The organism is Plastoroseomonas hellenica, assembly GCF_018129085.1.
Taxonomy (GTDB): domain Bacteria; phylum Pseudomonadota; class Alphaproteobacteria; order Acetobacterales; family Acetobacteraceae; genus Plastoroseomonas; species Plastoroseomonas hellenica.
In genome coordinates, this window is the sequence record NZ_JAAGBB010000002.1 from 1 (window position 1) to 54424 (window position 54424).

Below are 54424 nucleotides of genomic sequence, written 5' to 3' on the forward strand. Positions count from 1 at the left end.
GGCGCGGCGCGCCCCGGTCAGGCGCTGGGCGGCGCGGGCGGCGCCGGCAGGGTCGCGCCCGAAGGAGAGGCGGTCGAAGCGGCGCCAGGCATCCTCCTGGGTGAGGATGGCGGCGTAGCGGCTGAGGAAGGCGTCCTCGGCGAAGCTGTCGGCGGCGCCCTCGGCCCAGGTCCGGCGCAGCATCGGCGTCGTGTCGGCGGCGCGCCCGGCGCGGGTCAGGGCATCGGCCAGCGCCATGGCGGCGGGCAGGCCGCGCGGGTGGTTGCGGGCATAGAGGCGGAGGATGTCCGCATCCTCCATGCCGCCGATCGCGATCACCTCCTCGGCGCGGCGCATCAGGCTGTCCGGAAAGGGCCAGTCCGGATTCTCGTCGATGAAGCGGGCAAGCTCCGCGCCGGAGGCCGGGGCGTTGCGGGCGGTCAGGCGCAGCCAGGTGACGAGCTTACGGGCCAGCGGGTCGGCGGCGGCGGCGAAGCTGTCGGCCTCCGGCCAGCGATTGTTGTTGGCCGCGGCGATCGCCTGCCGCCCGGCCGCCCGGGCGGGTTCCGGCGCCCAGGGCTGGGCGGCGGCGGCGGCCGGCAGGGCGAGGAGCGCAAGGAGGGGAAGCAGGGGAGGTTTGAATCGCATGACGAATGGAAGCTAGCCGATGGGCCGCCCGCTTGTCCCGCGCCGGGCGTGTAACGGCCGGCCACGGTCCTGGGGCCGCGTTCCGCGCGCATCTCCCGTCGTGTCGGCGGGATTTCGCCGGGGCGGGATCTGCTTTAGGGTCGGCGCATTCGAATGCGGGGGAATCGCGACATGCTGAAGGGCTCGATGGTGGCGCTGATCACGCCAATGCAGCGCGACGGCTCGGTCGACGAGAAAGCCTTTCGCGAACTGGTGGCCTGGCAGATCGCCGAGGGCACCGAGGGCCTGATCCCGGTCGGCACCACCGGCGAGAGCCCGACGCTCAGCCATGAGGAGCACGACCGCGTCGTCGAGCTCTGCGTCGAGGTGGCGGCCGGCCGCGTGCCGGTGATCGCCGGTGCCGGCAGCAACAGCACCGCGGAAGCGATCCGGCTGACCAGGCACGCCAAGGAGGTCGGCGCCGATGCGGCGCTGGTTGTGACGCCCTACTACAACAAGCCGACGCAGGAAGGGCTCTACCTGCATTTCATGGCGATCGCCGAGGCGGTCGACCTACCGGTCATCATCTACAACATCCCGCCGCGCAGCGTCATCGACATGAGCGCGGAGACGATGGGCCGCCTCGCGAAGCACCCGAACATCGTGGGCGTGAAGGACGCGACCGCGAACCTGGCCCGGCCGCTGCACACGAAGCGGAGCTGCGGGCCGGACTTCGTGCAGCTCTCGGGCGAGGACCATACCGCCCTCGCCTTCATGGCGGCGGGCGGGCATGGCTGCATCTCCGTCACTGCCAATGTTGCGCCGCGGCTCTGTGCCGAGATGCACAAGGCCTGGCGCGCCGGGCGGATCGACGACGCGATGGAGATCCAGGACCGGCTGACGCCGCTGCACGACGCGATGTTCTGCGAGACCTCGCCGGGCCCGGTGAAATACGCGGCGTCGCTGCTCGGCAAGGGCACCGACCTCTGCCGCCTGCCGATGGCGCCGGTCGCCGAGGGCACCAGGGCCCGGGTGCGGGGTGCGATGGTGGAAGTGGGGTTGCTGAATTAATTGAGCCCTCAAGCGCCGGGCGCGGCCTCCGGCCGCTTGGCTAGCGCGCTGTCAGGGCGCGCCGGCGGGTAAGGTCGGTCGCGCGCGGGGCCGCATTCGCGGCCCCGGAGCATCGGCTTCGCCTCGCTCCGCAGAAACCAGTGGCGGCCTGCGGCCGCGAGCGGTCGTGCTGGTAAATTGGGCCTGCCCGCCCTACATGCTGCGGCCCCGCTTCCTCCAGGCCAGGACCCCATGGCGCGCCAGAAGAAGAAGAGCTCGCTGATCAGCCACGGCATTGCGGCCCAGAACCGCAAGGCCCGGTACGACTATACGATCAACGACACGATCGAGGCCGGCGTGGTGCTGATGGGGCCTGAGGTGAAGTCGCTGCGCGCCGGGCGGGCCAGCCTCATCGATGCCTGGGCGGGCGAGCGCGACGGGGAGATGTTCCTGTTCAACGCCTATATCCCGGAATGGCAGGCCGGCAGCTTCATGGCCCGGTTCGAGCCGCGCCGGCCGCGCAAGCTGCTGCTGCACAGGAACCAGGTGCAGACCCTGACCGGCTCGGTCACGCGGGAAGGCACGACGCTGGTGCCGCTTGACATCCATTTTAGCGACCGGGGCATCGCCAAGATCACGCTTGGCCTGGCAGAGGGCCGGAAGCAGCACGACAAGCGCGCGGCGATCGCGGAGCGCGACTGGAACCGCGACAAGGCGCGGCTGATGCGGGAGAAGGGCTAGAGCAGATCGCCGGAGGGCGGAATCGCCCGGAGGCGTGAATCTGCTCGCCAGAACACGGCCTGGAGCACTTGGAACGCGCCAGGTGAACGGGGAATGTCCTAAGCCGGTCCGGCGTCGCCGCCCGGCAAGACTGCTTCGGGGTCCATCCACACCAGCTCCAGCACATGGCCGTCGGGATCCTCGGCCGCGCGGTTGTACATGAAGCCCATGTCGATGGGGTCGCGGATATTGGCCTTGCCGCCGGCGCCCGCCGCGGCTTCCGCAAGCTGATCCACCTCTGCGCGGCTGTTGCATGACAGGCAGAGCAGGACCTGGCAGGTCGCATGCGCGTCGGGGATCTGCTTCGACGTGAAGGTCCCGAAATAGTCGCGCGTCAGCAATTGGAAGGTGATCACCTCCGACCAGACCATGGAGGCTGCGGTCTCGCCGCTGAACTGCTCGTTCTTCCGGCATCCGATCGCTTCGTAGAAGCGGGTGGAAGCAGCGAGATCCTGCACCGGAAGGTTCACGAAGATCATCTTGGGCATTGCCGGCTTGCTCCTCTGGCCGAGGCTTGTGGTTGGTTTCAGGGCTTCACCGCGGTCTCATAGACACGCTGGACCGCGGCTTCCATCCCCTGCGGATGACGAATTGCCTGACGGCGTTGGGCCGATCTGGCCGAGCGCCTGCGCGCCGCTCAGCGCGGGCGGCCGGGAAGCGTCGGATCAATCGTGCCCCAGGGGACCATGGATTGCATCCAGGCCTGCCGCTCCACGCGGACGAGCGCGGGATCGTCGAGGCTGCCGGCCTTGACGTAGACATGCGCCGGATGGCGCGGCGCGGATGTGTAGATCGGCGATCCGCAATCCCCGCAGAAATGCCGGGCGAGGGGCTGGCCACTGTCGCCGGTCTTGGTGAAGCCCTTCGGGCTGCCGCTGACGAGACGGAAGCGCGCCGCTTCGACGCGGATGCTGATGCCGAATGGGCCGCCGGTGCAGCGCCGGCAATCCGCGCAATGGCAGCAATTGGCCGGCCCGACCGGGCCGTCATGCGCATAACGGACCGCGCCGCAGAGGCAGCCGCCGGTGACGGTGGTCATGGCGTGTCTCCGATCATCCGCGGGGCGGGGTGCGCGGGCCGGGCAGCAGCTCGTAAGGTCCCTTCCAGCCGGGGAGCGCACGGACGCGGCCGATCCAGGCGGCGATGTTCGGGAAGCGCGTGGCGAGGTCGAGCGGCCATTCGCTCTCCGGGTAATGCAGGTAGCCGTGCATCGAGAGGTCGGCGATGGTCGGCCGGGCGCCCAGGATGAAGGGCCGGTCCTCGAGCTGCGCCTCGGCGACGCGGAAGGCGCCCTCCACCCGGGTGCGGAAGAAGGCGACGACCGCCGGATCCGGGTTCTCGGCCCAGCCCAGCAGGAAGCGCCAGGTCGCGAGGTAGCTGGTGAATTTGTGGTTGTCGAAGAGGATCCAGCGCAGCGCCTCCCGCTTCTCCTCCGCGCCCTCGGGCGCGAAGGTGCCGAGGCGCTCGGCCAGGTGGTGCAGGATCACGCCGGACTGGCTGAGCCGGAGCGCGCCATCCTCCAGCACCGGCACCTCGCCCATCACCGAATGCTTGGCCTTCCACTCCGGCGTGCGGACCTCCGCCTTGGCGAAGTAGTCGACCCAGACGCCGCGCCAATCGGCGCCGGAGAGGGTCAGCATCAGCGCCGCCTTGTAGCAGCCGCCGGATTCCGGAAAGGCATGGAGGGTGAAGGACATGGGGCGATCGACCTGCGAAAGGCTGGGGTGAACAGCCTGCAATGGGCGTCGCGGCCGCAACAAGCCCGCTTCCCCGCATGGCTGCCGCCGACATAGTGTTGCCGGTGACAACACTCAGGGTCACCACAGCATGATCCCCGTCGACGAGGTCCGGAGCTTCAACCGCTTCTACACCCGGGAGATCGGGCTGCTGGAGGCGCATCTGCCGGCCGGCGACTTCACCCTCGCCGAGGCGCGGGTGCTCTATGAGCTGACGCAGGGCGATCGGCGGACCGCGGCGGAGATCGGCCGCGGCCTCAGGATGGACCGGGCGCATCTCAGCCGGATCCTGGCCCGCTTCCGCGCGCGCGGGCTGCTGCGGAGCCGCGTCAGCCCCGACCATGGCAAGCATCTGCTGCTCGCGCTCACCGAGGCCGGACAGGCTGCCTTCGCGGCACTCGACCACGGCACCCGCACGCAGGTGGAAGCGATCCTGGCGCCGCTCGACAGTGAGGGGCGGGAACGGCTGGTCGCGGCCATGCAGGCGATCCGGGCGGTGCTGGACCGCGACCGGGCCGGCGGCGCGGCGGTCCTGCTGCGCGATCTCAGGCCCGGCGACCTCGGCTGGATCACCCATCGCCAGGCCGTGCTCTACCACCGCGAATATGGCTGGGACTGGACCTATGAGGGGCTGGTCTCCGGCATCCTGGCGGGCTTCGTCGCGGGCCATGATCCGGCGCGCGAGGATGCCTGGGTCGCTGAGCGGGCGGGCGTCATCGTCGGTTCGGTCTTCCTGATGCAGGGCGATGATCCCGCGGTCGCCAAGCTGCGGCTGCTCTATGTGGAGCCGGAGGCGCGCGGCCTCGGCGTCGGCCGCCGGCTGGTCGCCGCCTGCATCGACCGCGCCCGGGCGCTCGGCTACCGCAGCCTGACGCTTTGGACCAACGACGTGCTGATCGCCGCGCGGCGGATCTACCAGGCGGCCGGGTTCCAACTGGTGGAGCAGGCGCCGCATCATGCCTTCGGCCATGACCTCATCGGCCAGACCTGGATCCTCGATCTTTGACGGCGCTTGTTGTGCGCCGCAGCGAGCTTTGCCGCGCTAGGCGCTTTGCCGCTTTGCCCGACCATGCCGGCAAAGCGGCACAGTGCTGATATCGCCCGATTTCCCCAGCTTTGCCCGCTTTGCCATTGGAGAGGCCCCGGCACAGCGTTGATATCGTTCACTGTGCCGCTTTGCCCCCCTATAGGGGGCCGCTTTGCCGGCACAGTGCCGGCCGGCGGCCCTGCCGGGGGCGTGGGGCGCGGCGGCACGGAAGGCTTGCATCGGCTTGGCCGGCTCTGGATAGCCGCCGGGCGACGGGGCCGGCAGCGGCGTGCGGCGGCTTTTCCCTTCCGCACGCGCACTGGCGGCGCCAAGCTGGAGCGTGATGACTTGAGCGTCCGATGACCGGAGGGCCGAACGGCCCGCAGGTCTGAATCGGACGCGCAACTGACAAGGCCGGCTCGGCCGAAAAGTCTGAATCACGCGACCCGGTAATGGGCTGGCGCGGGCAGGGGGGCAGGCGATGCGGTGGCTGCGGGGCGTGCTGCTGGTGCTGGCGGGCTGGCTCTTCGCCGGCCAGGCCGTCGCGCAGCCGGCGGAGCAGGATTACCGCGTCCCGGTACCGGGAACCGAAGCCACCATCCTGATGCGGCTCTGCCCGGCGCCGGGCGGGCCGGCACCGCTCGTCGTCATCAACCATGGCTCGCCGGCGCGGGCCGCCGACCGGCCGGGCCTGCGGCCGGCCGCCTGCGACAGCGAGGCGGTGCAGTGGTTCGCTGCGCGCGGCTTCGCGGTGGCGCTACCCCTTCGGCGTGGCTACGGCGCGTCCGGCGGCGATTGGGCGGAAGGCTTCGGGCGCTGCCCGCAGGCCGATTTCGCCCGGGCGGGGCGGGAGAGCGCGCGCGACATCCTGGCGGCGATCGAGGCGGCGCGGCGCCTGCCCGCGGTCAGCGGCGACCGGCCGGTGGTGGTGGTCGGGCAATCCGCCGGCGGCTGGGGCAGCCTGGCGCTGGCGAGCCTCAACCCGCCCGGCATCGCCGCCATCGTCAACATGGCGGGCGGCCGTGGCGGCTGGGCGGAAGGCGCACCCAACACCAATTGCCGCCCGGACCTGCTGGCATCAGCGGCGGGCGAATACGGCCGCAGCGCGCGGGTGCCGACGCTCTGGCTCTACACCGCCAATGACAGCTTCTTCGCCCCCGCGATCGCGCAGGCCCTGCACGCGGCCTATACCGCGGGTGGCGGCGTCGCGGAGTACCGGGCACTGCCGGGCTTCGGGGAGGATGGTCACCGGCTGTTCTTCGGCCGCGGCGGCAGCGCGATCTGGGGCGCCGAGCTCGGGCCCTGGCTCGCCGCCCGGCTCGGCCGGCCCCTTGCATCCGGCGCGGCGCGGTGACGCTGGGGAGCCCGTCCGGTCCCAGCGGCGACAATCCCGTCGCAGAGGTGGCGCGACATGGCAAAGCGATTCGAGATCCTGGTCGGCGCCGCCATCGGCCTTGGCATGACGGCGCGCGCCGCGGCCGATGGCGGGGCTGACTTCCTTCTGGTGCTGAGCGCCGGGCGGCTTCGGGTCATGGGCGCGCCATCGCTCGCCGCCATGCTGCCCATCCGCGACAGCAACAGCTTCACCGATGATTTCGCGCGCCAGGAGATCCTCGATCGCGTCGCCATCCCCGTCTACTTCGGCGCCGCCGCGTGTGATCCACGCCTCTCGCTCGACGACTTGCTGCGACGGATCCGGGATGCCGGCTACAGCGGCGTCGCCAATTTTCCGACGGCCATCCACCATGATGGCGCCTTTCGGCTCGCCTTGGAGGAGATGGGTCTCGGCTTCGGGCGCGAAGTCGAGCTGCTGCGCGCGGCGCGCGCCTTCGGCCTGGCCACACTCGGCTATGCCAAGACGCGCATGGAGGTGGACGCGATGCTCGCCGCCGGCGTCGAGCGTCTCTGTCTCAACTTCGGCTGGAATTCCGGCGGCAGCCAGGGCGTGCCGAGCGGCGTCCCACTGGATCAGGCGGCGGAGCGCGCGCGCCGTGTCTTCGCGCATGTGCGCCGCAGGTCGCCCGGCACGCTCTGCCTCGTCGAGGGTGGACCCATCATCGATCCCGGCCATCTGCTGCAGGTCTGCGACGCGTCGCGGGCCGACGGCTATGTCGGGGGCTCGACACTCGATCGCCTGCCGCTGGAGATGTCGGTCATGCAGATGACCTCGGCCTTCAAGACGGCAGGCCTGCTGCGCGACGACCCAGGCTCGGAGGAGAGGCGTCTTCCAGGCCTCGTCGGACGCTCCCGGCCGGCCCGGCAGCTCGCCGCGCGCGTGGCACGTCTCGTCGTGACCGACCTGCCCATCCTGGTCGAAGGCGAGCCGGGTGCCGGGCGCACCACGATCGCGCGCGCCATCCACCAGGCGAGCGGCCGCATCGGCAGCCTGACCTTCCTGAACGCGCGGGAGGATATCGCGTCGCGCCTGTTCGGCGAGGGCGGGCCGGCGGCGCTGCTGGCGCTCAGGCAGAGCACCGTGGTCATCGAGAGCGCCGACGCACTGCCGCCGCTGCTGCGCGCGCGGCTCGCGGACTGGATCGAGCGCGGCAGCTTCGAGCGGTTCGCGAAGCCTGGGGAGCGTGCGCCGCGCGCGCGCCTGGTGCTGACCCACCCGCCGGGCGGGGAGGCGCTGGCCCGCGCACTCTCGGCGCAACGCCTGGTCGTGCCGCCGCTGCGGGATCGGATGGAGGACCTGCCGTTGCTCGCCCGCGCGATGCTCCGCGGGACGCAACGCGTCGCCGCGGAGTTCGAACCCGCTGCACTGCGCCTGCTCATGGCCCAGAGCTGGCCGGGCAACCTGCGCCAGCTTGCGGAGGTGCTGATGCGCGCGGCGACCGAGGCGACGCATGGGCGCATCACGCTCTCCGCGCTGGAGGCGCAGCTCGGCCCCGTGAGCGCGCCCGCCCCGGCCTCGCCGGCGGATGAGCGCGACTGGATCCTGGACGCGCTGCGCCGTAACCGCTTCCGCCGCGGCGAGACGGCCGCCTTCCTCGGGGTCGCGCGGAAGACGCTCTACAACCGTATGCGGCGCCTGGGCCTCGACAGTTGAGGCGCGGCGGGCGGCGCGCTCCAGGCCACCGCCTCGCCGCCTTCGACGGCGATATGCCCGGCGAGTTCCGCCCACCAGACAGCCGGATCAATCGGTGGCGACAGGCCCGGATGGAGCAGGATGCGCCGCAGGCCGAGGCCGAGCGCGGCATCGACCGCCTGGCGTGACGTCGCGCAGGCAATGGGCGCGAAGCCTTCCGCGGCCAGGCGCTCCAGCAGGCGGAATTCAGCCTCCGCCCGGTAACCGACGGCGGCCAGCGCCGCCGCGGTCTCGCCCTCGAAAAGCTGCACGGTCGGGTAGTTCGCCACCGCGGTGATCCCGGCGCGACGGAGCACGCCCGTCATATCGGCCAGCCGCAGGAATGGGTCGCAGGCGAAGATGGCGGCGATCGGCGGTGCGCGGCGGAAGGGTCGCCGCGCTTCCAGGGCCGCGCGCAGCGATCCGTTGATGTCGAGCACCGGCAACAGCGCGACGAGCGGCCAGGTCTCGGGTGGGAACGGGGCCAGAGCCGGCAGGAACAGCGCCCGCGCCCGCTGCGCGGGACCGATCGCGTCGAGTTCGGCACGGGGCTGGAGGCCGGTGGGGCGGGGCAGGGCCATTACCCATTCTTACCCAAGGATTGCCCCGAATCCACCTTGGCCGCCCAGCGTCGCTCCGCCATCGTCGGCCCCATCAATCGGCGCGCTGACGCCGACGGGGAGGGGATGGGCTGGCGCATGGACCTTGCGGCCACGATCCTGCTGAACGGGCTCACGCTGGCCGCGCTCTACTTCATCGTAGCGAGCGGCTTCTCGCTCATTTTCGGCCTCATGCGCGTCGTGAACATGGCGCATGGCGCGATGTACCTGATCGCCGGCTACGTCGGCTACGCCGTCTTCGAACCGCTCTACGACCGCGACGTCTGGTACGCTTGGTATGTCGGCCTTGCGGCCGGCGTCGCCTTCGCCGCGGTGTTCGGCGCGCTGGTGCAGACGCTGCTGCTGGGATGGATGCAAGGCCAGGAGCTGCGCCAGGCGCTCGTCACCATCGGCCTCTCGATCATCGTCGCGGACCAGTTGCTGGCGACCTATGGCGGTACGCCGCGGCAGTTCTTTGCGCCCGACGCCATCTTCGGCTCCACCCAGGTGCCGGGCGTCGGCGGCTATCCGACCTTCCGCCTGGTGCAGATCGGCGTCGCCGTCGCCGTCGGCCTCGGGCTCTGGCTGCTGCTGAACCGCACCAAGCTCGGCATCATGATCCGCGCCGGCGTGGACGACCGGCAGATGCTCGGCGCCTGCGGCGTCAATGTCCCGCTGGTGGGCGTCGCCGTCTTCGCGCTGGGCGCGGCACTGGCAGGGCTTGGCGGCGTGATCGGCGCAACCGCCCAGCCCCTCGCCCAGGGGGCGGATGGGCGCTTCCTGCTGATCTCCCTGGTCGTGGTGATCGTCGGCGGCATGGGCAGCGTGACGGGCACGGCGCTCGGCGCGGTGCTGGTGGGCGTGGCCGAACAGATCGGCCAGGCGATGTTCCCGACCTATTCGGTGATCCTGACCTTCCTGATCATGGTCACGGTGCTGGCGCTGCGGCCGCAGGGGATCCTGGGCCGTGCGTAGCCGGGCCGCGCCCTGGTCGCTCCTGGGTCTGGCGGTGCTGCTGGCGCTGCCCTGGCTGCTGCCTCAGCTCCTGCCGCAGGGACAGGCGCAGTTCTGGACGGCGAGCATCCTGGGGCGCGCGATCGTCTTCGGCATCATCGCGATGTCGCTGACCTTCCTGGCGACCTATGGCGGCTTCGTATCGCTGGCCCAGATGATGATTGCCGGCATTGCCGGCTACACGCTCGCCATCTTCGTGGAAGGTGCGGTGCCGCGCGTCGTGGGCTTGCTGGGCTACGGCGCCGCCATCCCGCTCGCGCTGCTGGCCGCCACCGCCATGGGCATCCTGATGGGCGCCATCAGCCTGCGCTCCCGCGACATCTACCTGCTGATGATCACGCTGGCACTGGGCATGGGCGTCTTTCGCTTCATCGAGACGAACATCGCCTGGTTCAACGGCTATGAGGGCATCCGCAACGTCGTCGGTCCGTCCCTGTTCGGCCTCGACTTCCGCAATGCGCTGGTTTTCTACCATGCGGCACTCGGGACCGCTGCGCTGCTCTATTTCGGCATCCTCTACCTCGTGAAGACACCCTTCGGCCTGGTGCTGCAGGGCATCCGGGACAATCCGCGGCGCGTCGCGGCACTCGGCTATGCAGTCGGGCTGCACCGCATCGCCGCCTTCGGCGTGGCCGGCTTCATCGCCGGATGCGGCGGGGTGCTCTCCACGATCTACAACATCGGGATATCGCCGGGCAGCATCGGCCTCGGCGCCACCGTGAACATCCTCATCATGAGCGTGATCGGCGGCCTCGGGCATCCCATTGGCGCCTTCATCGGCTCACTGATCTTCACGGTGCTCGATACCTTCGCGGCCACCATCTACGACCGCGACCGCTTCAACACGCTCATCGGCCTCGCATTTCTCGCCATCGTGCTGGTCTCGCCGGATGGCGCAATCGGGGTCGGGGCGCGGCTGCGCCGCCTGCTGACGGCGCAGCCGCGACCGGCGTCACGCGTCTGCGGGGAAGTCCGGTCCCGCCCGCCATCGACACGGACAGCAAAGGAGGAACCGCCATGACCATCCGGATGACCCGCCGCGCCGCGCTCCTGGGTGGCGCCGGCCTCGCCGCCGGCACCCTTGCCGCACCCGCCGTCGCGCAGCCCTCGCCGATCCGGCTGGGCGGCCTGACGACCCTGGAAGGTCCCTTCGCGACCGGGGGCCAGGACGCCTACCGGTGCGTGCAGATGGAGCTCGAGCGCATCAACCACACCATCGGCGGCCGGCGCATCGAGTTCATCCGCGAGAGCTCGAACGCGCAGGCCGATGTGGCGCTGGCGAGGGCGCGCAAGCTGATCGAGCAGGACAATGTGGACATCATCCTCGGTCCGCTCTCCGGCGCCGAGGGCATCGCGCTCCGCGACTACTCCCGTACCCTGACGGGCAAGACGATCGTCAACGGCTCGTCCGGCGCCTCCGATACGACGCTGCGCAACCCTTCCCCCAACTTCTTCCGCTTCTCCACGGATGGGACGCAATGGATGGCGGGGCTTGGCCGGCACGTCTTCCAGCAGATGGGGATCCGCGAGGTGGCGGTCACCGCCGGCGACTATGCCTTCCCCTACGCCCAGGTCTTCGGTTTCAACTTGGAATTCTGCCGCCTGGGCGGCCGCGTCCAGCACTACTGGGCGCCGCTCGGCACGACCGACTTCACCTCCCAGATCGCGCAGATCAACCGCTCCAATGCCGGCGCCGTCGTGGTGGTTCACGGCGGCACGGACGGGCTCGCCTTCATGACCCAATACGCGCAGGCGGGTGGCAGCAAGCCGCTGATTGGCGGTTCCATCATGGCGGACCAGACCATGCTCTCGGCCCGCGGCCCGCACCGGCGCGTGATGAACGGCATGATCTCCGGCGGACCGATCGCCGATGTGATCGACGATCCGACCTGGCGCGAGTTCGTCGAGCGCTACCGCCGCCGGTGGCTGAACGAGGGCGGCTTCCAGTCACCCTCCATCCATGCCGTGAACTATGCCACCAATCTCCACGGCATCCTGCATGCGCTGGGTGCCGTGAACGGCGATCTGTCCAACAACCAGGCAGCGTTCCAGCGTGCGCTGGCCGCCGCCGAGATCACGGCGCCCACCGGGGCCGCAGTGAAGCTCGATCACAACCGGCAGGCCATCTCCGACATCTTCCTGAACAAGATCGAGGAGCGGCAGGGCACCGCCCAGGTGGTCGCCTTCGGCCGCACCCAGGGCGTGAACCAGACCTTGGGCATGCCGGAGGCGCAGTTCCTCCAGCTCGGCGCGCCATCGCGTGACAATGCGGGCTGCGTCGCGGCCTGACCGGCAAGCTGGCGTGGCTGGCGCGTGCCGGCCACGCCGTTCATTCGGAGCAGCGGCAGACCGTGACTGAACCCGCCATCCGTCTCCAGGCTGTAAGCCGCCGCTTCGGCGCGCTGCAGGCCGTGCGCGACGTCACCCTCGACGTCATGCCCGGCGAGCGGCGCGCGGTGCTCGGCCCGAATGGTGCCGGCAAGACGACGCTGTTCAACACCATCTGCGGCGACTACCCGCCGACCGGCGGGAGCATCGCGCTGTTCGGCACCGACATCACCGGACTGCGCCCACATCAGCGCACCCGGTTGGGCATCGGGCGCACCTACCAGACCTCGCTTCTTTTCAATGGACTGACGGTGCTGGAGAATCTGTTCATCGCGGTGCGCGGCCTGCGGCCCGGCCGCTTCTCCTTCCTGCGGCCCGGGCGCGGCGACGAGGGCGTGGCCAGGGCGCGCGAACTCGCGGACCGCATGCGGCTTTCTCACCTGCTGGCGGCGGAGGTCCTGAACCTCAGCCATGGCCAGCGCCGGCAACTCGAGGTCGGGATGGCGCTGGCGGGAGACCCGCGCGTGCTGATGCTGGACGAGCCGGCGGCAGGCCTCTCACCCGGCGATCGGCCGGAGCTGCTGCGGCTGCTGCGCGAGCTCCCGCGCAGCCTGACCTTGATCCTGATAGAGCACGACATGGACATTGCGCTGTCGGCGACGGATGTCGTGTCCGTCATGAAGGACGGGGTGGTGGTGGTGGAGGCCCCCGCCGACCGGATCGAGGATCACCCGGTGGTGCAGTCGATCTACCTCGGGAGCGGCCACTGATGCTGGAGGTCCGCGACCTGCATGTGCGCTTCGGCCAGGCCCACATCCTGCAGGGCGTCTCGCTTTCCATCGGTCCACGGCCGATGGCGATCGTCGGCCGCAACGGCATGGGCAAGACGACGCTCTGCCAGGCCATCATGGGCCTGGTCCATGCGACCGAGGGCGAGATCGCGCTGGGCGGCGAGCGCCTGAACGGCCTGCCGCCCTTCCGCATCGCGCGGCGCGGCATTGCGCTGGTGCCGCAGGGGCGGCGGACCTTCCCCTCGCTCTCGGTGGAGGAGCATCTGCGGCTCGTCGCGCTGCGCGGCGCTGCCTGGACGGTGGAGCGCGTCTACCAGACCTTCCCGCGCCTCGCGGAGCGTCGCCGCAACGGCGGCACCGAGCTGTCGGGAGGCGAGCAGCAGATGCTCGCCATCGCCCGTGCGCTCCTGATGAACCCGAAGCTCGTCATCATGGATGAGCCGAGCGAAGGCCTTGCCCCCGTCATCGTGGATCAACTGATCGACGTGCTGCGTGGCCTGTCGAACGATGGCATGGGCGTGCTGCTCGTGGAGCAGAACCTGCGCGTGGCCATGGCGGTGGCGGATGAGGTCGCGATCATGGTGACGGGCCGCATCGCTACCTCGCTGCCGGCGAAGCGTCTCGAGGATCCCGAGCTGCAGCGCCGCTATCTCGGCGTTGCGGCCGGCGGACACTGATGCACGGGAGGGCGGGATGAAGAAAGTCTACGTCATCGGCACAATGGACACCAAGGCCGAAGAGCTGCGCTTCGCCGCGGCATGCGTGCGCGGTGCCGGGGCAGAGCCGGTGCTGGTGGACGTCGGCACGAAGCGGCCCGTCCTGGGCGCCGACTTTGCTGCCGATGAGATCGCCGCCCATCATCCCGAAGGCAGCGGCGTCGTGCTCGGCCTCGACGATCGCGGCAAGGCCATCGCCGGCATGGCGGAGGCGCTGACGCGCTGGCTCGCTGCACGCACTGATGTCGGGGCCGTCCTCGGCATGGGCGGGTCGGGCAATACCGCGCTCGTCACGCAGGCCATGCGCGCCCTGCCGATCGGAACCCCGAAGCTGATGGTGAGCACCGTCGCCTCGGCCAATGTCGCGCCTTACGTCGGTCCCGCCGATATCGCGATGATGTATTCCGTGGTGGACGTGGCCGGCATCAACGCGATCTCCCGCCGGGTCATCGCCAATGCCGCGCATGCGGCGGCGGGCATGGCGCTGAACGTGCCGCCCGCGGCAAGCGGGACGGAGAAGCCGGGCGTCGGCATGACCATGTTCGGCGTCACTACCGCCTGCGTGACCATGCTGCGGGAGGCGCTGGAGCCGACCCATGAATGCTACGTCTTCCATGCCACCGGCGCCGGCGGCCGGAGCATGGAGAAGCTGGCCGATTCCGGTCTCATCGCCGCGCTGATCGACCTCACCACCACCGAGGTGCCGGACTTTCTGGTGGGCGGGGTCTTCCCCTGCGACGCCGACCGCTTCGGCGCCCCCATCCGTACCCGGCTGCCCTATATCGGCAGTGTCGGCGCCGTAGACATGGTGAATTTCGGCGCCAAGGACACGGTGCCCGCTCAGTTCACCGGCCGTAACCTCTATGTCCATAACCCGCAGGTCACGCTGATGCGCACCACGCCGGAGGAGAACCGGGCAATCGGCCGCTTCATCGTCGAACGGCTGAACCGCATGGAAGGGCCGGTGCGCTTCCTGCTGCCGCTCGGCGGTGTCTCGGCCATCGACGTGCCGGGCATGCCATTCCACGATCCGGCTACCGACGCGGCACTCTTCGACACCATCCGCGCGGGCCTCGTGCCCGCTCCCAATCGCAAGCTGATCGAGGTGGACGCCGCGATCAACGACCGCGCCTTTGCCGATGCCGTCCTCGCCGCTTTCCAGGAGATCGCTTGACCATGCCCCGCTTCACCCGCTCGGAGCTGCTGGAGCGCTTCAACGCCATGGTGGCGCGCCGCGAACCGATCATCGGTGGCGGCGCCGGCACGGGCCTCTCCGCCAAATGCGAGGAGGCAGGCGGCATCGACCTGATCGTGATCTACAATTCCGGCCGCTACCGGATGGCCGGCCGTGGATCGCTTGCCGGGCTGCTCGCCTATGGCAATGCCAATGAGATCGTGAAGGAGATGGCGCGGGAGGTGCTGCCGGTGGTGAAGCACACCCCCGTCGTCGCCGGCGTCAATGGCACCGATCCTTTCGCGATCATGGACCATCTGCTGGATGAGCTGAAGGCGCTGGGCTTCGCTGGCGTGCAGAACTTTCCGACGGTCGGCCTCATCGACGGCATGTTCCGCGCCAACCTCGAGGAGACCGGCATGGGCTTTGGCCACGAGATCGACATGATCCGCCTGGCCCACGCAAAGGACATGCTGACCACGCCCTACGTCTTCAATGCCGCGGAAGCCGCGGAGATGGCGAAGGCCGGTGCCGACATCCTGGTACCCCATCTCGGCCTGACGACAGGCGGCGCCATCGGTGCGCAGACCGCCCTGACGCTCGAGGATTGCCCGAAGCTGATCGACGAGTGGGCCGAGGCTGCGAGGCGCGTGCGCAAGGACATCATCGTGCTCTGCCACGGCGGACCGATCGCGACGCCCGAGGATGCGGCTTACATCCTGCGCAACACGACCGGCATCAACGGCTTCTACGGCGCCTCCTCCATGGAGCGGCTGCCGACCGAGGTCGCGCTGACGGAACGCACGCGCGAGTTCAAATCCATCTCCTTCTGAGGATGCACGCCATGGCCCGCGCCTACGCCTCCACGATACTGGACGCGCCCGTCGAGGCAGTCTGGTCCGTTATCCGCGATTTCAACGGCCTGTCGAGCTGGCACCCGGCCATCGCCCGATCCGAGATCGAGGATGGGCTGGACGCCGACGTGGTCGGCTGCATACGCCGCTTCTGGCTGCAGGACGGCGCCATGGTGCGCGAAAAGCTGCTGAGCTTCAGCGACCGTGATTACAGCTTCTCCTACAATTTCGAGACGCCGGCTTTCCCGGTCGAGAACTACCGCGCGCGCGTCCGGCTGATGCCGGTCACCGACACGGACCGCACCTTCGCCGAGTGGGAAGCAGCGTTCGACGAAGCGCCGGAGGACAAGGGCAAGTTCGTGGACATCATCTCCAACGGTGTTTTCCAGAGCGGCTGGAATGCCCTGAAGGCGGCTGTCGCCGGGCGCACGGCGCCATCCGGCGCCAGGCGCTGGAGCGGCTTCCCGCCGAACAAGGTGTGGTGCAGCACCGTCATTGATGGGCCGGCGGATGCCGTGTGGAACGTCATCCGCGACTTCGCCGGCATGGGCGGCTGGCATGATGAGATCACGATGATGCACATGATCGGCGGTGTGAGAAGCGACAAGGTCTCCGGCACCCGCGACTTCTACTTCGGCGAGGGGCACCTGAACGAGAAGCTGTTGCACCTCGACGACGCCGAACGCAGCTTCTCCTACTGCATCACCAAGTCCGATCTCCCCTGGATGCACTACGTCAGCGGCCCGGGACTCTGGCCGGTGACCGATGGCAATCAGAGCTTCGCCGTCTGGACCGGCGACTGGATCGCATCGCCACAGGACGACGTGACGCTGATCCCGAACACCGAGCAGAACGTCTATCTCAAGGCCTTCCGCACCGTGAAGGAGCGCTACTTCTCTATTCGGTGACCACGTTGCCCGAGGGAGGAAACCGATGAGGACGATCAAGGGACCGGCGATCTTCCTGGCGCAATTCGCTGATGATGCCGCGCCCTTCAATGCGCTGCCCACCATCGCGCGATGGGCGGCCCGGCACGGCTACAAGGGCGTGCAGATCCCGAGCTGGGATGCACGCCTTTTCGATCTCAAGCGCGCGGCCGAGAGCCAGGACTATTGCGACGAGGTACGTGGCATCCTGGCCGAGGCGGGGCTGGAGTTGACCGAGCTCTCCACGCACTTGCAGGGCCAGCTCGTTGCTGTCCACCCAGCTTATGATCTGGCCTTCGACGGCTTCGCCGCGCAGGCGGTGCGGGGCAATCCCGCGGCACGCCAGGCCTGGGCGGTGGAGCAGATGCGTCTCGCTGCGCGCGCCTCCCGTCGTTTGGGCCTCACGGCGCATGCCACCTTCTCCGGTGCGCTCGCCTGGCCCTACCTTTATCCATGGCCGCAGCGCCCGGCAGGATTGATCGAGACGGCCTTCGATGAGCTCGCGCACCGGTGGCGGCCGATCCTCGACGCGTTCGACGAGGCCGGCGTGGATGTCTGCTACGAAATCCATCCGGGCGAGGACCTGTTCGACGGGGCGAGCTTCGAGATGTTCCTCGAGCGCGTGGACGACCATCCGCGCTGCAACATCCTCTACGACCCCAGCCACTTCGTGCTGCAGCAGCTAGACTATCTCGCCTTCATCGACATTTATCACCAGCGTATCCGCGCCTTCCACGCCAAGGATGCCGAGTTCAATCCGACGGGCCGGCAAGGCGTCTATTCCGGCTATGCGCCCTGGGCCGGGCGCGCGGGGCGCTTCCGCTCGCTGGGCGACGGGCAGGTGGATTTCCGCACGATCTTCTCGAAGCTGAGCCAGTACGGCTTCTCGGGCTGGGCAGTGCTGGAATGGGAGTGCTGCATCAAGGACAGCGAACAGGGTGCTGCCGAGGGCGCGCCTTTCATCGCGTCCCGTATCATCGAGGTGGCCTCACGGGCCTTCGATGACTTCGCGGCAAGCGGCGCGGACGAAGCGATGAACCGCGCCATGCTGGGAATCGTTCGATGAACCGCCGTCTTCGGCTCGGCATGGTGGGCGGCGGCCAAGGGGCCTTCATCGGCGCCGTGCACCGCATCGCCGCACGGATCGACGATCGGTACGAGCTGGTCGCCGGCGCCTTTTCCTCCGATCCTGATCGGGCGCGTGCCAGCGCCCGCGACCTCCATGTCGCCCCGGACCGCGCCTATGAGAGCTGGCTGGAGATGGCAACCCGAGAGGCGGAACGCCCCGATGGGGTTGAGGTGGTGGCGATCGTCACGCCCAACCATATGCATGCGGAACCCGCCATCGCCTTCCTGAACGCCGGTATCCACGTGGTCTGCGACAAGCCGCTCTGCCACACGCTGGAGGCGGCGCAGGCGCTGGAGCGTGCCGTGACGGCCAGCCGGGCGCTCTTTGCGCTGACGCACAACTACACCGGCTACCCGCTGGTGCGTCAGGCACGGGGCATGGTCGCCGAGGGCGCGATCGGTGCGCCGCGCGTCATCCAGGTCGAGTACCCGCAGGATTGGCTGACGATGCCGCTCGAGAGCTCGGGCCAGAAACAGGCTGCCTGGCGGACCGATCCGGCCCGCAGCGGCGCGGGGGGGAGCGTGGGTGACATCGGCACGCACGCCTTCAATCTGGCCGAGTTCGTCACCGGTCTCCGCGTGGAAGCGCTCGCGGCGGACCTCACCGCCTTCGTGCCCGGCCGCCGGCTCGACGACAACGCCCACATGCTGCTGCGCTTCGCCGGCGGCACGCGCGGGATGCTCTGGTGTTCGCAGGTGGCGCCGGGCAACGAGAATGGGCTCCGCCTGCGCGTCTACGGCACCAGGGGTGGTCTGGAATGGGCGCAGGAGCAGCCTGACATCCTGGTGCATGCGCCGTTCGGCGAAGCACCGCGCATGCTTCGCCGCGGCGGGGCCGGCACCACGCCGGCAGCGACGCACGCGACGCGGATCCCCTCAGGCCACCCCGAGGGCTATCTCGAAGCTTTCGCGCAGCTCTATCGTGACTTCGCCGAGCAGGTCCTGGCGGCGCAGGAGGGGCGAACCGCGGATCCATCCTGTTGCCTGGTGCCGGGGATAGAGGAGGGTATGCGCGGGATGCGTTTCATTGCGGCGGCCGTCGCATCGAGCCAGGCGGACGCGGCCTGGATGGCGCTCGCCTGACCATGGCGACGAAGCCGGGTGGGCGTCGCCGGGCAGGATCGGGTAGGATCGGGCAGGGGATACGCGGTCCCGGACGGTCTCCAGGGCGCGAAGGAGTAGCCGATGGCCGAAGACGAAAGCGTGCCGCTCACTGGGAAGCTGCGCGAGAAGCTGGTCGAGAAGAAGCAAGACTGGGCGCGGGACGGCCGGCTGATCACCGGCCACACCGATGCCGCTCATGCCATGCGCCTGCCGCCGGGGCAGACCCTGGTGAAGGACTGGCCTGTGCTCGACCTCGGCGTGCAGCCGGATGTCGCGAAGGATCGCTTCCGGCTTCGGGTCGAAGGCCTGGTCGAGAACCGCGTGGCGCTCGACTGGGACTGGTTCATGTCGCTCGAGCAGACGGAGCAGGTCTGCGACATCCACTGCGTCACGCAATGGAGCCGCTACGACAACCGCTTCACCGGCGTCCGCGCCCGCACCCTGCTGGCGCTGGCGCGGCCGAAGCCCAGCGCGCGCTTCGTCGGCTTCACGAGCTATGACGGCTACACCACCAATGTCCCGCTCGCCGCCTTCGACGATGACGACGTGCTGCTGGCCCATGCCTGGGAGGGCGAGCCGTTGACCCGTGCCCATGGCGGGCCAGTCCGCGTGGTGCTCCCAAAACTCTATTTCTGGAAGAGCCCGAAATGGGTGACGCGCATCGAGCTGCTGGCCGAGGACCGGCCGGGCTTCTGGGAAGTGCGCGGCTACCACAACAACGCCGACCCTTGGTTGGAGGAGCGCTATGGATGAGATCCGTCGACGCACACTCTTCGCGGCGCCGCTGCTGATGGCGAGCGCGCCGGCACCCACCGTCTATGACTTCACCCTGCCGCGCCTCGAGGGCGGCGCGTTGCCGCTCGCGCAGTTCCGCGGCCAGGCGCTGCTGATCGCCAATACCGCGAGCTTCTGCGGCTTCACGCCGCAATATGCCGGGCTGCAGCGGCTGCACGACCGCTTCAAGGCGCGCGGCTTTGCGGTGATCGGCGTACCCACCAACGACTTCAACCAGGAAAGCGCCGATGCCGGCGCCATCCGGGAATTCTGCGACACGCAATACGGCATCGACTTCCCGATGGCCGGCCTCAGCCATGTGCGCGGGCGCGAGGCGCATGCGCTCTTCGCCTTCCTGGCCCAGGCCGGCGGCGGCGAGCCGCGCTGGAACTTCCACAAATACCTGGTCGCCCGCGACGGCCGCGGTGTCACCGGCTTCGCCACCCGCGTGGAACCCGACCAGCCCGACTTCCTCCGCGCCGTCGAAGCCGCCATCGCGCAGCCCGCCAGCTGAACCTGGAGCGCGGGCCGAGCAGCCCCGTGTTGGAGGAGTTGACAACACCTTGCGCGTGTTGGCATTTTCTCCAACATGAGGGCAGCGCTGCTGCTGCGCGAGCGCCAGGCTTTGACGGAAGCGTCGTTCGTGGAGCTGGTCATCTGGCGGGTGCCGCGGCGGGTGCCGGGCAGCGCCCATGATTTCAAATACAGCCTGGCGCTGGTCGCGCATGGCCGTTGCGTCCTGCGATACGACAACGAGGCCGGCAAGGGCGACCACCGGCATGTCGAAGGGCAGGAAGTGGGTTATCGCTTCGTCGATCTGGCGCGTTTGCAGGCGGATTTCTGGGCGGATGTGGACAGGTGGGAGGCGGAGCAATGAGGACGGTCACCTTGGGCATCGCGTCGAGGGCCGATACGAAGCGGCGCATGGCGGCCGCCTTCGCGGGGGAGGCGCAGGGCGCGTTCATCTCCTTCGCCTCGGTCGATCTGCTCTGGAGGGTTCTCTCTGCCAGGCGTTGGGACATCATCCAGGCGGTGGCGGGGCAGGGTGAGCTGTCGATCCGCGAAGTGGCCCGCCGCGTGGGCCGGGACGTGAAGGCGGTGCATGGCGACGTCACGGCGCTGCTCGATGCGGGCGTGCTGGATCGGACGGCGCAGGGCGTCGTGTTCCCCTATGACGCGGTGCATGTGGACTTCACGCTGCGCGCCGCGTGACGCGGCCCTCCAGGCCATCCCCAACCAAGTCGCCACCCCCCCCACCCCCGCGGCCATAGACCGCCACCGGTTCCTGCGGGGCGAGCACAGCGATGCCTCGGGGCCGCACATGCGGCCCCGCGCGCCACCGTCAGCGGCGTCGAGCGCGCCCTGACGGCGCGGAAGCCAAGCCGGCGGATGCCGGCGCCGGCGATTGGGGGCAGACAAATATCTTAAGGGCTGAGTTCACGACCGGCGCCAGCTCGGCGGCGCTGGCGCCGTCCAGCGCCTGCACCGAGAGGCCCTGCAGCACGGTCATGATGAAGCGCGCGAGGGCCGCGGCATCGGTCGCCGCGGGCAGCAGCCCGGCTTCGACGTCGCTGGTGATGCGGCGTTCCAGCGCCAGGCGCGACGCCGACCGGATCGCCCTGAGCTCGGCCGCCAGCTCGGCATTCTCGGCGGAGGTCATCAGCAGCCCGCTCGACACCATGCAGCCGAGCGGCTTGCCCGGCGTCGTCACCGCCGCGATGCCGCGCTCGAGCATCATGCGGGCCGCGTCATGGCCCGAGGGCGCCGCGGCGATCTCGTCGGCGCTGATGCCGCTGGCGCCGTAGCGGCGCAGCACCTCGCGGTAGAGATCGGCCTTGTTGCCGAAGGCATGATAGAGGCTGGGCGCCGCGATCCCGATCGCATCCGTCAGATCGGCGATGCTCACGCCGTCATAGCCATGCCGCCAGAACAGATCGAGCGCCACCTCGAGCGCCTGGTCGCGGTCGAATGTCGGCTGCCGGCCGCGGGGGCGCGGCGATGTCGCACTGTTCTTCGTCGGGGACACCACCATGCGCATCAAGTGCGGTGCTTGACGTTCCTGCGCAAGCTCCTAATGTTTAGTGATCGATAAACAAAAGGATGACATGATGGGTGTGCAGGATGCGATCGGCCGGCGGGGCCTGGTGCTGGGCGTCGTGGGGACGGCGGCGGCCAATGCGCTGACTGGCCCGGCGATGGCAGCGGAACCCGCGGCCGCGAGCGCGTCCTTCACCGTCCGCTCGGCCGACGGCACGCTGCTGACGGGCGATGCGCAGGGCGACCTGGAGGCGCCCGGGATTCTCTTCATCCACGGCCTGCGCCAAAGCCGGCTGAGCTGGGACAAGCAGTTTGCCGATCCGGCGCTGGCGGGCTTCCGCCTGGTCCGCTTCGACCTCCGCGGCCATGGGGATTCGGACAAGCCCGCCGCGCCCGACGCTTACGCGGATGCCGACCGCTGGGCGGACGACCTGGCCGCGGTGATCGCGGGCGCGAGGCTGCGCCGGCCCGTGCTGGTGGGCTGGTCGCTCGGCGGTTACGTGGCCGGCGCCTATCTCCGGAAACATGGCGGCGCCGGGATCGCGGGGATCAACCTGGTCGATGCGGTCACCAGGCTGTCGCCGGATCTCCTGACCCCGCTCGCCGGCAGCTTCGCCCGCAGCACCGGCTCGCATGATCTCGGCGAGCGCGCCGCGGCGACGGCCGATTTCCTGGCCGCCTGCTTCCACCAGCCGCCGACCGGCATCGAATGGCAGCGCATGCTTGTCATCAACGGCATGACGGCCCGGGCCGTGAACGAGGGCTTCACCCGGACCGAAACCACCGACCTGGAGCCCGTTTTCCGCGACTATGCCGGCCCAATCATGCTGACGCATGGGGCGCATGACCGGCTGGTCCGCCTGGCCATGTCAGAGCGGATCCGGGCGCTGCACCCGGGCAGCCGTCTCTCGGTCTACGCGGAGAGCGGACACAGCCCCTTCTATGAGGAGCCGTCCCGGTTCGGGCGGGAGCTCGCCGGTTTCGCGGCCGCCGCGATGCGGGGCTGAGATGGCCGCACCGCCCTTCTTTCCCGGCTTCCGGGCGCTCGACATCGAGGCGGGCGGGGTGCGCTTCGCCGGCGTCATCGGCGGCGCCGGCCCGCCGCTGCTGTTGCTGCACGGCTTCCCCGAGACGCATATCGCCTGGCGCAAGCTGGCGCCGGCCCTGGCGCGGCAGCACAGCCTGATCATCCCGGACCTGCCGGGCTATGGCGCCAGCCGGCCGCGGGCGATGACGCCGCGCTGGACCAAGCGCCGGGTCGGCGCGGCGCTGGTGGCGCTGATGCGGGCGCTCGGGCATCAGCGCTTCGCGCTCGCCGGGCATGACCGCGGCGCGCGCGCCGGCTATCGGCTGGCGCTCGACCACCCCGGGGTCGTCAGCCGCTTCGCCTCGCTGACGGTGGTGCCGACGCTCGATGCGATGCTGGCGGTCGATTATCGCTACGCTAGCAAGAGCTATCACTGGTTCCTGCTGGCGCAGGAGGCGGACCTTCCCGAGCGGCTGCTCGCCGCCGCGCCGGATGCTTTCATCGACCGCGCCTTCACGGGCATGGGCGCGGAGAGCGACGAGGTGATCGAGCCCTCGGCGCGGGAGGCCTATCGCGGCGCCTTCCGCAACGCGTCGGTGCGCCACGCGATCTGCGAAGACTATCGCGCCGCGCTGGAGGAGGATCTCGCGCAAGATCAGGCGGACCGCGCGGCGGGGCGCAAGCTCGACTGCCCCGTTCTCGTGCTCTGGCCGCGCGCGCAGGAGGTTCCGGGTCGTCCTGGCCCGGCCGAGATCTGGAAGGGCTGGGCCGAGGACGTCACGGGCGCGGTGACGACGGGCGGCCATCTCCAGCCGGAGGACCGTCCGGAGGAGGTCGCGGCGGCGCTGGTGCCGTTCTTCAAGCAGGAACGTAGGTCAACCTGATGACATCCTCGCCAATGAGATCGCTGGCCGCAAGGCGGAGCGGCGGCCGGGGGCCGGCGAAGAATGGTTTGCCGCGACCAAGCACGACGGGGTGGAGATAGAGCCGATACACGTCGATAAGACCAAGATCGGTCAGGCTTCGCGCCAGGTCCGGTCCGCCGACTTGAATCTCCCCAACGAGCCGGGCCTTCAGCCCGCGTATCACCGCCTCGATGTCATCCCCGATAAGCGTGGCGTTGGGGCCGACCGACTGCAATGAGCGCGACACGACCCACTTCGGCTGGCTCCGCCACGCCGCCGCGAACTCGTGTTGTTCCGCACTCCACTCGGGATGATCTTCGTCCCAGTACCGCATCACCTCGTACAGGCGGCGACCGTACACGCTGCCCGCCTGGCCGCGCGCCTGCTCGATGAAGTGGCGGAAGAGCGTGGGGCTTGGCCCAAACGCCATGTGGTCGACATAGCCATCCAGGGATTGGTTCATGCCGAAGACGAGCTTTGCCATGCTACAAAATCTCCATCCCAGGTTCTTCAGGCGACGGAAGCCCGACGCCCATCGAAGGCAGCCTCCTGCAGGTCACTCAGGGCATCAAGGTGAGCTGGGCTGCGCCGAGCCCTTCAAAGCTCACCGCGCTCCATCCTCTTCGTGTTCCTGAGCGGCCCTGAAGGTTGGCACGGCGCATAGCCGATCCCAACCCGGGGCATCATGTTCCGGCGCTCTGTCCGATCGCGCGAGCCAGGCTGTTCGGCGATGCCCCGTGCCTCAATCCGGTGGGAGGCCTGCCTGCCCGCGCCCATCCGGCACCGGCCCCGCGCGACGGCCGGACAGGCCCACCGCCGCGCTCCAGCCGAGCAACCCACCCGCCAGCGCCAGCCCGAGGCGCGCCCAGGCCTCGCCGACCGGGTCCCGCTCCCCGGCCACCCACCGCCCGACGATCGGACGGGTCCCGTCGGGCAAGTGGCCGCCGCCCGTGACCTGCCAAAACGCCGCCGCATGGTCGCCCTTCGGCAGCGCCCGGATGAACTGTCCGCCGGGCTCCGACCAGACGGCGGGCGGCGCGTGCCCCTCGGCGATGACCCAGGCCGGAACCGGGTCCCCGGCCCGCCATCCCGCGGGGAGCACCGGCGCGATCACGTAGGCGAAGCCGGATTGCCGGTAACGGCCGTGGATCGGGATGGTCGCGACCCGCGCCAGCGCCGGCCGTGGCCGGGCGTCGGTGAAGCGGAAACGCGTGGTCAGGCGAGCCGCCGGCGCCTCCGCCACGGGCAGGGTCGCGCGGCGCCCGAGCAGCGGGACATCGACCGCGAAACCCATGACGAGAGGGAGCACCAGCAGCCCGGAGAGGCCGAGCAGCCCCGCCACCAGCCCGCCCTCGAAGGCGGTGGTCGCCAGCGCGCCGAGGACAAGCCAGGACGCGAAGAGCAGCACCAGCGCCAGGGCCTCGCCCGGAACCGCGAGCCGCACGGCGTGCGCGAACACGGCAGCGCCCAGCATCGCCGCGACGCCGATCCCGATGCGGCGCGCTGCGGAGACCGGACGGGCGCGCAAGCGCCTGGGTCCCGCAGCGACGCCGCGTCAGTTCGCCCTCGGCGCCAGGAACACGTAATCCGATGCATAGGGCACGCTGCGGAGCGCGCCCGCGGTCGGGCAGTCGCCTTCCGCGACGCCGCCCACCGTGTTGATGCGCTGGATGACGCTGACCGGCGTGAGCCGCCCGGCGCCACGCCGCTCCGCGACCTCGAGCCGGAGCCAGGGGATGTCGCCGGCGTCGCGGCCCGGCGCCCGGCCCGTGACGCGCCCGGTCACGATGCTCCCGTCCGCGAGCTCCCAGCTCGGTCCGGCGTAGTGGCGGCCCACAGTACGGCCGCCCTCCAGCAGGGTCGCGACGGGCTCGCGGAAGGCCCAGGCGAGGCGGCCATCCGCCCCGGCACGGCATTCGTAGACCTGCGCTCCCTGCGCATGCAGCGTCGCGACGATGGCGAGATCCGACGCCGCGATCGGCGCGGGGATCGCGGGCGGGGTCTGGGCGTGCCCCGTCGTCGCCCAGGCCAGGGCGAGGAGCGCGACGGCCGCCGGCATGGGGGCGGCGCGGCGGCGCCTGAACAGGCCGATCGCGGAGGGGATGCCGAGCGCCAGCGCGAGGCCGCCGAGAACCCATGGCACCGCGCCGGGGCCCGCCGCCAGCTCGGCCGCGATCCGCACCGTCGGCGGATCGCCCGGGACGACGCGGAGCAGCATGGTCCGGCCGACCCCGATCTCGGCCCGCTCGATCGCGTCCGAGACGGTCCCGAGCGCGATGCGGCCTTCGGCCGTGCGATAGCTGAAAGTCGGATAGTAGCTGGTGCTGACCACCCGGCCGCCGCGCCGGCTCGTCACCTCGCGATAACCGCCGGTCATCCGGCCCTCGACCTCGCTACCGGTCGTGGCCGCGCGCTGATGATCCTGCACCACCGCCCAGCCGCCCCAGCCGAGGCCGAAGGCGATCAGCAGCCCCAGCACGCAGACCCAACGCTTCACCGGCGGGCGCGCCGGGGCCTGACCGGCAGCAGCCGGCGATCCCGGCGTCGTCGTGCCTGCGGCGCCCGCCGGTGCCGCCGCGATGTTCAATGTCTGATCCATGTCATCTCTCCCCGACAGCATGGCCGGCGCGAGGATGCTTCCTCCATCACCCCGGCAGTCGATCGGCGCTGCATGCCGCGACAGGGGAGACATGGCGCATGGCGAGCGGACGGCACCTGTTCCCTGGGGAACAGCCCGCGCGCAAGCGCCGTCAGTCGGAACCCGGAGGAGGGTCAGCTCATCAGGTGTTCGAGCTTCAGCGGCAGCTCGCGCACCCTGACGCCCGTCGCGTGATAAACGGCGTTGGTAATCGCCGCGGCGGTGCCGGCCAGGCCGATTTCACCGACGCCGCGGGCGCCGAGCGCATTGAGGCTGGTGTCCGGATATTCCAGGAAATGCACATCCATCGCCGGCGCATCGGCATGGGTCGCGACGACGTAATCGGCGAGGCTCGCATTCACCGGCGCGCCGTTGCGCGCGTCGTAATGCGTCTCCTCGAAGAGCGCCATGCCGATACCCATGACGACCGAACCCTCGATCTGGTTGCGGGCGGCCAGCGGGTTGAGGATGCGCCCGGCATCGATGACCGACACCGTCCTGGCGACCCGCAGCCGCGCTGTCTCCGGCTGCCAGGTCACCTCGACGAAATGCGCGCCGAAGGAATGCTTGGAGACCGTCGGTTTGCCCGGGGCCATGAAGGTGCCGGTGCCCGACCCTGACCCTGATATCGCGGGCATCCCGAGCGCCTTCAGCACAGTGTCGAAGCCCATCGCCTGGCGGTTGCCGGTCTTGGCGGTGATCTTGCCCTCGACGAAGTCGAGCTCCTCCGGCCGGCTGCCGCTGAACGGCCCATCTTTCGCGGCGCAGGCCGCGGCGATCAGGGCGGCGCCCGCCTTCGCCACCGCCTCATGGATCGGCGCGACCAGGGATGCCGTCGCCATGGAACCGCCGGAGACCGGGCCGGCCGGCAGCCGGGTGTCGCCGAGCGCCACTTCGATCCGATCGGTCGGCAGCCCCAGGCGCTCCGCCACCATCTGCGCCATCACCGTATAGGTGCCGGTGCCGATGTCCTGGATCGCGCAGGCGACCCGCGCCGTCCCGTCGTCGCGGAGATCGACCGCGGCGTTGGACGCGAAGCGCTCGGCGATCCAGGAACAGGCGGCAACGCCCCATCCGAGCGTCAGCCCGTCGCGGGTCATGGCGCCGACCCGCGGATCGCGCCTGGACCAGCCGAAGCGCTCGGCGCCGACCCTGAGGCATTCCTGGAAATGCCGCGACGAGAAGGGCACGCCCAGCCCCTCGTCAATGCTTGGCTCATTGCGGAGACGCAGCTCGACCGGATCCATCCCGAGCGCCACGGCCAGCTCGTCCATGCCGGATTCCAGCGCGTAGAGGCCGGGGACGGCGCCCGGGCCGCGCATGGATGTGGGCGTGCCGATATTGCGCCGGGCGATGCCCGCGGTGACGCGGAGATTGGGCGTGCTGTACATGTGCGGCGTCGCCTCGCCGCAATTCTCCTCATAGCTGTCGAGGATCGAGGTGGCGTTGACGTAGTCGTGCCGCACCGAGGTCAGCTTGCCGTCCGCGGTGGCGCCGAGGCGGATCCGCTGTTCGATGCGCGGCCGATGCCCGACGCTCTGGAAGGTCATGGCACGGCTGAGCACCAGCTTCACCGGACGGCCCAAGGTCCTGGCCGCCGCGGCCGCGAGCGGTGAATGCGTCCAGGGCCAGAGTTTGTTGCCGAAGCCCGATCCCAGGAAGCGGCTGATGACGCGCACCTTCTCGGCGGGCAGGCCGAGCATCCTGGCGACGACGTTGCGGTGGTTGATCACGCCCTGCGTCGTCTCGTGCAGCGTCAGCGCGTCGCCCTCCCAGACCGCGAGCGTGGCGTGGGTCTCGATCGGGTTGTGCGTCTCGGGCGCCATGGCGTAGCGCTGGTCGATGGTGACGGCGGCGCCGGCGAAGCCGGCCTCGGCATCGCCGCGCTCGCTCTTGACCGTCATCTTCTCGGCCACGAGTGCCGGATCGACGTCGGGGATCTCGACCGCATAGGAGACGCGGACGGCGTCCGCCGCCGCCTTCGCCTGTTCGAAGCTGTCGGCCACGGCGAGCGCCACGTATTGCCCGTAGTAGCGCACCACATCGTCGTCGAAGGGCGGCCGGAACTCGTCCAGGATCGACGTGGTGTCGGCCGAGGACATGTCCAGCTCGGCGCGGCCGAGCGGCGGGAAGCTGCCGCGGCGGAGGATGGCGCGAACGCCCGGCATCTGCTCGGCGACGCCGGCGTCGATGGCGGTGATGCTGCCCTTGGCGATGGTGGCGCCCACCGGCACCGCGTAGAGCATGCCCGGAAGATAGTGGTCGCCGGCGTATCGCGCGGCCCCGGTGACCTTGAGGGCGCCATCCACGCGGGGGTGCGGCCGCCCGATGACGTTCATCGGGCTTGCCTGGGTCGGGGCGGAGTGAGATGCGGACATGGAACCGGCTCCCGACATGTCAGCGCGTGACTTGGTTGAGCGCATGCACGAGGCAGCGCCGGGCGAGCTCGATCTTGAAGCCGTTCTGGCTTTGCGGCCGCGCGCCCGCGAGCGCCAGGTCGGCCGCCTGCCGGAACGCCGCCTCGCCCGGGGGCTGGCCGATGAGCGAGGCCTCGGCGGCCGGGACGCGCCAGGGCCTTGTGCCGACGCCGCCGAGGGCGAAGCGCACGGAGGCCATCCGGCCCTCCGCCATGGTCACGGAGACAGCGGCCGACACCAGCGCGAATTCGTAGGACACGCGGTCGCGCAGCTTCAGATAGGCGGCGCGCGCGCCAACCTCAGGCGGCGGCAGCGTCACATGCGTCACGAGATCGCCGGGCTGCAGGACATTCTCGCGATCCGGCGTGTCGCCGGGCAGCAGGAAGAAATCGGCGATCGCCACCTGCCGCTCGCCTTGCGGCCCCTGGATGTGCACCATCGCGTCATAGGCCAGCATGGCGACGGCCATGTCCGACGGGTTGCTGGCGATGCAGTGCTCGCTGGTGCCGAGGATCGCGAGCATGCGGTTGGCGCCGTCGATCGCCGAGCAGCCGGAGCCGGGCTCCCGCTTGTTGCAGGGCGTCGCGGTGTCGCGGAAGTAGAGGCAGCGGGTGCGCTGGAGCAGGTTGCCTGCCGTCGTCGCGGCATTGCGCAACTGGGTCGAGGCGCCGGAGAGGATGGCCTGGGAGAGCGCCGCGTACTCGGCCTTCACGATGGGATCATGGGCCAGGTCGCTGTTCCGCGCCGTCGCGCCGATGCGCAAGCCCCCATCGGCCGCACGCCCGATGCCGTCGAGCGGCAGGCGGTTGATGTCGACGAGGAGGTGCGGGGCTTCCACCCCGAGCTTCATCAGGTCGACCAGCGTGGTTCCCCCCGCGAGGAAGCGGACGCTGGCGCCCTGCTGGGCGGTGGCGGATCGGGATGCGGCGGCGATCGCGGCAGATGGATCGGCGGCGCGGAGGAGTTCGAAGCTCTGCATGGCCTGGTCTCCTCCTTCAGCTCTGGCCGCGAACGTCCTGGATGGCGGCGACGATGTTGGCGTAGGCGCCGCAGCGGCAGAGATTGCCGCTCATGTATTCGCGCACCTCGTCGTCCCCGGGGCCGCAGGGCTCCTGCAGGAGTGCGAGCGCCGACATGATCTGCCCGGAGGTGCAGTAGCCGCACTGGTAGGCATCCCGCGCGACGAAGGCTGCCTGCAGGGGATGCAGGCGATCGGGCGTGCCGACGCCTTCGATGGTGAGGATCTCGTCGCCCTCATGGACGGCGGCCAGCGCCAGGCAGGCATTCCGCCGGCGGCCGTTGATGTGGACCGTGCAGGCGCCGCACTGCCCGTGGTCGCAGCCCTTCTTGGTGCCGGTAAGCTGGAGCGTGTCGCGCAGGCAGTCCAGCAGCGTGGCGCGCGGGTCGATCTGCAGCGCATGGGACGCGCCGTTGATCCTCAGGACGACGCTGAGCAGGTCGCTGTTCGGCTCGACTGCCGAGAAGGGATTCGATGTCGGGTCGCTCATCAGTGCTCTCCCAGTCCGGGGGTCCCACAGTCGCTTCTCGACTTCAGTATACCTAGTCATTCCTTCTTCCGAAGTGTTTAGTTTGACTGATGCCGAACCGCTCCCGCCTGCCGCTGATCGCGTTCCGTGCCTTCGAGGCGGTCGCCCGCCTGGGCGGCGTGCGCCGGGCCGCCGATGAGCTCAGGGTCACGGAGGGCGCGGTCAGCCAGCAGCTTCGCGCGCTCGAGGCGGCGCTGGGCGTGCCGCTGGTCTGGCGCAACGCCAACCGGCGGCTGACCTTGACCGAGCAGGGCGCGGGGTTGCTGAGCAACCTCACCGCGGCTTTCGATCTCATGGAGCACGGCGTGCGGGAGGTGGAGGCCGCGCGGTCCTCCCGCCGTCTCAGGGTGCGGGTGCTGCCGACGCTCGCGATCCGCTGGCTCATCCCGCGCCTCGGCGGCTTCTATCAGCGCCATGGCGACGTCGACATCGAGGTCTCCACCGCCGCGGAGCGGGAGACGGTGCTGGGACCCGAGGATGACTTCGTTGCGCGGCAAGGTCGCGGCGGGTGGCCGGGCGTGCGGGCCGAACCGCTCTTCCAGGATGCCTTCCTGCCGGTCTGCGCCCCAGCCGCGGCCAAGGCCCTCAGGGCGCCCAAGGCCTTGGCCAAGGCCACGCGGCTGCATTCCATGCTGCGGCCGGATGCATGGCGGATCTGGCTCGAGGCGAAGGGGATGACCGAGGCGGTGGAGCCGGAGGTGGGCCTGCGTTTCGCCAATGCGGCCTTGGCCTATCAGGCGTCGATCGAAGGGCTCGGGGTCGCCATGGCGCAGCACGCTTATGTCGAAGCGGATCTGCGCGACGGCCGGCTGGTCGCCCCTTGGCCCGACACCGTGGGAACTACGGAGGGCTACTACCTTCTCTGCGCGGAGGAGAAGGCCGAGCTGCCGAAGCACAAGGCGTTCCTCGCCTGGATCAGGGACTGCGTGGGCGGGACCGCAGGCATTCGACCCCGACAGGGCTGAGAGACCTTTTGGAAAAAGGCTGCGGGTCGGTCTGGCGGGTCTTTTCCGCCCCTGGCGCGCCGGCTTCCTCGCCGATGCCACCAGCATCGGCGAGGAAGCCGACACACCAGCGACGAAAAATCCCTCGCCAGCCCTCCGCCGCCGCCTTTTCCAAAAGGCCTCTGAGCGGCGCGCGCGGTCCTGTCGAGGAGGTGCTTCCGGCCCGGGGGCTGCGCGGCGGCACTGTCTTCCGTCGGCCTCCGCCCGGAAGGTTCAGATCAGAGCAGCTTGTCCAGGGTGATCGGCAGATCGCGGATACGCTTGCCCGTGGCGTTGAACACGGCATTCGCCACCGCGGCCGCGACGCCGGTGATGCCGATCTCGCCGATCCCGCGCGCGCCGAGCGGCGATCGGGGATCGGGGATGCCGGTCCAGATGACATCGATCTCCGGCACGTCGAGATGGGCCGGGATGTGATAGTCGGCGAGCGATGGGTTCATGATCCGGCCGCTTCGCTCGTCGAACAGCGTTTCCTCCATCAGTGCCAGGCCGAGACCCATGATCATCCCGCCCCGGAACTGGCTGGCGGCGGTCTTCGGATTGAGGATCGTGCCGCAGTCGAATGAGCCCAGCAGCCGGTCGACGCGCACCTCCCCGGTGACGGCACTCACGCGAAGCTCGCAGAAGATCGCCGAGCTGCTGTGCATCGCGAACTTCAGGAACTCCAGCGGTGCACTTCCTGCGGCGGTGACCGCAATCGCCTCCCGTGCCGCGCGCGCCAGGATGGAGCGGTAGCTCTCGCGCCGCGTCGGGTCCGCGATGCTGGCAATGCCCTCCTCCACCAGTTGCACCTCGCCGGCGCGCAGGCCGGCGATCGGGCTGTCATTGCCGGCGAGGCGCAGCAATTCGCCGGCGAGCTTGGTTGCCGCCGCGGCGATCGCACCCGCGATCGACGCCGTCTGCGACGAGCCTCCCGCCATGGGGGCGGCGGGCAGGGCGGAATCGCCAAGCTCGACGCTGATCGCTTCGAGCGGCAGACCGAGCCGGTCCGCGGCGTGCTGCGCCTGCACGGTCGCGGTGCCCATGCCCATCTCCTGGGCCGAGCAGGCGATGACAGCGGTTCCGTCCCCGCGGAGCGTGATGCGGACATTGGCGCCCGGCATGCGCGCATAAGGGAAGCTGCCGGTCGCACAGCCCATGCCGATACGCCATTCTCCCTCCCTGACCGTGCCGGGCTCGGCATGCCGCCTGTCCCAGCCGAAGCGCTTCGCACCCTCGGCATAGGCCTGGCCCAGCGCATGCTGCGAAAAGGGCGCACCGGAGATCGGATGCCGCTCGGGCAGGTTGCGCAGACGCAGCGCGATCGGATCGACGCCCATCGCATGCGCCAGCTCGTCGATCGCGCTCTCGACCGCGAAGCTGCCGATCGCTTCCCCCGGGGCGCGCATGAAGGTGTTCGGCACGATGTCCAGGTCGAGATGCCGCTGCATGATCTCGAAACTCCTGGCGCCATACAGCGCACGCGTGCCGAGGGTGTATGGCTCGGGGCATGCGCCGTAAGGCGGCATCACCGAGTAGCCGGTGTGCAGGAGCGCGGTGAACCTCCCCTCCGCATCCGCTCCGATCGCGACGCGCTGTTCGGACGGGCTGCGCCCGCCGATCATGCGATACACGCCCTCCCGGCTCAGCATCAGGCGCAGCGGACGACCGGCCAGCCTGGCCGCCGCGATGGCGACGATCTGGTGATCCCACAAGCCCTTGCCACCAAAGCCGCCACCGACGAAGGGCGACAGGACGCGCACCTGCTCGCGCTTGAGGCCGAAGAGCTTGGCGAGCGCGGCGGCACTCGGGGCGATCATCTGCGTCGCATCATGCAGCACCAGCGAATCACCTTCCCAAGCGGCGGTGACGGCATGGAGCTCGATGGCGTTGTGGTTCTGCGCCGGGGTCCGATACATGTTGTCGACGCGATGCGGCGCCCGCTTCAACTCGCGTTCGGCATTGCCGATCGACACGTGATTTTTGTCCATGAGGAGCGACGCCGGCGTGCGCGCATCGGGTCTCGCATCCTGGAAACGGGTCCGGGCGGCGTCGATGGCATAGTCGATCTCGATCAGTGACGCGGCATGGTCCGCTTGCTCCTGCGTCTCCGCCACGACCGCCGCCACGACCTGCCCGTTATAGCGGATCTCGGCGTCCAGCATGATCGGTATGCTGCTGTTCCCGACCGCGGAGAGGTCGGTGATGCCGATGAGAGGAAGGGTGCCGATCCGCGGCATGGTCCGATGCGTCATGACCAGGATGACGCCCGGCGCGGTCTCTGCGGCGCCGGTGTCGAGCCGCGTGATCCGCCCGCGCGTCACCGGGCTGTGCACCAGCGCCGCGTAGCACAGGCGATCCATCGCGACCTCCGCCGCGAAGCGCGCCTCTCCCGCGACTTTCAGCGGCCCGTCCAGCCGGGATGCCTGCCGCCCGATCGCCGCGCGACGCTCGATCAGGGGATCGGGCGTGCCGCCAGGCAGCCATTGCGCCGGCACCCACCCCATCACGGTCCTGACGGAACTGATGATGGCATTCTGGGTCTTGCTCATAGGGAGCCTCCGGTCAGTTCGCTGAGGACGGCCTCCAGGGTGCGCCGCGTGAGCGCGAGCTTGAACGCGTTCCCGGCAAGCGGCGCGGCGTCGGCGAGCTCCGCGTCGGCCGCGGCCGCGAATGCGGCGCCCGCGGCGGGGCCTCCGCGCAGCACGGCCTCGGCGCGCGATGCCCGCCACGGCTTCGGCGCGATGCCGCCGAACGCGATCGCGACCTCCTCGATCCTTCCCTCGCGCATCGTCAGCCCGGCCGCGACCGAGACCAGCGCGAACGCATAGCTCGACCGGTCGCGGACCTTGCGGTAGGCGGACCGGCCGGCGAAGGGCGATGCGGGAAGCTCGACGGCGACGATCACCTCGCCAGGATCGAGCACGGTGTCGCGATCTGGCCGATCGCCCGGCAGTCGATGAAAGTCGACGAGCGGAATCATGCGATCGCCGCCGGGGCCGGAAACCTGAACGCGCGCATCGAGTGCCGCCAGCGCCACGCACATGTCCGAGGGATGCGCGGCGATGCAGGCGGGCGAGGTGCCAAGGACCGCATGGTAGCGGTTGAAGCCGCCGACGGCATCGCAACCGCTTCCCGGCTCACGCTTGTTGCAACGGGATCCGGCGACATCGGCGAAATAGAGGCACCGCGTCCGCTGCATCAGGTTGCCGCCGACCGTGGCCATGTTGCGGATCTGCGCCGATGCGCCGGCCAGGATCGCGCGGGCGAGCATCGGATAGCGTTGGCGCACCAGCGGATGCGCGGCAACGGCGCTGTTGCGCGCGGCCGCACCGATCACGAGGCTGCCGCTGCGGGCCAGTTCGATCGCGTCCGACAGCCCGCTCACATCCACCAGGCGCGAGGGTCGCTCGACGCCCTTGCGCATGAGATCGACCAGGTTGGTGCCGCCGCCCAGCAGCCGGGCGCCGGCACCATCCGCCAGGCGGCCGGCCTCGGCGACCGAGGTCGCCCGGGAGTAGCTGATGGGGGTCATGCCGCATGCTCCGCCGCAACGCGCAGGATCGCCTCGACGATGCCGTTATGCGCGCCGCAGCGGCACAGATTGCCACTCATCCGCTCGCGCACTTCCTCGCGCGACAGCGTCAGCCGCTCGGCGGCCAGGTCGGCCGTGACATAGCTCGGGATACCGGCCTCGACTTCGCGCAGCATCGCTGCCGCGGCGCAGATCTGACCCGGCGTGCAGTATCCGCACTGGAAGCCGTCATGCTCGATGAACGCGACCTGCAGCGGATGCAGGTCGCTGCCGCTGCCCAACCCCTCGATCGTCGTGACCGACCGCCCGTCCGCCTGCGCCGCCAAGGTCAGGCAGGAGAGCACCCTTTGGCCATCGATCAGGACGGTGCAGGCACCGCAGGCGCCCTGATTGCACCCGACCTTGGTGCCGGTCAGGTGCAGCCCCTCCCGCAACAGGTCGAGGAGGGAGACGCGTGCATCGTCGGGAACAGCGACGTCAGAGCCATTGATCCGTATCGCCATGGGCTTCTCCGGGAAAACACCGAACGCGTTCGCCGCGCCCTTGCCCCAGATATGACGATATTCGTACTATTCAATCGTCGTGATATACGATTTTCGTTATCATGCCGATGAAGCTGTCCCGTTCGGTGGGCGACAGCCGCTCCAGCATCATCCGGCAAAGGGCGCGGTACGCGGCCACCAGATCGGCAACCAGGGCTTCCCCTTCGGCCGAGAGACGCAATGCGACGGCGCGACGGTCGCCTTCGACGCGGTCACGCTGCAACAGGCCGCGCCTGGCCAGACGATCGGTCGCCGAGGAGGCCGTCGTCGTCGGAACGCCGAGGTAGCGCGCAAGATCCGTCGGCCCGCACCCGGGGTGATCCGCGACGAACCGGAGCGTGTATTTGTCGATCTCATTGAGGGATCGCTCGATGCCGTCCGGATCCGCGAGCTTGTAGCGGCGCGCGAACCCATCGAATGCGGCGCCAAGCTTGGCGAGCTGGTCATCGGTCGGCTTGGTCATATTGGATCCGCATCAAACGCTGCAGCCGGGGTGGCACCAGCCGCTTCTCACGCGAATCCTTACATAACCCTGCCGCGCGATCCTACGTAGCGCCGGTCGCTGTCCCGGGCGGGCGCCCAAGCGCTCTCGAATCTCAGGCCGTTCGCTCAGCCTGTCCTGAGAGCCTGTCTCGGAATGGCGCGGTGGTGAGTTGGCGAGGCATTTTTCGTTCCTGGCGTGTCGGCTGACGCAGCCGATGCTGGTTGCATCGGCGAGGAAGTCGGCGCGGCAGGGGCGGAAAAGGACCGCCAGATCGCCCCGCGGCCATTTCGAGACAGGCTCTGAGCGTGAGTTCGTTGCCGCGGCCGCGCTCGAGGGGCTCGGGGTCGCCATGGCGCAGCACGCCTATGTCGAGGGGACTTACGGGATAGCCGGCTGGTGGCCCCCTGGCCCGGCACTGTCAGTACCGCGGAGGGCTACTATCTCCTCAGCGCGGAGGAAAAGGCGGGGCTGCCGAAGCACAAGGCGTTCCTCACCTGGATCCGCGACTGCGTGGACGGGCCCGCAGGCGGCTGAGCGGCGGCGCTGCTGCGCGATGGCTTTCCCGGCAGATGGACTGATGACAGGCGCGTCCGACAGGCTGGACGCGCGCCCAGGCGAAGGAGACACCCATGCAGCGGATCCGGTCCGGCACTAATTTCGTCAGCTATGCGTTGGGCGCGCTGACCATTGTGGCGCTCCGCGACGGCCATGTGGACATGCCGCCCAGCCGGCTTCGCCAGCCGGGCGACCGGCCCTTCGGCGCGGATCTGCCCGAGGAGGTCCGGCTGGTCGACGGGCGGCTGCGGCTTTCCGTCAACGCCTTCCTGATCATCGGGGAAGGCCGGCACATCCTGATCGACACAGGCGCCGCGAATGCCTGGGAGCCGAGCATGGGCCTGCTGCCCGAGGCGCTCGCCGAAGCGGGGGTGGCGCGGGAGGCGATCGATACCGTCGCTGTCACGCACACCCATCTCGACCATGTCGCCGGGCTGGTGGCGGCGGATGGATCGGACGCCTTCCCGAAGCTCCGGCATCTCTACGTCCCGCAGGAGGAACGCGCGCTGTTCCGCCGCGACGCGCGGCTGGCGCGCTGCCACGCGCGCTGCGAGGGCTTCGGCGACGGCTTCGCCCTGAGCGACAGCGTGGCCGCCGTCGCGGCCCATGGCCATGAGGTGGGCCACACCGCCTTCGAGGTCGCGAGCGGTGGGGAGGCGCTGCTGATCTGGGGCGATGTCGTGCATGTGCCGTCGATCCAGTTCGCCCAGCCGGAGCTCACCTGGGAATACGACGACGACCAGGCGGCGGCGCGTGCGACCCGCCTGCGGATGTTGGAACGCGCGGCGCGGCCGGGCGTCTTCGTCGCGGGCGCGCATCTCGACTTCCCGGGCGTTGGCAGCGTCACGCGAGGGGGGGAGGGCTATGATTTCGCACCGGCCTAGCGACCGTCTCGATAGGGGCAGCCGGAAGACAGGTGAGCCAAAATGGGAACGCCTGCCCGTCAATCAAACGGGGAGGCGGACCTGTTGGCGTGTAGTGGCCGCTTGCCGCCAGTCCGCTTTCAGACCTCAAGAAGCTTAAAGCTGACTTTGACTGCTTGCCGGCACGATGCAGCGCATCGCGGGCGATGCCCCTTCCAGGGACCTCAGTACGTTGCAGCAGATTCCCTTCCTAGTAACCAGAATCCTCGATTTCGCCGTCGATGTCATCATCAAGATCGTCCAGCTCGAAGCTGAAATCGTCCATGAAGTCGTCGCGCACCCGCTTCAGGCGCGCGTTGTCGCCTTTTAAGGAGCGGAGCGTGTTGTTGATCGAGGTGAAGCCGCTTTCAATCAACAGAAAGCGAATATTCTTCGCAAGAATTGGTGCGAAAAAGGCATCTTTCTCGATAAATGTAGTTGAGAGCCCCGGATTGATGCCCAGGCCGACACTTTCATATGCGTAGAGCCACATTCCGCTGCGCAATCCAGCATCGGTCAGAGATCGGTTCCACAAAGTAAAATTTACTAGTCCATCAACGATACCAAAATTGACGCATTGAGCAATTAGCAGGGCAACCATCGCGTTCTCAAGTTCGCTGAGCGGTTCAAGACTCTTGGCGGAAAGCGAGATTCGCAAACGGGCGGCCAAGAAGAGAAACCAAATGATCTCGCCGCTGCGATTTTCGCGAGCCAGCACCGGCAGGCGATGTTCGAGAAATTCGGCCAATTTCCCGCGATCTACGTCGCTGCGCTCGATCTCCCGCAGGATCGTAATTTCCACGAGGAATGCAACCAAGCTTGAGTTGCGGCGGTACGCCGCGATCAAATGGCTTTGCAGCTTTCCCCAGCTATTTGCACGAACGAAGGCGGCGCGAGCATTCTGTAATGCATATTTCTCGACATTGGCGTCAGGATGTAATTTGCAGACGCGACCAACTCTATAAAAGAAATGCTGGAAGGCGGCGTCGTCTCCGAATTCCCGCGGCACATACGATAGCACTTCTTGCTTCCAGCCTGTATCGTGGCGAACGGAGGTAGGCAATATTTCAGACTTTTCGTTGTTGAGTTCGAGTTCAAAATGTCCAACGGATTGCCTTAGTGCCGCGATAAGATTCTTGCCAGAAAGATTGTCGCCGCTGCTGATGGTATAGTCGTCGATGTAGCGAGACGCATCGCGCGGCCCGACACCCACCTTCTCGCGTAACGCCGCGTCGATCGCAGAAGCCACCACCTCAGCAATCAGACGGGAGCAGTCGGGTCCCACAGGCAGCCCGAGGGTCTGCCCATCCTGGGCATTGCGGCTGAGCAAATCGATCAGATTGCCGAAATGCTCTGGCCCCCTGTGCTCCTTCGCAAAGGCCTTGCCGTGGATCGCCCACGGAATTGCGTGAGTGTAGATCGAGTGGAAGAATGCTCGGATGTCGGCGCTGACGAATTCTTCCCGGCGCGACGATAGGTCGACCCTGAAGTCGTCGCGCAGATCGATGCTTGGGCGTACAAGGGCTCGCGGTCCGCTCCAGTCGAAAATTGGCGGCGAAGCCGACATGCGCGATTGTTTGGATGCGGCGCGGAGCTTGACGTAATTGTCGGCCACTGCCCGCGAGAGGAGCAGGTACGATATCGGGTTTGGTACCCCGTGCCGCCGGTCATCCTTACCGAAGCGCGGAAAATAGAACCAGCTTGGTTCTGATACGTAACGATAAAATGCTGGCTTGCCCTTGATCGACGGGAGAGCATCGATACGGTCGAGCGTGAACTTGCGGTATTTTGCAAGGTCATGGGACACGAAGCACGGCGGTAGTTCCGGTGCGAAATAACCATGCGATAGCAAGCGTCGGAGTCGTTCGGATTTGGTCTTGGCCGTCATGGCTGATCCCGGTTGCGCCGTTGCAGCAATGTGTCTGATAGTATCGAAACTGCAAGAGGCGCTGTTCGCTCGCCAATCTCGCGGCGCCGCAACAGCGGGGGGACTATGACGGCTGCGACGGCGGCACCAACCAATTATCAGCTAATAGGCGTCGCCGAGGATGGAAAGGTCGGTGACCTGCTCGCAGGACTCGACCAGAGACAGAGCCGTATACGCCTTCAGGCATTGATCGCCGAATGGCTGCGCATGGAGCAGCTTGTCGTCTTAACTGGTTCGGGTACGTCTGTGTCGTCCGGCGGCAAGACCATGGCTAATCTTGAAGCGGCCGTCTTCGACACTATCGAGGCGATGTCCGATCTACCCCTCTCGATCACGCCTATCCTGCAGCGGCGCCGGATCAACGTCCAGCACGCCGATATGCTCGGTGATCCGATCGGCTTCGAAGCCTGGCTCTCCTTCGTCACCAATGCGCTTGTCGTCGCCGACAGTTCCGGCGCTCCATTTACGGCAGTCAGTTGGCCGGGCAGTCCGGCACCGACCACTGAGGATCTTCGATGGTTCGTCGATAGGCTTCGCATGGCCATCTTCGCCGAATGCGCGCTGTCGCTATCCGACACTGAACTCGCTACCAATGCGCACAATATTGCGCCGCAGCTCGCCTTCCTCTCCAAGTTGGTCGCGCGTGACAGCAATCTCGGGCGGACGCATCTCTTCACCCTCAACTACGATACCTTGTTCGAGCAGGCACTGGAGCTGCTCGGCATCCAGTATTTCGACGGCTTCACTGGGCGGGCCGACGCGCGGTTCGATCCATCGGTCTATGGCCTCGATATCTACTATCCGGGTGAGGTCGCCGAAGGTCGGGTCCGACGCTTCGACAAGTTTCTTCACTTCTACAAGCTGCACGGCTCGATCCACTGGTTCGAGGAGGGCTTGGAAATGCGCGCCCGCCACCCAGATCTTAGGCCTCTTCGCGCCTATGCGGCGATGACGGCGGCTGAAAAGGCCGCGGCGCTCGCGCCTTTGGCCGCCTCAACGCGATCGGTTGGTATCTTACCGACCGCCAACAAGTTCGCTCAGACCCTCGCCATGCCCTATGCGCACCTCTTCCGCTCGTTTCAGGTGCGGCTGGGTATCCCCCAAACCTTCCTGCTCGTCCTTGGTTACGGCTTTGGCGATGATCATATCTCACGCATCATCGAGAACGCGCTGATGAACCCCTCGCTTGTCATGCTGGTCGTGGAGCCAAATCCGAACAGTCCAGTCATCGAGCGCGTTAGGCGCTACAAGGATCTCGGCAAGCGCTCCTTCGTGCTGTGCCCGACCGCCGGCACCTTCGCGCTCAATCCCTTCGAACACGCCACCTTCGACGATTTCGCCCGTACCGTCATGCCAGACGTCCAGTGGCTCGATGATTTTCTGCGCTTGCGCCGCTTCGAAAAGCAGATCGCAGCCTCCGCAACGCCCGTCGCTGATGCGGGAAACGCCGATGGATAACCCACGGCTCGTCGGCCATATCGTCTCGGTCCAAGGGTTCCGAGTGAAGGTCGAACTCCTGCCGGAAACCCGCTCGCCGCTGCGTGCTACCCTCGACGGCGTCCAGGCCGCCATCGCGATTAACGCCTATCTGACTTTCGCGCTCGGTGCCGGCGAAACCGTGATTGGGATCATCACCGACCTCGAAGCTCGAGAGACCTTCGATCCAGGCAACGGTGACGAGCTCAGCATCGAGCTGATGAAGCCGCGCCGAATTGCAAGCGTCCAGTTGCTCGGCACAATCGAACACATCGACGAAGAGCCGGCCTTCAGCCCGGGCATCTCGATCCTTCCGACGCTGGACACACCGGCCGAGATCGGCTCGCCTAACATCCTGCGGGCTGTCTTTGAAATCCCGCCGCGGCGGAACAAGCCCGAGGGCTATGATGCCACGGACTTTGATTGCGATCTCAAGATCGGCTTCCCAACCGGCCAGTCCCGCAATGTCGTTCGTGCCTCCTACAACGACCTCTTCTCGCGGCCGCTGGCGATTGTCGGCAACACTGGTTCAGGCAAATCCTTCTCGGTCTCCAGCCTGATCCAAAAAGCGATGAAGGCGCTCGATGGCGCGCGCGAGGAGCCGCACGTTTTCATCCTCGACATCAATGGTGAATATGCGAAGGCCTTCCCTGCCATCCCAGCCGAGCAACGGCTGCCTGATCGTATCTACCTCAACGGCAGAGAATTCAGTCTCCCGCTGTGGTTCCTAAACGCTGAGGAGATCTGCGCCTGGCTCAGTGCCTCCGAACAGACCCAGGAGCCGGTTCTCAAAGACTGGTGGGCGATCGCCAAGGGCGACAGCGCGACCGCGGCGGCCGGCATGGGCGCGCTCCAGAATGCAATGAGCGCGCTCGACCAACTGCTGACCGAACTCACCAAGATCAAGAAGAAGGCTGCCGGCTCCTACTGCGACGCCATCATCGGCCACCTCGTTGCTACCGGCATCGACACCACCGCCTTTACCGCCCTGTTTGCCGCCCACAGAATGGCCAACGACTTCAATACCGAGGTCATGAACAATCAGGCTGCAATCGCGACCGAGGCAGACAAGCTGAAGGACCTGATCCGCGCCCAGATCGTCGGTGGCTCAGCGAGCGCCGAGGCCGGCGCGCGCACCGCTGATTCCCCCTTGCCGATCGCGCGCGCTACGCTAACCGATCCCTCACTTATCAACCGCGCGGTCTCCAAAGAGGACACGTTCCGGGTCGACGCGCATCTGACGACACTGAAGCTCCGGCTCAAAACTCGGCTCGACGACAAGCGCTGGCGAGCCTTTCTCAACTATGAGGAGGCCTCTACCAAGGTCGAGCGGCTTTCCACGTGGTTCGCGCGCTTTGGTCTGGGCGTAGACACGGGCCCGAGAGTTTCGGTCCTCGACTTGTCTATGCTGAGCAACGAAGTGCTGCCTTATGCCTGTGCAGTCATCGGAAGAATCTTGCTGGAGGCGCGCCAGCGCTTGCCCGCCGCGTCGCGCTACAAGCATCCCTGGGTGCTAGTACTCGAAGAAGCGCATAATTATGCGCGACCGGCGCGCTCTGACGAGGACCGCGGCCATCGTCTCGCGCGGCTCACCTATGAGCGCATCGCCAAGGAAGGGCGCAAGTTTGGACTATCGTTGATCATCGCCAGCCAACGACCGAGCGAGATCAGCCAAACCATCATTAGCCAGTGCGCCAATTTCATCAGCCACCGGCTCCAGAACCCCGACGACATCGACCATTTTCGACGCATTATCCCGATGCAAGCGCGCCGCCTGCTGGACCAAGTGACGATCCTCTCGTCGGGCGAAGCGATCGTATTCGGGAGCGCGTTCCACATTCCGACGCGGGTGCAGTTCGACCGTCCTGCCCCCGGACCCTATAGCCAGACCGCCGCGCCTTATCATGAATGGCGCAGGGAAGAGGCAGCTTTCCCGCTGGGCCAAATAATCGACGCTTGGGGTGCGTAATGCGGCATGGGAGTGCGCCATGTCGAGAAGCCGTCGGACCTGCGGCAGCGTGCCCAACGACAGCAAGATGCGCCCTGCGCACCCTGATTCGCCGGATACTCTCAGCGTAGACCGGTAGCTTAAAGCAAAGGCTCTTGGGAACCTTCCGCCAAAGCCTGCCGAACCGGAAGCTCCCCATATCGATCATCTCAAAAAGCCGGATGCTCAAAGATGAATCCATAGCAGTTTTTTGGGGCTTTGGGCTTCGTTGCTGAACGGCGGAATTAGGCGCTTAGTGAAGGTGTTCAAAGTGGACTAGGAAAACAAAAATATTGTGGGTGGGTTTCAACAATTCTGTGCAGAAACCCAATTTTCGAGCGAAAATCTATCTTTTCAGTTACGTTAAGAAAATTTAAAGTGATGATTGTGCTTGATCGGTGGCAAGCGGGGGTATGTATGTCTGTTCTGGATATTCCTCTCCGAAAGGCGCTGCAATTGTTCTATGCGCCAAATTCGTTGCGACGGTCAATTTTGAAAGAGGATATCCGGCTTGACCGAAGAAAAGAAGCCGGTGGAACCAGAAGTAGAGGCGGCGATTTCTACTTACCTTTCTGGTCTGATGTAAAAATTCACGTTTCTGGTGGCGGAGATATTACAAGGATGACTGATGACCGAATAAAGTCAAACAGAAATTTTAGGCGGCTATACCCATTGCTAAAAGACGGCATCCTCGAATTGCTCAGCGCAAAATTGCGTTGGTCAAACGAGCCCGTCGAGATCGTCCCTCAAAGCGTGCACGGTAAGCTACGAATCGAGGACCTAGGTGGCACAATTCGCGTAAGGGATGCGCTCCACGCGCGCGTCAGGGGAGAATACACCCGCGTCGTATACCCTTACTTCAGCGAAGAACCGGCGCTCCCCGAAGAGGGTGGAAGATTAGGCTTATGGGTGATGCAACGGGCTCTGACAGAGCTAGACCCAGGTGACATGCGTATTATCGACGCTCTTCGTCGGACATTCTTCTCTCCGCAAACGACGCCGTTGCACGGCAATGAAGAGGCGGTTTTCCGTCATAATTATAGGTCGTTGATCGGCGAGTGGGAGCGTCTAAAGCATGAATGATGCGCTCGCATGCGCTTCGACATCACGCTCCGGCGCTGCGTTCGATCGTGCGCCTTGGACGTCCGGCGATCCCGCCTCAGCTCATCCCGCCCTACTGCTGGACGCGGATGTTCCTCTCGCGGATAAGCCTCGACCAGCGCGCATTCTCCCGCGCGAGATAAGCGGGGAATTCGGCCGGCGTGCCGATGCTGGCGACCACTGCCTGCTGCGCCAGCTTCTCCTGCATGTCCGGCGCGCGCAGCGCCGCGGCGACGGCGGCCTGCAGGCGCGCGGTCACCGCGGCCGGCGTGCCGGCCGGGGCCAGGAGGGCGAATTCGGTGGCGCATTCGTAGTCGGGGTAGCCGGCTTCCGCGATGCTCGGCACCTCCGGCAGCAGCGGGCTGCGCCCGCGCGTGGTGACGGCGACGGCGCGCAGATCGCCGGAGCGCACGAAGGGCAGGGCGACCGGCGCGTCGACGCTGGTGAACTGCACCTCATCCGCGAGCACCGCCTGCAGCGCTGGCGCATTGCCGCGATAGGGGACCTCCGTCACCTCGATGCCGGCCATGCCGAGCAGCATCTCGGTCGCCAGATGCGTGGTGCTGCCGGCGCCAGCCGAGCCGTAGCTCAGCCGCCCCGGCGCCGCCTTGGCGCGCGCGACCAGCCCCTGTAGATCGGTGACGCCGAGCCGCGGCGAGACGCAGACCACGAGCGGCGTCGAGAGGATCAGCCCGATCGGCGCGAAGGCGGTGGCGTTGTCGTAGGGCAGGGGCAGCAGATGCGGCACCATGGCGTAGGTGGCGCTGGCGGCAAACAGGATGGTGCTGCCATCCGGCCGTGCCCGCGCGACCGCGGCGTGGCCGATGATGCCGGATGCGCCGGGCCGGTTCTCCACCACGAAGGACTGGCCGAGATCCTGAGAGAGTTTTTGGGCCAGCAGCCGCGCCAGGGTGTCGGCGGAGCCGCCAGGCGCCCAGGGGACGATGATCGTCACCGGCCCACGCGCGGCATCCTGCGCCAGGGCCTGCCTCGCTGCCGCCAGCCCCAACGCCGCCGCGCCCAGTCCTCGCCGTCCCAACATCGCCCTTCTCCTCCCTGTCCATGGGCCGTTCGGGCGGCCCTTGCTGGCGCCTTCGTAGCAGGTGGTCAGCAGACTGGACAAGGATGTGAATTAGGACACATACGGGAATTGATGCGGCTGAACGCGACTGCCCAGGCGCCGGAGCCACAGTCCGGCGCGAAGGTTCCCATACGTGAATGTCCGCCCTATTCCGGCGGCCGCTGCCGGTCCGAGCGTCCCATGCGGCCCGAGATCTCGCGGGCCGCGCGCTCCATCACGTCCACCACCCGGTCCCTGACCTTCGGGCTGTAGCGCACGCTCGGCATGGCCACGTTGAGCGAGCCCAGCGGATAGCCCGAGCCGGAGAGGATCGGCGCGGCGATGCCGACGATGCCCGGCGTGAACTCCTCGAAGGAGAAGGCGATCCCGTCGCGGCGCACCGTCGCGATCTGGCGGCGCAGTTCCTCCGCGGAGGTGAGGGTGTTCGGCGTGATCGGCTCGAAGCTGGTCGCGGCCAGGTATTCCTCCAGCTCCGCCTCCGGCAGGTTCGCCAGGATGACCTTGCCGCCGGAGGTGGCGTAGAGCGGCGCGAGGTCGCCCAAGCGCATATGCGTCACCAGGCGGTGCGGGCCGCTGACCGTCGCCACCACCTCCGCCTGCCAGCCCTTCAGGCGGTTGAGCGCGGAGGATTCGCCGGTCCGCTCCGTGATCTCGCGCAGGAAGGGCTCGGCGCAGCCGATCAGGTCGGTCTCCCGGGCGGTGCGGCGGGCGAGGTCGGCGAAGGCCGGCCCCAGGCGATAGCCTTTGCCGGGGGCGTGGAACTCCACGTAACCGCGGGCCACCAGGTCCTTCAGCAACTGCGTCAGGCTGCTCTTGGGGATGCCGAGGCCCTCGGCGAGATCGGCATGCGACACCGCGCGGTCCCACCGCGCCAGCAGCTCGAACAGGTCGAGGACGCGGCTGGCGGACTTGACCGCGGCCGGGGCAGGGTCGATCACGCCGCTGATGTTCCTATCCATGAACCAGATATCGCGTTCGCCCGGGTCAAGGTCAACATGGCGCCCGGGTGCCTACACAGGGTGGTCATTTCCTTCTTGTGAATTGTTCATATCCTTGACCGTGCTCTGAGGGGCGGTTACGGCTCTGGGCGCGGCGATCATCCGCCGGCAGGCTGCGCTTCGGGAGGGATGCGGATGGACCAAACACTGCAGGACCGGCTGGCGATCCGCGAGCTGGTGGAGAATTGGGCCGTCTGGCGCGATGCCGGCGATTGGGAGCGCTTCCGCACCGTCTGGCACGATGACGGGGTGATGATGGCAACCTGGGTGCAGGGCACCGCCGACGAATTCATCGCGGCTTCCCGCGCCGGTTGGGAGAAGGGCGTCTCGATCCTGCACTTCCTCGGCGGGCACTCGGCCGACGTCCACGGCAACCGTGCCATCGCGCAGACCAAGATGACGATCTCCCAGCGCACCACCGTGCATGATGTCGCCTGCGACGTCGTCTGCACCGGGCGCTTCTACGACTTCATCGAGAAGCGGGACGGGCGCTGGGGCATGGTGCTGCGCCAGCCGATCTATGAGAAGGACCGCATCGACCCGCTGGTCCCCGGCACCGCGATTCCGCTGGAGCCGGAACTGCTGGCGCGCTTCCCGGCCGGCTACCGCCACCTCGCCTATATCCAGGCGAAGATCGGCTATCCCGTGAAGGCTGATATGCCCGGCCTCACGGGGCCGGAGGTCGAAGCCCTCTATGCCCGCGGCCGCGCCTGGCTGACGGGCGGCGCGCTGCGGCCGTGATCGCCCCCTTCGCCTACACGGCGCTCCCCGCTCGGGTGCTGTTCGGCCCGGGGCGCGCGGCCGAGTTGGGGGCGGAGCTCGCGGCCCTCGGCGGCTGCCGCGCCCTGGTGCTCTCGACAGCCGGGCAGCGGGGGATGGCGGCGCGGGTTGCGGCGCCGCTGGGCGACGCGCTCGGCGCCCATTTCGATGGCGCGGTGATGCATACCCCAGTCGCGGTGACGGAGCGCGCGCTCGCCTTCCTGCACGATGCGGCTTGCGACGCGATCGTCGCGATCGGCGGCGGCTCGACCATCGGGCTCGGCAAGGCGCTCGCGCTCCGCACCGGCCTGCCGCAGATCGCGGTGCCCACCACCTATGCGGGGTCCGAGGTCACGCCGGTGCTCGGGCAGACCGAGGGCGGCCGCAAGACCACGCTCCGCTCGCTCGATGTGCTGCCGGAGGTCGTGATCTACGACCCGGAGCTGACCCTCTCCTTGCCGCCGGCGATCTCCGCGACCTCCGGGCTCAATGCCCTGGCCCATGCCGTGGAGGCGCTCTATGCGCGCGACGCCAACCCGATCACCTCCCTGATGGCGGAGGAAGGGATCCGCGCCCTCGGCGCGGCGCTGCCCGCCGTGGTCGCTGACGGGTCCGACCATCAGGCGCGGGCGCGCGCGCAATACGGCGCCTGGCTCTGCGCCACCTGCCTCGGCGCCGTCGGCATGGCGCTGCACCACAAGATCTGCCACGCGCTCGGCGGCGCCTTCGGCCTGCCGCATGCCGAAACCCATGCCGTGCTCATCCCTCACGTCGCCGGCTACAACGCCGGCGCGGCGCCGGACGCCATGGCCCGGGTCGCGCGGGCGCTCGGCGGGACCGATGATGCCGCGGCGGCGCTGTGGCGCCTCGCGGGAACGCTCGGCGCGCCGCGGGCGCTCCGCGACATCGGCATGCCCGAGGACGGCATCGGGCGCGCGGTCGCGCTGGTGCTGGAAGGCGCCTATTGGAATCCGCGGCCGCCCGATGCCGCTTCGCTGGAAGCGCTGCTGCGGCGTGCATGGGCGGGCGCGCCGCCCGCGGTGGAATAGGGGGATAGCGGCATGCGGAACTTCTCGGAGGAGACGATCACCGGGGCGGTCCTTGCGCGCCTCGTCGATGCGCCGTCGCCGCGCGCGCGGGCGGTGAGCGAAGCGCTCATCCGTCACCTGCACGCCTTCGTGCGGGAAGTCCGTCCCACCCAGGCGGAATGGGCTGACGGCATCGCCTTCCTGACCTGCGCCGGGCAGATGTGCTCCGACACGCGGCAGGAATTCATCCTGCTGTCCGACACGCTCGGCGTGTCCATGCTCGTGGACGCGATCAACCACCCGCTGCCGGATGGCGCGACCGAGACCACCGTCCTCGGCCCCTTCTATGTCGAAGGCCCGCCGGAGCTGGCGCTCGGCGAAGACATCGCCGGCGGCAAGCCGGGGGAGAAGCTGCTCGTCGAAGGCACGGTGCGCGGCCCTGACGGCACGCCGATCGCGGGCGCCTGGATCGACACCTGGCACTCCGACACCGAAGGCTTCTACGACGTGCAACTCGGCGAGGGCCTGCCGGCGCTGAACATGCGCGCCCGCTTCCGCACCGATGCGGAAGGGCGCTTCTGGTTCCGCTCCGTCGTGCCGTCCTGCTACCCGGTTCCGCATGACGGGCCGGTCGGCGACATGCTGAAGGCGCAGGGGCGGCACCCCTATCGTCCCGCTCATGTGCATTTCATGATCGGCGCCCCCGGCTGCGAGACGCTGGTGACGCATGTCTTCCTCGACGGCGATCCCTATCTCGATTCCGACGTGGTGTTCGGCGTGAAGGACAGCCTGGTCCGGGCCTTGTCGCGGCAGGAGCCCGGCACGACGCCGGGCGGCAACACAGCCGACCAAGCCTGCGCTCTGCTCCGCTACGACTTCGTGCTCGCGCCGGGCAGGGCGTGACGCGATGGCGCGCCTGATCTCGCTTGCCCATCTGACGGTGATGGACGCCGATCCGCTGGCCCTGATCGAGGCCGGCGCCGCCGGCGGCTTCGACGCCATCGGGCTCCGCATCGTGCCGCCCTTTCCGACCGACGCAATCGTCCCTGTCATCGGCGACCTGCCGCTGCAGCGGCGCATCAAGGCGCGGCTCAGCGACACCGGCCTCATGATCCTCGACGTGGAAGCCATCTGGCTCCATCCCGACAGCGATATCGCCGGCCTGCATCCGGCGCTCGACCTCGCCGCGGAGCTCGGCGCGCGCCACGTGCTGACCGTCGGCAACGACCCGGACCGCGGCCGCCTCGCCGGCAACCTGGCGCGCCTCTGTGCGGCGGCACATCAGCGCGGCCTCAGGGTGATGCTGGAATTCATCCCCTATGCGCAGGTGACGACCCTCGCGGATGCGGCCGCGCTGCTGGCGGCGGTGCGGCCCGCCGATGCGGGGCTGCTGGTCGACGCACTGCATCTCAGCCGCTCTGGCGGCCGACCGGCCGATCTCGCGGCCTATGATCCCGCCCTCTTCTCCTACGGCCATCTCTGCGATGCGCCGGCGGCAGTTCCCGGCCCGGATGGGCTTCGCCCGGAGGCCCGCGGTAACAGGCTCTATCCCGGCGAGGGCGGGCTGCCGCTCGACGATTTCGTGGCGGGTTTCCCGCCGGGGACGCCGATGGCCGTCGAGGCACCTTCGGCGGCGCGGGCCGCCCTGCCGCCGGGCCAGCGCGCGCGCCTGGTGGGCGACGCGACACGCGCCGTTCTGCGGCGCCACGAAGGCAGTTAGGCGCAGGGGACGCATCGCATGTCCGTCGCCGTCGCGGTGATCGGGGCCGGGGTGATCGGCCGGGCCCATATCCGGATCCTCGGCGCGCTGCCGCCGGGGCAGGGGCGCTTGGCCGCCATCGTGGACCCGACGGCGGAGGCGGCCGCGCTCGCCGCCCGCCTCGGCGTGCCGTACTTCACGGCAACCGAGGCGATGCTCGACGCAGTGCGGCCGGATGGCGCCGTGATCGCCACGCCGAACGCGCTGCATGTCGCCGGCGCGCGCGCCTGCATCGCACGCGGTGTTGCCGCCCTGATCGAGAAGCCGATCGCCGACGACCTCGACGCGGCCGTCGCCGTGGCTGACGAAGCAGAGCGCGCAGGCGTGCCGCTGCTGGTCGGCCATTTCCGCCGCCACAACCCGGTGATGCAGGCCGCACGCCGGCTGATCCAGGAAGGGCGGCTCGGCCGCCTCGTCACCATCAGCTCTGACTCGATGGTGCTGAAGCCCGATTCCTATTTCGACGCCGCCTGGCGGCGCGAGATCGGCGGCGGCCCGGTGCTGATCAACCTCGTCCACGATATCGATGCGCTGCGTTTCCTCTGCGGCGAGATCGAGGCCGTACAGGCCATGACCGGCAGCACCGCGCGCCGCTTCGCGGTGGAGGACAGCGCCGCCGTGCTGCTGCGCTTCCGCTCCGGCGCACTCGCCACCATCACCCTGTCGGACGCCGTGCCCTCGCCCTGGTGCTGGGACCAGACCTCTGGCGAGAATCCCCACTTTATCAGCCATCAGGCGAATGCCTATCGGCTCTGCGGCACCGACGCGTCGCTGGAGATGCCGGAGATGGCGCTATGGCGCTACGCCGGCCAGTGCGGCTGGGACCAACCACTGGTGCGGGAGGTGCTGGCCGTGCCGCCACGCGACCCGCTCGTCGAGCAGATGCACCACTTCCTGCGCGTCATCCGGCGCGACGAAGCCCCACTCGTCTCCGGCCGCGACGGCGTGGCGACACTGGCCGCGACGCTGGCGGTGAAGCGCTCCGCCGAGACCGGTGAAGCTGTGCATCCCGGGAGGGCTCTGCCCTCCCGGACCCACCCGCCAGGAGCCTAGAGGCTCCTGGACCTGCTTCACTTGGAGCCCTGATTGCCAAGGGATGCCGCCCCGAAGTGGGCGGCACCCCTTGGCAATCAGGGCGCTAAAATGATCCGGGTCGAGGGGCCTGCAGGCTCCTCGCGGATGGGGTCTGGGGAAGGCAGAGCCTTCCCCAGGGCGCCACCGTCACCGCATCGGCGGCGAAAACATCATCCCTCCACGGCTCCAGAGGTCGTTCAGGCCGCGGGGCAGGTGCACCGGGCTGTTGGCGCCGAGGTGGCGGTCATAGATTTCGCCGTAGTTTCCGACGGCCTTGATGGCGTTGTACATCCAGCGCCGGTCGAGCCCGAGCGCCGGGCCGAGGTCGCCGCTGACGCCGAGCAGGCGGCGGGTGGCCGGGCTCTGGCTGGTCAGCATCTGGTCGACATTGGCGCGGGTGACGCCTTGCTCTTCGGCTTCGATCAGGCCGAAGGCGACCCAGCGGACGATGTCGAACCACTGGTCGTCGCCGTGGCGGACGGCGGCGGCATAGGGTTCCTTGCTGATGCGCTCGGGCAGCAGCACGTGCTCGTCCGGGTTCGGGAAGGCGGCGCGCACGGCGGCGAGCTGACTGGCATCACCGGTGTAGCTGTCGCAGCGGCCGCTTTCATAGGCGCGGCGAGCTTCGTCCTTGTCGGCGAAGATCACCGGCGTGAAGCGGATGTTCTGGTTGCGCGACCAGTCCTGCAGGTTGAGTTCATGCGTGCTGGCCGAGGTGAAGCAGATCGAGGCGCCGTCGAGCTGGCGGATGCTGGTGATGTTGGCATTGGAGCGCACCAGGAAGCCCTGGCCGTCGAAGAAGTTGGGGGCGGCGAAGTTCAGGCCGTTGGTGACGTCGCGCAGGAAGGTCCAGGTGGTGGTGCGGCTCAGCACGTCGATCTGGCCGGAGGCGAGCGTCGGGAAGCGGTTCTGGCCGGTGAGCGGGTTCCAGGCGACGCGGGCGGGATCGCCGAGCACTGCGGCGGCGACGGCGCGGCAGAAATCGGCATCCATGCCCTGCCATTCGCCGCGGCTGTCCGGCTGGCTCCAGGCGGGGTCGCCGGTCGAGATGCCGCAGGCGACGGCGCCGCGGCCACGGACGGCCGACAGCGTTGGGCCCGGCGCGGCCGGCTGGACGGTCTGCGCGATTGCGGGCTCCCCGAGGCAGGCGGCGGCGATCAGCAGGGCGGCGAGGCGTCTGGTCATGGGCGGTCCTTGGCGGGGCGCGGTAACGCGCGGGTGATCGCGCATGGTGTGCACGCCCCCGCCCGCAAGGCCAGACGCCTTAAGGCTTTGCTCAGCGGCGCGGAATGATCTTGCGGTCGCAACATTTGACGAAAGTGGGCGCATGTCCGGCGCGACGAGTAGAGGTTATCACGACTGGCCGCTCCTGCCGGCGCTCAAGGCCTTCCAGACCGGCGTATTCGAACAGCGGGGCATCCTGCTGACCAAGTATCGCGACGACCCCAGACTGAAGGTGGGCGCCTGCCCGGGCCTGTCGCTCTGCTGGTTGCGCCGGCATGTGCAAGATCCGAACGAGGCGCCCAAGGACCGCCTGGCGGCGCTGGAGAAGGCCGAGGCCTGGTCCGAGGCCAGCGAGGCGACGGATGGCTTCAACGATTGTGCCCAGGGCACCTATGCCGGCCGGGTGACAGTCGGTCTGGAATTGCCCGTCAACGGCACGTCTTTCAAATGCCAGAATCCGGTGAGGGATCCGGCGATTTTCCTGAACGGCCTCGACCCGAACAACAAATACGCCATCGTCATGTGCCACTTGGGTGGCCTCAACACCAACCATGTCTGCGCCAGCTACACCTCGACCCGGGGCCGGATCTTCACCTCCAAGCAAGTGCTGATCTTCGACCCGAATTTCGGCGAATTCACCGTGGAGCTGAAGAAGGGGCCGATGAAGACCTTTCTGAAGGCCTGGGCCGATCAGTTCGCCACCTATCTCTCGGGCCGGACCGGCAAGGCGACGGCGCTGACGCTCGACACGCTGGAGGTCATCAAGCTCTCGGACGTGCCGCCAGCGACCCGCGGGCGGCGCTAGAGCAGCTCAGCACAGCCGCGCGAGCAGGGCTGCGACCGCCGCCTCGAACATCGCCGGCGTCAGGCGGCGGGTCGAGGTGTTGTAGCGGCTGACATGGTAGCTGTCGGCGAGGATGAGCCCGTTCGGTAATGCGTGCTGGGCGCCATGCGCGAAGGCGTGCCGGGCGACGGGAATGCCGAGGCTGCGCAGCAGCGCGTTGTGCGCGACGGTGCCGAGTGCCAGCACGGCGCGGAGATTGGGCATCGCCGCAAGCTCGGCCTTCAGGAAGGCATTGCAGGTGCGGATCTCGGCCGGCGTCGGCAGGTTCTCCGGCGGCACGCAGCGGACCGCATTGGCGATGCGCACGCCGGTCAGGCGCATGCCGTCATCCGGGCGCTCCGCGTACTCGCCGGCGGCGAGGCCGTATTGCAGCAAGGTCGCGTAGAGCAGCTTGCCCGCGAAGTCGCCGGTGAAGGGCCGGCCGGTGCGGTTGGCGCCGCGCACGCCGGGGGCAAGGCCGAGGATCAGGATCGGTGCCTCGCGCTCGCCCCAGCAGGGCACCGGGGCGTTGTGCCAGCCGGGATTGGCCGCCCGGTTGGCGTCCCGATAGGCCACCAGACGCGGACAGAGCGGGCAGTCGCGCGGCGGCTCGAGAGCTGGGCTCATTCGATGACCGGGTCCTCGGCGAAGGGCTCGGCCGGTGTCGCGCGCGGTGCGGCCGGGCGCGCGGGCGCCGGGCCGCGCATGCGGGGCTCGGTCTGGCGGCGGGTGATCTCGGGTGCGAGGTCGGCGAGGTCGAGGAAGGCGTCGGCCTGGCGGCGGAGATCGTCCGAGACCATGGGCGGCTGCACGCGGAGCGTCGAGACGACGGTGACCTTCACGCCACGGGCCTGCACCGCTTCCACCACGCGGCGGAAGTCGCCGTCGCCGGAGAACAGCACGGCATGCTCGATATGCGGCGCCAGCTCCAGCATGTCGACCGCGAGCTCGATGTCGCAATTGCCCTTGATGCGGCGATGGCCGTTGCCGTCGGTGAATTCCCGTGCCGGCTTGGTGACGACGGCATAGCCATTGTAGGCGAGCCAATCGACCAGCGGGCGGATCGGGTTGTGTTCATCGGTATCGAGCAGCGCCGTGTAGTAATAGGCGCGGATCAGCTTGCACTGGCCGCGCACATGCGCGAGCAGCGCGCGGTAGTCGATGTCGAAGCCGAGCAGGCGGGAGGCCGAGAACAGGTTGGCGCCGTCGATGAAGAGCGCGGTGCGCTCCGGGGTGTATTCGGACATGGAATGCCTTGTTGGAATGAGGTGTTGGAACGCACGGCGACGATGGGCGGTGACTTATGAGTGGCGGATCAATGACAGGCACCATAGGGGCCGGGCCAGCGGACGCAACCGGCGTCTTCCTGGTGGCGATCGGCGCCAACCTGCCGGGGCCGGACGGATCGACGGCGATCGAGACCTGCGCGCGCGCCGCGGCGCTGCTGGACGGGCTCTGCGGGCTGCGGCGCACGGCGCTGTCACGATGGTGGGAAAGCGATCCGATCCCGCCCATTCCCGGCGCGCCCTCCTTCGTCAACGGAGTCGCGCGGCTGGAAGGCAGCGCCGCGCCGGAGGCGGTGCTGGCGGGGCTGCACGGCATCGAGGATCGCTTCGGCCGGGTGCGGCCCTTTCCGAACGCGCCGCGCACGCTCGATCTCGACCTGATCGACGCCGCGGGGGTGCTCCGCGACGGACCCGGGCTGCTGCTGCCGCATCCGCGCGCGCATCTGCGCGCCTTCGTGCTGCGGCCGCTGGCCGAGGTGGCGCCGGGCTGGGTGCATCCGAGGCTCGGCGTGCCGGTGGAGGCGCTGATCGCTGATGTGGCGGGGCAGGCGATTCGGCCGCTGGCGGGCGAGCGTCGCCAGGATGCCGGTGTCAGGAGTTAGGGCCCGGGACCGGCGGCCATTGCTGCGCACCATGCAGCACGCGAAGAATCGTC

Annotated in this window: 56 protein-coding genes and 1 pseudogene (1 of these 57 cut by a window edge); 34 read left to right on the plus strand and 23 right to left on the minus strand. The window is 68.5% G+C overall.

The window, feature by feature from the left end:
• A pseudogene (locus GXW71_RS01575) lies at positions 1–627 on the minus strand (lytic transglycosylase domain-containing protein); the annotation flags it as partial.
• 171 nt (positions 628–798) lie between these two features.
• Here GXW71_RS01575 and dapA point away from each other — a divergent pair.
• Together dapA and smpB are read left to right on the plus strand one after the other, a co-directional pair.
• Positions 799–1677, plus strand: coding sequence for a 4-hydroxy-tetrahydrodipicolinate synthase (dapA, locus tag GXW71_RS01580; RefSeq protein ID WP_211850634.1), 879 nt, complete (start codon positions 799–801; stop codon positions 1675–1677).
• A 231-nt stretch (positions 1678–1908) separates the two neighbouring features.
• A complete protein-coding gene (gene smpB / locus GXW71_RS01585; RefSeq protein WP_211850635.1) occupies positions 1909–2397 on the plus strand; it encodes an SsrA-binding protein SmpB in 489 nt (162 codons plus the stop codon).
• A 98-nt stretch (positions 2398–2495) separates the two neighbouring features.
• Here the strand turns inward: smpB and GXW71_RS01590 are convergent, their stop codons facing one another.
• The 3 genes from GXW71_RS01590 to GXW71_RS01600 all read right to left on the minus strand — a co-directional run bounded on the left by GXW71_RS01590 (position 2496) and on the right by GXW71_RS01600 (position 4133).
• The gene (locus GXW71_RS01590) at positions 2496–2924 is read right to left on the minus strand and encodes a VOC family protein (protein WP_211850636.1); all 429 of its coding nucleotides are present in this window, start codon (positions 2922–2924) and stop codon (positions 2496–2498) included.
• Positions 2925–3073: 149 nt separating this feature from the next.
• Entirely contained in the window at positions 3074–3475 is a 402-nt protein-coding gene (locus GXW71_RS01595) for a GFA family protein (protein WP_211850637.1), read from the minus strand.
• Positions 3476–3488: 13 nt separating this feature from the next.
• Positions 3489–4133 (minus strand): glutathione S-transferase family protein, encoded by a 645-nt coding sequence (locus GXW71_RS01600; RefSeq protein ID WP_211850638.1) that lies wholly within the window; start codon positions 4131–4133, stop codon positions 3489–3491.
• Positions 4134–4263: 130 nt separating this feature from the next.
• Here GXW71_RS01600 and GXW71_RS01605 point away from each other — a divergent pair, with 130 nt between their 5' ends.
• The 3 genes from GXW71_RS01605 (at position 4264) to GXW71_RS01615 (ending at position 8248) form a co-directional block, all read left to right on the plus strand.
• The gene (locus tag GXW71_RS01605) at positions 4264–5178 is read left to right on the plus strand and encodes a bifunctional helix-turn-helix transcriptional regulator/GNAT family N-acetyltransferase (RefSeq protein ID WP_211850639.1); all 915 of its coding nucleotides are present in this window, start codon (positions 4264–4266) and stop codon (positions 5176–5178) included.
• A 502-nt stretch (positions 5179–5680) separates the two neighbouring features.
• A complete protein-coding gene (locus GXW71_RS01610; protein WP_211850640.1) occupies positions 5681–6553 on the plus strand; it encodes an alpha/beta hydrolase family protein in 873 nt (290 codons plus the stop codon).
• Positions 6554–6610: 57 nt separating this feature from the next.
• Positions 6611–8248 (plus strand): phosphoenolpyruvate hydrolase family protein, encoded by a 1638-nt coding sequence (locus GXW71_RS01615; protein ID WP_211850641.1) that lies wholly within the window; start codon positions 6611–6613, stop codon positions 8246–8248.
• Here the strand turns inward: GXW71_RS01615 and GXW71_RS01620 are convergent.
• The gene (locus tag GXW71_RS01620) at positions 8212–8847 is read right to left on the minus strand and encodes a phosphoenolpyruvate hydrolase family protein (RefSeq protein ID WP_211850642.1); all 636 of its coding nucleotides are present in this window, start codon (positions 8845–8847) and stop codon (positions 8212–8214) included. The genes GXW71_RS01615 and GXW71_RS01620 overlap by 37 nt on opposite strands.
• A 117-nt stretch (positions 8848–8964) precedes the next feature.
• Here GXW71_RS01620 and GXW71_RS01625 point away from each other — a divergent pair, with 117 nt between their 5' ends.
• The 14 genes from GXW71_RS01625 (at position 8965) to GXW71_RS01690 (ending at position 20886) form a co-directional block, all read left to right on the plus strand.
• Entirely contained in the window at positions 8965–9840 is an 876-nt protein-coding gene (locus GXW71_RS01625; protein ID WP_211850643.1) for a branched-chain amino acid ABC transporter permease, read from the plus strand.
• A complete protein-coding gene (locus GXW71_RS01630) occupies positions 9833–10900 on the plus strand; it encodes a branched-chain amino acid ABC transporter permease (protein WP_211850644.1) in 1068 nt (355 codons plus the stop codon). Before GXW71_RS01625 ends, GXW71_RS01630 begins: the two co-directional genes overlap by 8 nt.
• The gene (locus GXW71_RS01635; RefSeq protein ID WP_211850645.1) at positions 10897–12168 is read left to right on the plus strand and encodes an ABC transporter substrate-binding protein; all 1272 of its coding nucleotides are present in this window, start codon (positions 10897–10899) and stop codon (positions 12166–12168) included. Before GXW71_RS01630 ends, GXW71_RS01635 begins: the two co-directional genes overlap by 4 nt.
• 62 nt (positions 12169–12230) lie before the next feature.
• Complete coding sequence (locus tag GXW71_RS01640; RefSeq protein WP_211850646.1) at positions 12231–12977, plus strand: ABC transporter ATP-binding protein; 747 nt, start codon at positions 12231–12233, stop codon at positions 12975–12977.
• Positions 12977–13675, plus strand: a complete 699-nt coding sequence (locus GXW71_RS01645) for an ABC transporter ATP-binding protein (protein ID WP_211850647.1) — start codon at positions 12977–12979, stop codon at positions 13673–13675. The genes GXW71_RS01640 and GXW71_RS01645 overlap by 1 nt, the downstream gene beginning before the upstream one ends.
• A gap of 16 nt (positions 13676–13691) precedes the next feature.
• A complete protein-coding gene (locus GXW71_RS01650; protein ID WP_211850648.1) occupies positions 13692–14888 on the plus strand; it encodes a Tm-1-like ATP-binding domain-containing protein in 1197 nt (398 codons plus the stop codon).
• 2 nt (positions 14889–14890) lie between these two features.
• The gene (locus GXW71_RS01655; protein WP_211850649.1) at positions 14891–15721 is read left to right on the plus strand and encodes a phosphoenolpyruvate hydrolase family protein; all 831 of its coding nucleotides are present in this window, start codon (positions 14891–14893) and stop codon (positions 15719–15721) included.
• A gap of 11 nt (positions 15722–15732) precedes the next feature.
• Complete coding sequence (locus GXW71_RS01660) at positions 15733–16650, plus strand: SRPBCC family protein (protein WP_211850650.1); 918 nt, start codon at positions 15733–15735, stop codon at positions 16648–16650.
• A gap of 25 nt (positions 16651–16675) precedes the next feature.
• Positions 16676–17734: a sugar phosphate isomerase/epimerase family protein gene (locus tag GXW71_RS01665; RefSeq protein WP_211850651.1), complete on the plus strand. Its 1059-nt coding sequence runs from the start codon at positions 16676–16678 to the stop codon at positions 17732–17734.
• Positions 17731–18879 (plus strand): Gfo/Idh/MocA family protein, encoded by a 1149-nt coding sequence (locus GXW71_RS01670; RefSeq protein WP_211850652.1) that lies wholly within the window; start codon positions 17731–17733, stop codon positions 18877–18879. The genes GXW71_RS01665 and GXW71_RS01670 overlap by 4 nt, the downstream gene beginning before the upstream one ends.
• A 102-nt stretch (positions 18880–18981) precedes the next feature.
• The gene (locus GXW71_RS01675; RefSeq protein ID WP_211850653.1) at positions 18982–19653 is read left to right on the plus strand and encodes a sulfite oxidase-like oxidoreductase; all 672 of its coding nucleotides are present in this window, start codon (positions 18982–18984) and stop codon (positions 19651–19653) included.
• The gene (locus tag GXW71_RS01680) at positions 19646–20188 is read left to right on the plus strand and encodes a glutathione peroxidase (protein ID WP_211850654.1); all 543 of its coding nucleotides are present in this window, start codon (positions 19646–19648) and stop codon (positions 20186–20188) included. The genes GXW71_RS01675 and GXW71_RS01680 overlap by 8 nt, the downstream gene beginning before the upstream one ends.
• A gap of 75 nt (positions 20189–20263) precedes the next feature.
• Complete coding sequence (locus GXW71_RS01685) at positions 20264–20551, plus strand: toxin-antitoxin system TumE family protein (RefSeq protein ID WP_211850655.1); 288 nt, start codon at positions 20264–20266, stop codon at positions 20549–20551.
• Entirely contained in the window at positions 20548–20886 is a 339-nt protein-coding gene (locus GXW71_RS01690) for an HVO_A0114 family putative DNA-binding protein (protein ID WP_246526204.1), read from the plus strand. Before GXW71_RS01685 ends, GXW71_RS01690 begins: the two co-directional genes overlap by 4 nt.
• A 130-nt stretch (positions 20887–21016) precedes the next feature.
• On the opposite strand, the gene GXW71_RS01695 is transcribed toward GXW71_RS01690, so the two are convergent.
• The gene (locus tag GXW71_RS01695) at positions 21017–21700 is read right to left on the minus strand and encodes a TetR/AcrR family transcriptional regulator (protein ID WP_211850657.1); all 684 of its coding nucleotides are present in this window, start codon (positions 21698–21700) and stop codon (positions 21017–21019) included.
• Positions 21701–21782: 82 nt separating this feature from the next.
• Here GXW71_RS01695 and GXW71_RS01700 point away from each other — a divergent pair, with 82 nt between their 5' ends.
• Together GXW71_RS01700 and GXW71_RS01705 are read left to right on the plus strand one after the other, a co-directional pair.
• Positions 21783–22718 (plus strand): alpha/beta fold hydrolase, encoded by a 936-nt coding sequence (locus GXW71_RS01700; RefSeq protein WP_211850658.1) that lies wholly within the window; start codon positions 21783–21785, stop codon positions 22716–22718.
• Position 22719: 1 nt separating this feature from the next.
• Complete coding sequence (locus GXW71_RS01705; protein ID WP_211850659.1) at positions 22720–23622, plus strand: alpha/beta fold hydrolase; 903 nt, start codon at positions 22720–22722, stop codon at positions 23620–23622.
• Here GXW71_RS01705 and GXW71_RS01710 read toward each other — a convergent pair.
• The 6 genes from GXW71_RS01710 to GXW71_RS01735 all read right to left on the minus strand — a co-directional run bounded on the left by GXW71_RS01710 (position 23597) and on the right by GXW71_RS01735 (position 30206).
• Entirely contained in the window at positions 23597–24127 is a 531-nt protein-coding gene (locus tag GXW71_RS01710) for a dihydrofolate reductase family protein (protein WP_211850660.1), read from the minus strand. The two genes, GXW71_RS01705 and GXW71_RS01710, sit on opposite strands and share 26 nt — an antisense overlap.
• Before the next feature lie 258 nt (positions 24128–24385).
• Positions 24386–25171, minus strand: coding sequence for a hypothetical protein (locus GXW71_RS01715; protein WP_211850661.1), 786 nt, complete (start codon positions 25169–25171; stop codon positions 24386–24388).
• A 27-nt stretch (positions 25172–25198) separates the two neighbouring features.
• Entirely contained in the window at positions 25199–26242 is a 1044-nt protein-coding gene (locus GXW71_RS01720; RefSeq protein WP_211850662.1) for a DUF3455 domain-containing protein, read from the minus strand.
• 173 nt (positions 26243–26415) lie between these two features.
• A complete protein-coding gene (locus tag GXW71_RS01725) occupies positions 26416–28659 on the minus strand; it encodes a xanthine dehydrogenase family protein molybdopterin-binding subunit (RefSeq protein ID WP_211850663.1) in 2244 nt (747 codons plus the stop codon).
• A 19-nt stretch (positions 28660–28678) separates the two neighbouring features.
• Positions 28679–29677 carry an FAD binding domain-containing protein gene (locus GXW71_RS01730; RefSeq protein WP_211850664.1) on the minus strand — a complete coding sequence of 333 codons (999 nt, stop codon included), beginning with the start codon at positions 29675–29677 and terminating at the stop codon, positions 28679–28681.
• Between the two features lie 16 nt (positions 29678–29693).
• Positions 29694–30206 (minus strand): (2Fe-2S)-binding protein, encoded by a 513-nt coding sequence (locus tag GXW71_RS01735; protein ID WP_211850665.1) that lies wholly within the window; start codon positions 30204–30206, stop codon positions 29694–29696.
• A gap of 89 nt (positions 30207–30295) precedes the next feature.
• Here GXW71_RS01735 and GXW71_RS01740 point away from each other — a divergent pair, with 89 nt between their 5' ends.
• On the plus strand, positions 30296–31210 hold the full coding sequence (locus GXW71_RS01740) for a LysR substrate-binding domain-containing protein (protein ID WP_211850666.1): 915 nt from the start codon (positions 30296–30298) through the stop codon (positions 31208–31210).
• Between the two features lie 257 nt (positions 31211–31467).
• On the opposite strand, the gene GXW71_RS01745 is transcribed toward GXW71_RS01740, so the two are convergent.
• The 4 genes from GXW71_RS01745 to GXW71_RS01760 form a co-directional block, all read right to left on the minus strand.
• Entirely contained in the window at positions 31468–33780 is a 2313-nt protein-coding gene (locus tag GXW71_RS01745; protein WP_211850667.1) for a xanthine dehydrogenase family protein molybdopterin-binding subunit, read from the minus strand.
• Positions 33777–34763 carry an FAD binding domain-containing protein gene (locus GXW71_RS01750; protein ID WP_211850668.1) on the minus strand — a complete coding sequence of 329 codons (987 nt, stop codon included), beginning with the start codon at positions 34761–34763 and terminating at the stop codon, positions 33777–33779. The genes GXW71_RS01745 and GXW71_RS01750 overlap by 4 nt, the downstream gene beginning before the upstream one ends.
• Positions 34760–35266: a (2Fe-2S)-binding protein gene (locus tag GXW71_RS01755; RefSeq protein ID WP_211850669.1), complete on the minus strand. Its 507-nt coding sequence runs from the start codon at positions 35264–35266 to the stop codon at positions 34760–34762. Before GXW71_RS01755 ends, GXW71_RS01750 begins: the two co-directional genes overlap by 4 nt.
• Positions 35267–35336: 70 nt before the next feature.
• Positions 35337–35768: a MarR family winged helix-turn-helix transcriptional regulator gene (locus GXW71_RS01760; RefSeq protein WP_211850670.1), complete on the minus strand. Its 432-nt coding sequence runs from the start codon at positions 35766–35768 to the stop codon at positions 35337–35339.
• 417 nt (positions 35769–36185) lie between these two features.
• Between GXW71_RS01760 and GXW71_RS01765 the strand changes: the two genes are divergently transcribed.
• Both GXW71_RS01765 and GXW71_RS01770 read left to right on the plus strand, forming a co-directional pair.
• Positions 36186–36323, plus strand: a complete 138-nt coding sequence (locus tag GXW71_RS01765) for a hypothetical protein (RefSeq protein WP_211850671.1) — start codon at positions 36186–36188, stop codon at positions 36321–36323.
• Positions 36324–36418: 95 nt separating this feature from the next.
• Complete coding sequence (locus tag GXW71_RS01770) at positions 36419–37228, plus strand: MBL fold metallo-hydrolase (protein ID WP_211850672.1); 810 nt, start codon at positions 36419–36421, stop codon at positions 37226–37228.
• A gap of 229 nt (positions 37229–37457) precedes the next feature.
• On the opposite strand, the gene GXW71_RS01775 is transcribed toward GXW71_RS01770, so the two are convergent.
• Positions 37458–39134 carry an RNA-directed DNA polymerase gene (locus GXW71_RS01775; protein ID WP_211850673.1) on the minus strand — a complete coding sequence of 559 codons (1677 nt, stop codon included), beginning with the start codon at positions 39132–39134 and terminating at the stop codon, positions 37458–37460.
• A 105-nt stretch (positions 39135–39239) separates the two neighbouring features.
• On the opposite strand from GXW71_RS01775, the gene GXW71_RS01780 reads away from it, so the two are divergent.
• The 3 genes from GXW71_RS01780 to GXW71_RS01790 all read left to right on the plus strand — a co-directional run bounded on the left by GXW71_RS01780 (position 39240) and on the right by GXW71_RS01790 (position 43719).
• The gene (locus GXW71_RS01780) at positions 39240–40631 is read left to right on the plus strand and encodes an SIR2 family protein (protein WP_211850674.1); all 1392 of its coding nucleotides are present in this window, start codon (positions 39240–39242) and stop codon (positions 40629–40631) included.
• Positions 40624–42618, plus strand: coding sequence for an ATP-binding protein (locus GXW71_RS01785; RefSeq protein ID WP_211850675.1), 1995 nt, complete (start codon positions 40624–40626; stop codon positions 42616–42618). Before GXW71_RS01780 ends, GXW71_RS01785 begins: the two co-directional genes overlap by 8 nt.
• A gap of 399 nt (positions 42619–43017) precedes the next feature.
• The gene (locus GXW71_RS01790; RefSeq protein WP_211850676.1) at positions 43018–43719 is read left to right on the plus strand and encodes a hypothetical protein; all 702 of its coding nucleotides are present in this window, start codon (positions 43018–43020) and stop codon (positions 43717–43719) included.
• A 91-nt stretch (positions 43720–43810) separates the two neighbouring features.
• Here the strand turns inward: GXW71_RS01790 and GXW71_RS01795 are convergent, their stop codons facing one another.
• Both GXW71_RS01795 and GXW71_RS01800 read right to left on the minus strand, forming a co-directional pair.
• A complete protein-coding gene (locus tag GXW71_RS01795; RefSeq protein ID WP_211850677.1) occupies positions 43811–44779 on the minus strand; it encodes a tripartite tricarboxylate transporter substrate binding protein in 969 nt (322 codons plus the stop codon).
• A gap of 185 nt (positions 44780–44964) precedes the next feature.
• Positions 44965–45777, minus strand: coding sequence for an IclR family transcriptional regulator (locus tag GXW71_RS01800; RefSeq protein ID WP_211850678.1), 813 nt, complete (start codon positions 45775–45777; stop codon positions 44965–44967).
• Positions 45778–45951: 174 nt separating this feature from the next.
• On the opposite strand from GXW71_RS01800, the gene GXW71_RS01805 reads away from it, so the two are divergent.
• From GXW71_RS01805 to GXW71_RS01825, 5 genes are read left to right on the plus strand one after another with little or no spacing between them, the layout of a single operon-like run.
• A complete protein-coding gene (locus GXW71_RS01805) occupies positions 45952–46557 on the plus strand; it encodes a nuclear transport factor 2 family protein (RefSeq protein WP_246526206.1) in 606 nt (201 codons plus the stop codon).
• The gene (locus GXW71_RS01810) at positions 46554–47624 is read left to right on the plus strand and encodes a maleylacetate reductase (protein WP_456315980.1); all 1071 of its coding nucleotides are present in this window, start codon (positions 46554–46556) and stop codon (positions 47622–47624) included. The genes GXW71_RS01805 and GXW71_RS01810 overlap by 4 nt, the downstream gene beginning before the upstream one ends.
• A gap of 12 nt (positions 47625–47636) precedes the next feature.
• Positions 47637–48506, plus strand: a complete 870-nt coding sequence (locus GXW71_RS01815) for an intradiol ring-cleavage dioxygenase (protein ID WP_211850679.1) — start codon at positions 47637–47639, stop codon at positions 48504–48506.
• Between the two features lie 4 nt (positions 48507–48510).
• Complete coding sequence (locus GXW71_RS01820; RefSeq protein WP_211850680.1) at positions 48511–49323, plus strand: sugar phosphate isomerase/epimerase family protein; 813 nt, start codon at positions 48511–48513, stop codon at positions 49321–49323.
• Between the two features lie 18 nt (positions 49324–49341).
• Positions 49342–50415 (plus strand): Gfo/Idh/MocA family protein, encoded by a 1074-nt coding sequence (locus tag GXW71_RS01825; protein WP_211850681.1) that lies wholly within the window; start codon positions 49342–49344, stop codon positions 50413–50415.
• Positions 50416–50583: 168 nt separating this feature from the next.
• On the opposite strand, the gene GXW71_RS01830 is transcribed toward GXW71_RS01825, so the two are convergent.
• The gene (locus GXW71_RS01830; RefSeq protein WP_211850682.1) at positions 50584–51621 is read right to left on the minus strand and encodes an amino acid ABC transporter substrate-binding protein; all 1038 of its coding nucleotides are present in this window, start codon (positions 51619–51621) and stop codon (positions 50584–50586) included.
• Between the two features lie 142 nt (positions 51622–51763).
• Between GXW71_RS01830 and GXW71_RS01835 the strand changes: the two genes are divergently transcribed.
• Positions 51764–52465 (plus strand): hypothetical protein, encoded by a 702-nt coding sequence (locus GXW71_RS01835; protein WP_211850683.1) that lies wholly within the window; start codon positions 51764–51766, stop codon positions 52463–52465.
• A gap of 6 nt (positions 52466–52471) precedes the next feature.
• Here GXW71_RS01835 and GXW71_RS01840 read toward each other — a convergent pair whose 3' ends face one another.
• Both GXW71_RS01840 and GXW71_RS01845 read right to left on the minus strand, forming a co-directional pair.
• Positions 52472–53110: a uracil-DNA glycosylase gene (locus GXW71_RS01840; protein WP_211850684.1), complete on the minus strand. Its 639-nt coding sequence runs from the start codon at positions 53108–53110 to the stop codon at positions 52472–52474.
• Positions 53107–53730 (minus strand): LabA-like NYN domain-containing protein, encoded by a 624-nt coding sequence (locus GXW71_RS01845; RefSeq protein WP_211850685.1) that lies wholly within the window; start codon positions 53728–53730, stop codon positions 53107–53109. The genes GXW71_RS01840 and GXW71_RS01845 overlap by 4 nt, the downstream gene beginning before the upstream one ends.
• Positions 53731–53801: 71 nt before the next feature.
• Here GXW71_RS01845 and folK point away from each other — a divergent pair, with 71 nt between their 5' ends.
• Positions 53802–54371, plus strand: coding sequence for a 2-amino-4-hydroxy-6-hydroxymethyldihydropteridine diphosphokinase (gene folK, locus GXW71_RS01850; RefSeq protein ID WP_211850686.1), 570 nt, complete (start codon positions 53802–53804; stop codon positions 54369–54371).
• On the opposite strand, the gene GXW71_RS01855 is transcribed toward folK, so the two are convergent.
• Positions 54361–54424, minus strand: the 3' end of a protein-coding gene (locus GXW71_RS01855; RefSeq protein WP_211850687.1) for a type II toxin-antitoxin system RelE/ParE family toxin. 233 nt of this gene lie beyond the right edge of the window; only the last 64 of its 297 coding nucleotides appear in the window; its start codon lies beyond the right edge, outside the window; the stop codon is at positions 54361–54363. The two genes, folK and GXW71_RS01855, sit on opposite strands and share 11 nt — an antisense overlap.

Coding starts and splice junctions, on each gene's coding strand:
- dapA (WP_211850634.1), top strand. CDS start 799: ATGCTGAAGGGCTCGATGGTGGCGCTGATCACGCCAATGCAGCGCGAC.
- smpB (WP_211850635.1), top strand. CDS start 1,909: ATGGCGCGCCAGAAGAAGAAGAGCTCGCTGATCAGCCACGGCATTGCG.
- GXW71_RS01590 (WP_211850636.1), bottom strand. CDS start 2,924: ATGCCCAAGATGATCTTCGTGAACCTTCCGGTGCAGGATCTCGCTGCT.
- GXW71_RS01595 (WP_211850637.1), bottom strand. CDS start 3,475: ATGACCACCGTCACCGGCGGCTGCCTCTGCGGCGCGGTCCGTTATGCG.
- GXW71_RS01600 (WP_211850638.1), bottom strand. CDS start 4,133: ATGTCCTTCACCCTCCATGCCTTTCCGGAATCCGGCGGCTGCTACAAG.
- GXW71_RS01605 (WP_211850639.1), top strand. CDS start 4,264: ATGATCCCCGTCGACGAGGTCCGGAGCTTCAACCGCTTCTACACCCGG.
- GXW71_RS01610 (WP_211850640.1), top strand. CDS start 5,681: ATGCGGTGGCTGCGGGGCGTGCTGCTGGTGCTGGCGGGCTGGCTCTTC.
- GXW71_RS01615 (WP_211850641.1), top strand. CDS start 6,611: ATGGCAAAGCGATTCGAGATCCTGGTCGGCGCCGCCATCGGCCTTGGC.
- GXW71_RS01620 (WP_211850642.1), bottom strand. CDS start 8,847: ATGGCCCTGCCCCGCCCCACCGGCCTCCAGCCCCGTGCCGAACTCGAC.
- GXW71_RS01625 (WP_211850643.1), top strand. CDS start 8,965: ATGGACCTTGCGGCCACGATCCTGCTGAACGGGCTCACGCTGGCCGCG.
- GXW71_RS01635 (WP_211850645.1), top strand. CDS start 10,897: ATGACCATCCGGATGACCCGCCGCGCCGCGCTCCTGGGTGGCGCCGGC.
- GXW71_RS01645 (WP_211850647.1), top strand. CDS start 12,977: ATGCTGGAGGTCCGCGACCTGCATGTGCGCTTCGGCCAGGCCCACATC.
- GXW71_RS01650 (WP_211850648.1), top strand. CDS start 13,692: ATGAAGAAAGTCTACGTCATCGGCACAATGGACACCAAGGCCGAAGAG.
- GXW71_RS01655 (WP_211850649.1), top strand. CDS start 14,891: ATGCCCCGCTTCACCCGCTCGGAGCTGCTGGAGCGCTTCAACGCCATG.
- GXW71_RS01660 (WP_211850650.1), top strand. CDS start 15,733: ATGGCCCGCGCCTACGCCTCCACGATACTGGACGCGCCCGTCGAGGCA.
- GXW71_RS01665 (WP_211850651.1), top strand. CDS start 16,676: ATGAGGACGATCAAGGGACCGGCGATCTTCCTGGCGCAATTCGCTGAT.
- GXW71_RS01670 (WP_211850652.1), top strand. CDS start 17,731: ATGAACCGCCGTCTTCGGCTCGGCATGGTGGGCGGCGGCCAAGGGGCC.
- GXW71_RS01675 (WP_211850653.1), top strand. CDS start 18,982: ATGGCCGAAGACGAAAGCGTGCCGCTCACTGGGAAGCTGCGCGAGAAG.
- GXW71_RS01680 (WP_211850654.1), top strand. CDS start 19,646: ATGGATGAGATCCGTCGACGCACACTCTTCGCGGCGCCGCTGCTGATG.
- GXW71_RS01685 (WP_211850655.1), top strand. CDS start 20,264: ATGAGGGCAGCGCTGCTGCTGCGCGAGCGCCAGGCTTTGACGGAAGCG.
- GXW71_RS01690 (WP_246526204.1), top strand. CDS start 20,548: ATGAGGACGGTCACCTTGGGCATCGCGTCGAGGGCCGATACGAAGCGG.
- GXW71_RS01700 (WP_211850658.1), top strand. CDS start 21,783: ATGGGTGTGCAGGATGCGATCGGCCGGCGGGGCCTGGTGCTGGGCGTC.
- GXW71_RS01705 (WP_211850659.1), top strand. CDS start 22,720: ATGGCCGCACCGCCCTTCTTTCCCGGCTTCCGGGCGCTCGACATCGAG.
- GXW71_RS01710 (WP_211850660.1), bottom strand. CDS start 24,127: ATGGCAAAGCTCGTCTTCGGCATGAACCAATCCCTGGATGGCTATGTC.
- GXW71_RS01720 (WP_211850662.1), bottom strand. CDS start 26,242: ATGGATCAGACATTGAACATCGCGGCGGCACCGGCGGGCGCCGCAGGC.
- GXW71_RS01725 (WP_211850663.1), bottom strand. CDS start 28,659: ATGTCCGCATCTCACTCCGCCCCGACCCAGGCAAGCCCGATGAACGTC.
- GXW71_RS01730 (WP_211850664.1), bottom strand. CDS start 29,677: ATGCAGAGCTTCGAACTCCTCCGCGCCGCCGATCCATCTGCCGCGATC.
- GXW71_RS01735 (WP_211850665.1), bottom strand. CDS start 30,206: ATGAGCGACCCGACATCGAATCCCTTCTCGGCAGTCGAGCCGAACAGC.
- GXW71_RS01740 (WP_211850666.1), top strand. CDS start 30,296: ATGCCGAACCGCTCCCGCCTGCCGCTGATCGCGTTCCGTGCCTTCGAG.
- GXW71_RS01745 (WP_211850667.1), bottom strand. CDS start 33,780: ATGAGCAAGACCCAGAATGCCATCATCAGTTCCGTCAGGACCGTGATG.
- GXW71_RS01750 (WP_211850668.1), bottom strand. CDS start 34,763: ATGACCCCCATCAGCTACTCCCGGGCGACCTCGGTCGCCGAGGCCGGC.
- GXW71_RS01755 (WP_211850669.1), bottom strand. CDS start 35,266: ATGGCGATACGGATCAATGGCTCTGACGTCGCTGTTCCCGACGATGCA.
- GXW71_RS01760 (WP_211850670.1), bottom strand. CDS start 35,768: ATGACCAAGCCGACCGATGACCAGCTCGCCAAGCTTGGCGCCGCATTC.
- GXW71_RS01770 (WP_211850672.1), top strand. CDS start 36,419: ATGCAGCGGATCCGGTCCGGCACTAATTTCGTCAGCTATGCGTTGGGC.
- GXW71_RS01775 (WP_211850673.1), bottom strand. CDS start 39,134: ATGACGGCCAAGACCAAATCCGAACGACTCCGACGCTTGCTATCGCAT.
- GXW71_RS01780 (WP_211850674.1), top strand. CDS start 39,240: ATGACGGCTGCGACGGCGGCACCAACCAATTATCAGCTAATAGGCGTC.
- GXW71_RS01785 (WP_211850675.1), top strand. CDS start 40,624: ATGGATAACCCACGGCTCGTCGGCCATATCGTCTCGGTCCAAGGGTTC.
- GXW71_RS01790 (WP_211850676.1), top strand. CDS start 43,018: ATGATTGTGCTTGATCGGTGGCAAGCGGGGGTATGTATGTCTGTTCTG.
- GXW71_RS01795 (WP_211850677.1), bottom strand. CDS start 44,779: ATGTTGGGACGGCGAGGACTGGGCGCGGCGGCGTTGGGGCTGGCGGCA.
- GXW71_RS01800 (WP_211850678.1), bottom strand. CDS start 45,777: ATGGATAGGAACATCAGCGGCGTGATCGACCCTGCCCCGGCCGCGGTC.
- GXW71_RS01805 (WP_246526206.1), top strand. CDS start 45,952: ATGGACCAAACACTGCAGGACCGGCTGGCGATCCGCGAGCTGGTGGAG.
- GXW71_RS01815 (WP_211850679.1), top strand. CDS start 47,637: ATGCGGAACTTCTCGGAGGAGACGATCACCGGGGCGGTCCTTGCGCGC.
- GXW71_RS01820 (WP_211850680.1), top strand. CDS start 48,511: ATGGCGCGCCTGATCTCGCTTGCCCATCTGACGGTGATGGACGCCGAT.
- GXW71_RS01825 (WP_211850681.1), top strand. CDS start 49,342: ATGTCCGTCGCCGTCGCGGTGATCGGGGCCGGGGTGATCGGCCGGGCC.
- GXW71_RS01830 (WP_211850682.1), bottom strand. CDS start 51,621: ATGACCAGACGCCTCGCCGCCCTGCTGATCGCCGCCGCCTGCCTCGGG.
- GXW71_RS01835 (WP_211850683.1), top strand. CDS start 51,764: ATGTCCGGCGCGACGAGTAGAGGTTATCACGACTGGCCGCTCCTGCCG.
- GXW71_RS01840 (WP_211850684.1), bottom strand. CDS start 53,110: ATGAGCCCAGCTCTCGAGCCGCCGCGCGACTGCCCGCTCTGTCCGCGT.
- GXW71_RS01845 (WP_211850685.1), bottom strand. CDS start 53,730: ATGTCCGAATACACCCCGGAGCGCACCGCGCTCTTCATCGACGGCGCC.
- folK (WP_211850686.1), top strand. CDS start 53,802: ATGACAGGCACCATAGGGGCCGGGCCAGCGGACGCAACCGGCGTCTTC.